This window comes from Aquibacillus saliphilus (assembly GCF_020404745.1).
GTDB classification, from domain to species: Bacteria; Bacillota; Bacilli; order Bacillales; family Amphibacillaceae; genus Aquibacillus; species Aquibacillus saliphilus.
The window spans coordinates 57,341-100,568 of the sequence record NZ_JAIZAP010000018.1; the positions used below are offsets into that span (position 1 = coordinate 57,341).

Here is a 43,228-nt window from a genome sequence, read left to right on the forward strand (position 1 = left end):
CTTAAATACGATTTGGATATGGAACGATTACTTATTACCATCTTTAGTATTAGGAGAGGCGAATGCAACGATTCCATTAAAAATGTTTTATTTCTTTGGTCAATATACGAAGCAGTGGCATTTAGCACTCGCTGGATTAACAATTGCAATTATTCCAGTAGTTATCGGTTATTTCTTTGCACAGAAGCAAATTATTGAAGGAGTAGCTGAAGGTGCTGTGAAGTAATAAACTAAGTTGAAACATTGAGACGACATATTTTAAATTTCAACTATATAACTTAAGCTTATCTTAAGTTATACTGTTTTTATAAACGGAATGCATTCGGTTTCATAATTAAAGAGATTAAACTAAAGCAGGTGTACTAAATGTCGATAACAATCAAAGACGTTGCAAAACAAGCAAATGTAGCTCCTTCTACTGTTTCACGAGTGATATCTGATAGCCCGAAAATTAGTGAAAGAACTAAGCGTAAAGTTAGAAAAATCATGGAAGAAATGGGTTATCACGCAAATATTAATGCTCGTGTTCTTGTTCAACAATCGACCAAAACTATTGGTATTGTAATGAAGAATTCTACTAGTGTATCGTTACATTCTTCTTTCGTCCCTGAGGTGATTGGGGGAATAAGTGCCTTATGTCGCAAACAAGATTACAGTATCAGTTTAATAACAGGTGAGTCAGAAGAAGCTGTTTTTCAAGATGCTGTGCAGAAAGTGCAAGGCAAAAGAGTCGATGGCATGATTGTATTGTATTCAAAAGAAGATGATAAAGTTGTACCATATTTAAATGATAACGGAATTCCATTTGTTGTCATTGGAAAACCTTTAGTTGGATCAAACAAGATTATGTTTGTCGATAATGATAACGTCCATGCATCCAAAGAGGCAACAGAATATCTAATACGACTAGGACATGAAAAGATTGCGTTTATTGGGAATGACTCTGAATTTGAAGTAGCTAAAGCTCGATTAGAAGGTTTTTACCAAGCAATGGGCGTAAATAATTTGGATGTTCCTGATGAGTATATAAAAAGCATAAAGTTTAATCCCGAACATGGAAAAAATATTGTGACCGAATTAATGAGTGAAATAGAGCATCCAACGGCCATCGTGATTACTGATGATTTAAATGCGTTAATTGTCATAGAAGCTTTAAGTGCAAATAATAAAAAGGTACCTGATGATGTAAGTGTCATAAGTTTTAATAATTCTATGATTTCAAGGATAACAAGTCCTTCATTGACATCAGTGGATGTGCAAATCTACCAACTGGGGTATGAAGCAGCTAGATGTCTTATCGAAGAAATAAAAGAACCGACAAAGTTTAAAAAGAGTATCATTATACCGACCGTTATCGAGGAAAGAGAATCATGTAAACTGTTTGAACAAAAAGAGTAGACAATTTTTTTCGTAATAAGTGCAAACGATTTCCTGTATTTGCATTATCTAAGATGAATATGAGGAGGAAAAATAATGAACGTAGTTGTATGGAATGAAAACCGTCATGAAAAAACAAATCCTGTAGTTTCAGATATATATCCTAAAGGAATACATGGTGCAATTGCAGACTTTTTGCGGGAGGATAATATTTTTGTTGAAACCGCAACGCTTGATGAACCTGAACATGGCTTAACTGATAAAGTACTTAGTGAAACAGATGTCCTTGTATGGTGGGGGCATAAAGCACATGAGGAAGTAAAAGAAGAAGTAGTAGAAAAAGTTCATAAAAGAGTACTAGAAGGAATGGGTCTAGTAGTATTACATTCCGGTCATTTCTCTAAAATTTTCAAAAAATTAATGGGAACGACTTGTGATTTGAAATGGCGCGAAGCAGATGAAAAAGAACGTCTATGGGTTGTCGACCCAAGTCATCCTATTACTGAAGGTATTGGAGAATATATTGAATTAGAAAAAGAAGAAATGTATGGCGAACATTTCGATATTCCGACTCCTGATCAATTAATATTTGTAAGTTGGTTTGAAGGTGGGGAAGTTTTCCGTAGTGGCTCTACATACCAACGTGGAAAAGGAAAAGTATTTTATTTTCGCCCAGGACATGAAACATACCCTACTTACTATAACAAAGAAGTGCAAACAGTTATTAAAAATGGTGTCAAATGGGTTAATAATAATAATACACCTACACCAGTTTACGGGAACGCGAAACCTATTGAAGAAATTCCTGAGAAAAAGTAAGGCATGCAATTATTAATTTGAGGGAGAGGATTTGTATGGGAAAACTGCGAGTAGCAGTAATTGGTTGCGGTAGTATTGCAAAAAACCGTCACTTATTGGAATATCACAACAATCAGACAGTAGATATTGTCGCCGTCTGCGATATTGTTGAAGAAAGAGTGCAAGAAGCAGCAAAAAAATATGATGCAAGGGCTTATATCGATTATCAACAACTATTAAAAGAAGAACAAGTAGATGCAGTTAGTGTTTGTCTTCCTAACAACCTCCATGCGCCAGTTAGTATTGCAGCGTTAATTGGAGGCAGTCATGTTCTTTGTGAAAAACCAATGGCGACATCTAGAGAAGAAGCTGAAAACATGATTGACACTGCCAAGGCTAACAATAAAAAACTAATGATAGCCCATAATCAACGTTTTGTTCCTTCTCATGTTAAGGCGAAACAATTAATCGAAAATGGTGAAATAGGAAAAATCTATAGCTTCCGTACAACGTTTGGTCATGGTGGACCAGAAGGTTGGAGTGCTGATGGAGCTGATAGCTGGTTCTTTAAGAAGGATCAAGCATTTATAGGGGCGATGGGTGACTTAGGTGTTCATAAGGCCGATTTACTACGCCATTTATTAGGTGAAGAGTTTACTGAAGTAGTAGGGTTTATTGAAACAAATGCGAAAGAGAAAACTGATGTCGATGATAATGCTGTTTGTGTGTTAAAAACTGGAAGTGGTACGATTGGTACATTAACTGCTAGTTGGGCATATAACGCGAAAGAAGATAATTCTACGATTATTTATGGAGAAAAAGCGACGCTTCGATTAGAAGATGATCCAGACCACTCGTTAATTGCGCAATACACAAATGGTGAAGTAGTGAAATATCAATTAGGAAAAATTCAATCAAATGATGAAGACGGCCAAACGAATACTCAAGTAATTGATAACTTTGTAAGCTGCATTTTAAACGATAAGGAACCATTAATTACTGGAGAAGAGGGCAAGAAATCTCTAGAAGTAATTTTAGCAGCAATTGAATCAAGTGAATCAAAACAAATTACAAAGGTGCTATAATGAGCGAACTTAAAATGGGAATTATTGGAGTCGGAGGAATAGCTCAAAAAAGACATATACCTGTCTTTTTTGAGCTGAAAGAGCGTGTGACTTTAGTTGCTGTAAGTGATGTCAATCAAAGCAGAGCAATAGAGGTTGCAGAAAATAACAACATTCCACATGTGTTCACAGATTACAAAGATATGTTTAAAGAAGTTGACGCTGTAACTATTTGCACGCCAAATAAGTTTCATGCTGAAATTGCAATAGCTGCATTTGAGGCTGGTGTTCATGTTTTATGCGAGAAGCCGATGGCAATCTCGGTTGAAGAATGTGAGGCGATGCTGGCAGCTTCAAAGAGAGCAAATAAAGTGTTAGCGATTGCCTATCACTATCGTCATATGAAACAACCGAAAGCAGCAAAGCAAGCGATATTGGAAGGCGAGGTAGGCGTTCCGTTAGTAACACGGGTGCAAGGACTAAGACGTCGTAAGGTGCCTGGTTGGGGAGTTTTTACTAACAAAGAGTTACAAGGTGGAGGTAGCTTAATAGACTACGGTTGCCATCTTCTAGACTTGTCGCTGTGGTTACTTGGTAATCCTGAGCCTAGTGAGGTCGTAGGGAGAACGTATAATCGCTTGAGCAAAGTTCCTAACCAGGTGAACGAATGGGGATCATTTAATCACAAAACATTCGATGTTGATGACCATGTAACAAGCTATATTACTTTTGCTGACGGAGGCTCTTTATTGTTCGAATGCTCTTGGGCAGCGAATATTAAAGAAGATAAAGAACATGTAAGCATTTCTGGGGTAGACGGAGGAATCAATGTATTTCCATTAGAACTTTACCAAGCTAAAAACGGAATGTTAGCTACTACGGAGGCGCAATCGATTATTGGTGAGGATAACCCTGGAATACCACAAGCGAATAACTTTATTGATGCTTGTCTTGGTGAAGCTGAATTGGTTGTACAACCAGAAGAGGCGTTAAAGATTACTAAAATTATTGAGGCAATTTACCAAAGTAGTCAGTCTGGACGAAAAATCGAATTTAAACAATAGGATGGAGGAGACCCGTTGAAACTAGGTGTTTTTACTGTTTTATTTTCAGAAAAATCATTTGAAGAAATGCTTGATCATGTCAAAGATTCCGGGTTACATGCAGTGGAAATTGGTACTGGTGGATATCCTGGAAATGCGCATTGTGATTTAGATATTCTGTTAGAAAGTGAAGAAAAACGTCAAGAATATTTACAAAAAATAACATCACGGGGCTTAACGATTAGTGCATTTAGCTGTCATGGAAATCCAATTTCTCCTGATAAGAAGTTTGCTGAGGAATCTCATAGTACATTCGTTAAAACAGTGAAACTAGCATCGTTAATGAATGTACCGGTAGTTAATACTTTTTCTGGAACTCCTGGAGATAGTGAGAATGCTAAATACCCGAATTGGCCAGTAACGCCATGGCCAAATGAATATGGTGATGTCTTAAAATGGCAATGGGAAGAAAAGTTGATTCCTTATTGGAAAGAACAAGGGCAATTAGCTGCAGACCATAATGTGAAAATTGGACTTGAACTTCATGCAGGTTTTCTAGTCCATACCCCGTACACAATGTTAAAATTAAGAGAATCCACCAATGACGCAATTGGTGCAAACTTAGATCCGAGCCACTTGTGGTGGCAGGGGATTGATCCAGTGGCTGCAATAAAAATACTTGGTAAAGAAAATGCGATTCATCATTTTCATGCTAAAGATACTTACATCGATCAAGAAAATGTCAACATGTATGGTTTAACTGACATGCAACCTTATTCTGATGTTCAAACAAGAGCCTGGAGTTTCCGTTCTGTAGGATATGGACATAGTATTAAAGAATGGTCAAACATTGTGAGCGCACTAAGAACTTACGGATATGATTATGTTATTAGTATTGAACATGAAGATCCTATCATGTCAATCGACGAAGGATTTAGCAAAGCTGTTAAAAATTTAAAAGACGTTAATATACTAGAAACCCCAACAGATATGTGGTGGGCTTGAATTAGTAGTTTACAGCTTCCCCTCTTTAAGTAGCTTACTTCAAAGTGAGTGTGCAAGGTTACTTGAAGGGGGGATTCCTACATAATTAGAAGATTAAATCTAAGGTTGTACTTGAACTGGATAGGTGTATTATTATGTTTAAGCGTTAAGGAGTAGTGATGAATGGTATGATGGGTGGTTTTTATAAAGTAAGTGAGTGGATTATGAGGTTTTCAGTAGTTAATTTGCTTTGGATACTCTTTAATCTACCTATCGTTTTTATAGTATCCAGTATGTTTTTTGCAGAGGAGTCGGGAGAAAAAATTATTTTATCAATCCCTCTCCTTTTGTTAGCGCCACTTTTATTTTTTCCATCGACATCAGCATTGTTTGCTTCTGTTAGAGATTGGCTGCTAAAAAAAGAGGGAAAGTCACTCGTTAAAACCTTTTGGAATTATTATAGGGAAAATTACAAAAAAAGTTTACTTGGTGGATTATTCTTGACCAGCATGTGGGTTATTTGGGTGGTGGATTACTATTACCTGAAAGAAATTAGTGTCATTTTTATGTTCACATTTATTCTGTTAGGTGTTGTTCTATATGTTTACTCAATTAATTTCTTTTCTGTACTTGTTCACTATGATATAAAACTGCGAAAAGTATTAAAAAATACATTTTTAATTACCATTGGTAGTCCTACTTTGTTTTTTGCAGTTTTCATTAGTAGTGGAATGATTTTATATATTAGTCTAAAGGGGCCTTTGTTTTTAATAGCCTTTTTCTCAGGGTCACTGATTGTTTTTCTATCTTATTCGGCTTTTCACAGACTATATCTAAAGTTAACCAGTAGTTAGATATGAAAATATGATTAATTATAAAGTAAGATAAATTTAATGTAAAAAGGAGGTTGCAAAGTGAAGGTATGGTGGAAAGAAGCAGTAGCTTATCAAATATATCCGCGAAGTTTTATGGATTCAAATGGAGATGGAATTGGTGATATTAATGGGATTATCTCAAAGCTTGATCATTTACAAGGTTTAGGGATAGATGTGATATGGATTTGTCCGATTTATAGTTCACCGAACGATGATAATGGTTATGACATTAGTGATTATCAAGGGATTATGGATGAATTTGGAACGATGGCTGATTTCGATCAGCTCTTGAAGGAAGTTCATCATCGTGGTATGAAACTAATCATGGATTTAGTAATTAATCACACATCTGATGAGCATCCTTGGTTTGTTGAGTCACGTTCTTCTAAAGATAATCCTTACCGAGACTACTATATTTGGCATCCAGGAAAAGATGGAAAAGAACCAAATAATTGGGAGTCGATTTTTGGTGGTTCTGCTTGGGAGTTTGATAAAACAACAAAAGAATACTTCATGCACGTTTTTTCTCGTAAACAGCCAGACTTAAATTGGGAAAATAAAGACGTTAGAAAAGATTTATATAATATGGTTAATTGGTGGTTGGATAAAGGTATTGACGGATTCCGCATCGATGCTATATCTCATATTAAAAAAGTACCAGGCTTTCCTGACATGCCAAATCCTAATAAAAAGAAGTATGTACCATCAATGGATGGTCATATGAATCGAGAAGGCATTCAGGTTTTCCTTGAAGAATTAAAGCAAGAAACGTTCGATAAGTACGATATCATGACAGTTGGTGAAGCCAATGGAGTGAAGGTGGAGCAAGCTGATCAGTGGGTTGGTAAAGAAAACGGTAAATTTAATATGATTTTCCAATTTGAACACCTAAGTCTTTGGGGTAAAAGTGTAACTGGAGGTCTCGACATCCACGCACTAAAGAAAACATTAACCAAATGGCAAAAGGGGCTAGACGGTATCGGTTGGAACGCTTTGTTCTTAGAGAACCATGATCAGCCTCGTTCTGTTTCCACTTGGGGGAACGATCTGGAATTAAGAAATAAGTCTGCAAAATGTCTTGCAACGATGTACTTTTTAATGCAAGGAACACCATTTATATATCAAGGACAAGAAATTGGTATGACAAACGTTAAATTTGAGTCAATTGACGATTATAATGATGTCGCAATAAAAAATTTATATCGTAATGAAATAGCAGATGGTAAGTCGCACAAAGAGGTCATGAAAATGATTTGGAAAAATGGTCGTGATAATTCTAGAACGCCGATGCAGTGGAACCAAAAAGAAAATGCAGGATTCACTACTGGAAAGCCTTGGTTAAAAGTAAATCCTAATTATAGCGAAATAAATGTAGAGCAATCAATACAAGATTCTGAGTCTATCTATCATTACTATAAGCAATTGATTGAACTAAGAAAAGACCAGGATGTACTTGTATATGGAAGCTATGATTTAGTGCTTGAAGATGATGCAAACGTCTATGCTTATACAAGAACCTTAGGTGATGAAGTAGCGTTAGTGATTACCAACCTTTTTGATCATCAAGCTGAATTTATTCTACCGGAAAATTTCCAAAACAAGACCGCTGAATTATGTATTAGTAATTATTCGGTTGATTCAAAAGAGGGGATCTCTAAGTTCACGCTAAAACCATATGAAGCAAGAGTCTATAAATGGAGCTAAAAAGTTGAAATGCTTTAAAGCAAAGGATAAAAAGGAAGTTAGTAGTATGATTATTCATTCTACTAACTTTCTTTTTTAGAACAGTAAAAATATTGTATAATAACTATAGGTAAATAGGTTATCAAAAACGAATAGACATCATTTTAAAATCGAGGAGGACTTATTTATGCAGTCAAATGTATGTTGTGTTGGAGAATTATTAATTGATATGTTTTGTACGAATGTAGATGTTGCATTGAAAGATGGAGAAAGCTTCAAAAAAATGGCAGGTGGTGCACCTGCAAATGTCGCGGCGACAATTTCGAAGTTGGGAGGTACGGCATCATTTGCTGGTAAAGTAGGAGAAGACTCATTTGGCGACTTTTTGGTGGAAACGTTAGACAGATATAATGTTGATACTACAATGGTAAGTAGAGATGAAGTACTTCCAACTACGATTGCATTTGTATCTTTAACGGCTGATGGTGAACGTGATTTTCAATTTAATCGTGGAGCGGACAAAAATTTAGAGCTATCTGACTTATCTTTAGATAAAATATTAAACTCAAAACTATTACATTTTGGTTCGGCTACAGCTCTCCTTGAAGGTGAGTCGCAAAGAACTTATTTTGAATTAATCGAGCGAGCCAATCAAGCAGGAATCTTTGTTTCATTTGATCCGAATTTTAGACAAGATTTATGGAAAGGAAATGAAAGTGAGTTTATTCGCTTATCAAAGCAAGCTATATCAAAGGCTAACTTTGTTAAGGTTAGTCATGAAGAATTGGAACTTATCACCAATAAACAAGTAGTTTCTGAGGGGATTGACCAACTTCATCGTCTAGGAGCAAAAATAGTTACGGTAACGATGGGAAAAGAAGGTTCAATTATTTCAAATGGAGAACACGAAGAGCTTATCCCTAGTTTTAAAGTAGACGCTGTTGATGCAACTGGAGCAGGAGATGCATTTATAGGTGCGGTACTGTATAAGTTTGCTAATGAAATAGAGATTAATCCAAACGATTTTACTTACTTAAAAGAGGTTGTTGAGTTTGCTAATAAAGTAGGAGCCGCAGTTTGTACGAAAATAGGTTCGTTAACTGCATTACCAACATTAAATGAGGTTAATTAAGTCTTTAGTGAGCAATTATGAATAATTTTGTAATTCTAAAAGAACTTTAGATTGGCGGCGGAATATGTTTATTTTAACTATTTTTTTAACAGTTATCCAATTTGGTATTTTGTTTTTCTTATTTTTCAAGGTTAAAAAGTTAGATAATATGCTTGAGCAGCAATTGATGGAGAATAACCAACTAATGGTTTCGATAAAGAAACTGCATGAAAAACTTGATGATCATTCTTAATTAAAGAAAAGAGTGAACAAACCGTTATTAACCACTCTTAGATAGATTGATTCGTTTTTTAAATAGTATAAAAGTACGTTCTAAATAAAATAATTGTTTTAAATGACTAGTCTTTTATGCCCTTTTTGTTATAATGAAATTAAAATTAATAGTTTTTTCGAAAAGGCAAACTTATCGAAAGATAAGGACGCAAAGCCACGGGCCTAAAGTATTAGTACTAAGGTAGCCGAGTCACCGAAGGAAACGGAACCGATAAAAAGGTGAACCTATTTCTTTAGGTTCATCTTTTTTGGTTGATTTAGCTTAAATTGCAGAGTCATCTGCAAAACAAAATGGTAATGGTCGTAGGGAATATAAATCTGAAAGAGGTGGTAGGTATGTATTACGTTATTTTTGCTCAGTTAATCATCATGATAGTATTGTTGACTTTATATCTCTTTAGTAAAAAGTCTAGCGCGAAAAGTCAAAATAGTATAACATCTCACAAAAAAACGGATACAACAAAAAACACTCTACCTAATTTCATGGAGTTGGACAAGAGAGAGTTTTTCCGTGTTGAATTGATTGAAAAAAATTGTCTAGTGGAGTTTATTGATTTTGAAAATACGCAACTTAGAAAACTACAAAACAAGAAATTTGACGCATTTATCGAGAATATCAGTCTAGGTGGAATGAAGATAACTTGTCCTTATAATTTACCTGTGAAACAAAGCATTACTGTCCAAATGACATTTGAGTTAAAACAAGAAGATTTCTGCATACAAGGTGAAATTGTTAGAAAAGAAGAGCATAATCATAAGGATTGGGTTTCTTATGGTGTTGGATTTAAAAATATTTCTCAAGAAGAACAAGAACAATTATTAGCATCTTTAAATAAAGTAATGATTGATAAGAATAAGCAAATCAGTTAATTTTACAGAGTCCATAATGAAATTCTTTCACTACGGTGCTAAGAACCACCTTAGTAATGTGAAAATAGTTGATAGTGTCTTTAAGCAGTATTATTCCGGAAAAGACTGGAAGTACTGCTTTTTCTATTGTGTCGGAAATTATAAAATGGACTGCTGTGGATAAATAATTCCTAAGTTAGCCACATCCAGCCCCGGCGCCTAGCCGAAAATAAGCGGTTTGCTTATTTCGGAAGGTGCCCTGCGGTTTTGTTTTGTATAAAGCTGGTCAGTTTTGAAAAAACTAGAATAAAAAAGAATTTCGGAAATTGCGAGTTGACAAAAATGGAGCTTATTTTAATTATTAACATTTCGGTGATTTTATTGATTGCTTTTTTTGTTCTAAACAAAAAGGTAAGCACACTAGAAAATATATTCCTATTACTCATTTCTGAGTTTGTCTTTTCGAGTTATTGCGCGATCATAGATATCAATTTTGACTTATGGATGATCGACAGTAGGATGAATTTCTTTATTAACTTTAAGATTTTTGAAATTATTATCTTACCATTACTTATTATTTCATATTTTAATCTGATAACTCTATTCACCTTGTGGTGGAAAAAGTTCATATTCTTACTAGTTGCGATAGCTGTATTTTACAGCTTAGAATGGTTACTTGTTAAGTGGAGTGTGATTACCTATAAGGATTGGCACCCTGTACAATCCCTTATGGCATATGCAATAATTTTGGGTTTAGTATATATATCATACGTAGTTTTCAGAAGAGTATTGATGAAAGATGGGGTGATGGATCGATGATTTTACCTGAACATTTTGATCACAATGAATTATTCGTGCTAACAGCATTGATAATTTCCTATCTTTTATTGTTTTTTCTACCAAATCGATTCCCAATAAGTATGAGCCTACTTATTATGTTATTTACCGCTACAGTTGCAAGATTATCAGATCATTTGTTTTCAGGTCCAAATTTAGATCTATACAACATCATGGATATGGGTACTTATGAACTATTTGATCTTTTTACATACCTACTATACGCTCCATTCGGTTATTTTTTAATTTATGGGTATGATAAATGGAAAATTAAAGGTAGTTTGATTCTTTTCTATATTATCGCTTGGGCTCTTTTAGCAACTATATTTGAAGGAGTTAGTTCATTATTTGGTGTTTTTGTTTATAAAGGTTGGAATTTATCCTATTCATTTACTTATTATATGACAATGAATTCTTTCATGCTGTTGTTTTATAATTTTATCAAACGAAAATATGAGCAGAGTGATACGTTAATTTTTAACAATAATCATAGTTGATAGTAAAAGATTTATAATTAGTAAAAATGTTTACAGAAATTCTGAGAACCCTAATAATCGACAGGTCTCGATGGAAACTTTTGTCTTTGGATTTTTTTACGGGAATAGAAATGATAGCTGCATTTGGTTTAGGATATAGGTATTTATTACTTTATTCCGACTAAAATACTGTGTATAATAGGAATTAACGAAGGAGGAGTTTTTATCCAATGAGTATTCCTAAACCGCTTGTTCAGACTAATCAAGTGTTTATTGTCAGTTTTGTTATTCTGGCTCTTTTATTTCACAAGGCCATCCTTTTGATTCCATTTATTACTGGAGTATATACACTGATTATACGTAACAATCCTATTATTTTATTTAGTAAACGGTTTTTATCTAAACCGGCAAACCAATATATTCAAGAAGATAAGGAACAACAAATGTTTAATCAGTGGATCGCTACTGTTTGTTTGGGCTTAGCAATGATTGCCTTCTATTTTAATTTTATTTTAGTAGGATATCTATTTAGTGTGATGGTTGCGGTTGCTGCTGGAATGGCGTTAATGGGTTATTGTATTGGTTGTACAATTCGTTATCGTTATATGATGTGGAAACATAATAGAGCGAAATTACAATCTTAAATTTAAATTAATTATCTTTTTTAATAACAGAATTTCACACAATAAAGAGCAGATCTCTGGTTTCTGCCAGAAGAGCTGCTCTTTATTAGGACAACGATTTATATTTTTTTGGCAACGCATCCATATCGAAACCAACAACATTTTTAGCCCCTGCGTTAAGTAGCATTTTTGTAATAGCAGTTCCTGCTGCTCCAATTCCGCAGACGACAATTTTACAGTTTTCAATATTTTTTTAGTAATTTTCAGTGCATTAAGGATACCTGCTAGTACTACAATCGCAGTGCCATGTTGATCATCATGAAAGACAGGAATATCCAATTCCTCTTTTAATCTCTCCTCAATTTCGAAACATTGAGGTGATGCAATATCTTCTAAATTAATCCCGCCGAAGTGATCGCCAAATAACGATGAGTAGTTTCTATCCGATATAGTTATTGATGTTAAATAAGCTAGGTTGTCGTATAAGAGTCATTGTAAGTACTCCATCACCCCTTCTGTCTATTTGGTCAACTACTATTATTTGGGGAGAGCCTTCATATTTGATGTCTCAAAACTGGTTCGTTACACCACATGAGCTAGGGTTTGTGAAAAAATCCTGAAAACTCAGTTAAAATGTTAGCGGCTACACTATGTCATACATTAATCATTTACCCCAATCTCTATTGACTCTTTTCTATAATAAAGTGTACTTTATTATAGAGGTGATAAAAATTAACAGAGTACTAAAGTATGAGACGATTTATGAAGCGATAAAAGAGCAAATTATTGATGATAAATATCCTTTAGATCAACCATTACCAACACAAATTGAGATGGCAAAAAAGTTTGACACAAGCGAAATAACGTCTAGAAGGGCTCTAGTTGAATTAGCAAACGATGGTATCATTACTAGAATTAGAGGGAAAGGTTCATTTGTAAATCCTTTATTTATAAAACAACTTAAAAGCGAACAAAACAAAATTACAAAAGCCTATTATGTACACACTGATGTTCCTTTTCAATTATTATCACATCGTTTTTATGTTGACTTATTAGAAGGGATTCATCATGCTTGCAAAATGAAAAATATTAAGTTTGAAATGTGGAACTATCACCGTAAAGGTGAGCCACCTAATGAAAAAGGAGTCGGACTAATCATATTGAATGATGGTAAAGCTGTCGGCATTAGCTTAGAGGTCCTAGATAAGTGGAAAAAGGAAGAGCGCCCAATTATCACATCTCATTTTTATTACCCCCATTTAGATATACCGTATGTTGTAGTTAATAATGTAAATAGTGGGTATCTTGCTGCGCAACATTTGATATCCCAAAAGCACAAGAATTTAGGTATTATTCTTACAGGGAATTCGTTGCTTGATATGAATCAAGAATTTATGTTTAGATTAGAAGGATATAAATTAGCTTTATCTCATCATCAAATCCCTTTTTATTCTGAGAATGTAGTGATTGTTAGTGGAGAGCAAGAATCAGAACAAATGGGCTTTGAAGGAATGAAACGTCTGCTCGCTTTAAAAAAAGCTCCTACTGCAGTTGTAGCTACTAGTGATTTAAAAGCGTTTGGTGCTATTGAAGCTATAAACGATGCAGGATTAAGGGTTCCAGAAGATATAAGTGTAATAGGTATAGATGATATCCAATTAAGTAAGTATTTTTCACCTGCTCTTACGACTATCAATCAAAATTCTTATAAATTAGGTGAAAGATCAGTTGAATTATTAGAAGAATACGCTACTACAAATAATAGTAACCGCAAAGAATTATTGAAAGATGAAATTTATCCTAAATTGGTATTAAGAGATAGCACAACTATGTTTTCTGATTATATAGATATTTAATAAAAAAACAGAGACATTAAAAAATAAACAGTTCCGTTCAGGAGCACAAAAAAAGAAGAACGAATTCGCAAAAGAATTCGTTCTTCTTTTTTTGTTGTTAAATCAATGTTTATGAGGCGAAAGACTCCAGAATAGCAATGAAATCAGTATATAGTTACTACATTGCTGACAATGGCTATCGTCAGTCTGATACATGCTGTGCTAATTCGCCTGCTAAATGCCATAAAATTTAATATTTTCAGTTTTGTACTTCACATCGGAACCATTTAATTAATAAATTCTCTGGGTTTTATTAGAAATTAAAGTGTAAGTGCATATTATAATTGAAATTTTTAAATGTAAAACTACTTAAAAACTTGTTGAAAACAGCATGTGAAAATTAGTATAAAAAAACCTAAAAACTCTTTACAAAAGAAAAAGAATACTTTATCATCAAAACATATACTTTAAGATGTGGAGGATGTAAAAATGAATTGGAACGCAAAATGGATTTGGAAAGATTTTTTAGAAAGAAATGATAACGTTTACATGGAATTTCGAAAAACATTTATTTTGGATACCCCTGAAGAAGATGCCATCGTACAGGTTTCTGCTAATCATGAATACATATTATGGGTCAATGGCCATCAAATTGGTCGTGGGCCTTCTCCATCAGATAATGATTGGCAATATTTTGATGAATACAATATCCATGAGGTTCTCTTGGCAGATCAAGAAAATATTATTACAGCTTTAGTATATAATTTTGGTAGTGAAGACATTGTTACACAGCAATATCAGGGACCAGGTGGTTTTGTTTTACAATTAAATACAGGTAATTATGAATTGGTGACAGACCAAACTTGGAAATGTCGTCAATCTAAAAGATGGATGCAAGATGTTAGTAGACAACATAAATGGAATGGATATAAAGAAGTTTATCTAGCTAACCAAGAAGATGATTGGCTTTTATTAGATTATGATGATTATAATTGGGCGCAAGCTCATGAGGTTGCTGCAACAGATTCGAAAGACTCACCTTGGAAAAATTTAATTAAAAGAGAAATACCATTTCTTCATCATGAGTATATATATCCTAAAAACATTGTAGATATTTCTGAAAATTATGGCATGGTAACGACTAAGAGTTCATTTTTAAAATGTGTGATATTTGATGCTTCTAAGCCAGGAGCCTTGCCGTCTCTAACCTATGATTTTGCTAGAGAAATGGTTGGTTATGTAGAGATGGAGGTGGATTCACCTAAGGGTGGTGTGTTGCAGATATATTATGGTGAGTCTTTAGATGTAGTAGTTTACGATACTTTTATACTTAAAGAAGGAAAAAATCATATTAAACCATTTGGAAGACGTGCATTCCGATATATGAAAGTGGTGGTACAAGCTACGCCGGAGCCTATCATAATAAATAATGTCGCTACTGATTTTGTGCATTATCCTTTTGGTAAACGAGGGCAGTTCTTATCAAATGATCCACTACTGAATGAAATATGGGATGTGAGTGTATATACTACGAAAGTAAATAGTCAAGATCATATTGAAGATACTCCATTAAGAGAAAGAGCATTATGGGTTGTTGATGCTGTCATAATGGCAAGAGTTATTTATCAAGTTTTTGGAGATGAAACTTTACTCAAAAAATGTTTTAGACAAATTGCTCGTATTCAGAATGAGGATGGGTCTATACCTGGAACAGGGCCGGAGCGAAATGATATGTTATTGCCTGACTTTTGCGCCCACTGGATTTATGGTGTTTGGGATTATTATCAATTTACTGGAGAGGAATCATTTCTGGCCGAATTATGGCCAACGATTACTAGACTGATGGAATGGTTTGAGGCACATGAAACGGAAAAAGGTCTCTTTACCATCAATAAGGAAAGCGGAATCTGGTGTTTTATTGATTGGGCGGATTACATTGATAGAAGAGATCAAGTGAGTGCTATTTCAATGTTTTATTACAAAGCACTAAAAATAGTTAGCGTCATGGCGAAAATACTTGGTCACCAAAATCATTCGCAAAAATGGAATGCTAAAGCTGATCGGCTGAAAACAAGTATAAGGACATATCTATGGAACCAAAAAAAGAACGCTTACGTGGATTGTTTAGTAGGTGAAGACCAATCCTATTCGATTACTTATCAGACTAATTTCACTGCAATTTGGACAGGGATTATGACTAATGATGAGGCAGAAGGATTTGTTGAAGAATATTTCGTGAAAGATAAGTTACCTCATTTAAAAGGGCCATTTTTTTACCATATTTTACTTGAAAGCTTATTTTCTCTGAATTATCATTCATTGGCAATGTCTGAAATAAAAACTTATTGGGGGAGTATGATAGAGCGAGGAGCCACCACTTGGTGGGAAGCGTTTGATCTTGATAAACCAACATGTACAATTCCTCATGAATTTCAAGGTCATACACCAACATATTTAGTTGATTACGTGCCTGTTAGCCAGTGCCATGGTTGGGGATCTAGTCCAGGGTATTTATTGAATCAACATATTTTAGGGGTAGACATTTCTAAAATAGGTTTAAATAAAGTTATATTGAATCCGTTTGTTAAAGAATTAAATAATGTTAAAGGAATAATACCTACAAAGTATGGGGATATCACAGTTTCATGGTTTAAACGAAGTGAAACTTGTTATGAATATCATTGTACCATTCCGGAAGAGTTAGAATGGGAAGGGGTATTTAATGATGAAATTTCCGTTTTTATTAATGGAGAATTACACGAAAAGTCAATTAAAGGAGGTGAAACTAATAACGTTTTCAACTTTGGAAAGGAAATAGGTCTAAATTTATAAAGGGGTGGAATTAAAAATGAAACAAAAATTGTTATTTTTAGTAGTTTTATTCTTAGCTTTTATTCTAGTTGCTTGTCAAGATAAAGAAACACAAGAGGAGACTGACAAAGAATCAGAAAATATAGAGCAAGAAATTGTTAGTAAAGATGAACGATTAGAAGGTACTATTCGAGTATCGACTGCTAATGAAGGTAGTCAATCTGCTTGGGAAGCAGTGGCAGAAGGTTACATGGAAATTAATGAAGGTGTAGAAGTTATAATTGACAATAAACCATTAGATGGTTATCAAGAATGGATGACAGCACAGTTCGCAACCAGTGATACTCCAGATGTAGATATTGTCACAGCCAATATGCTCCAAAATTTAATTCAAGATAAAAAATTTGTGGATTATATTCCTTACTTTGAACAAGAAAATCCATATACAGAAAAAAAATGGAAAGAAAGTTTTAATCTCGATACTATGCAATTGAATTTAGATGCATATAAGGCTCGTGAAAAAGGCTTATACGAATTAAATTTTGAATCTACTCAAATTATGTGGGTCTATAATGAAGATATTTTTGCAGAGGCTGGGTACAATGAACCTCCACAAACATTTGAGGAAATGATGGTAATGTTTAAAGATATTGAAGAATTAGGGTACACACCATTTTCAATTGGTGGTAATGCGAATTCATTGTGGTCAGGCCAAGCAGGATGGGCGATTCGGATTTATGCTGATCAATACTTTAGAGATTCTGTGAAAGTAGTTGGTTCACAAGAAGAAGATTTCTCTTACTTTGAACCGATTGATGGTAAATGGGAATACAATCTAGAAGATCCATACAATGACAATTCTTCTTCAGTTACAATGAATGAATTAAGAATGTGGAAGGCAATCAATGAAAAGTCAGAGCCATATCACTTAGAAGGTGATAGATGGACTGATTTTTATGAAAATGTAAAACAATTATTTGGGTATGCAGCTGATGGTTATACAGGTATGACAGATCAGGAGGCATATGAAGAATTTATTAATGGAAATGCAGCAGCCACTCTTGGTCATCCTGGACTTTACTGGCAGATTCCTAATGATTTTGGTGGGGATGAGGGTAGTGAAAGTTTAGAAGAATTTGAATTTGGATTTTATAATTTTCCGAGTATTGAAAATGAGAATACTTTAGCTGATGCAAGAACAATTCATCTACCAATAGGTTTTTATGGGGTAGTTGCAAAAGATCCAGAGCAAAATGCGTTAAATATTGATTTTATGCAATATTGGACTAGCAATGAAGGATACAGTGAATATTTGGAAGTGATATCAGAAAGTGACAATATGGCGATTACTGGACCACCAGCATTAAATGACATTAATTTACCAGGTGATATGGAAGAAGTCTTTAGTCAATTTGAATCTGTAGGGAATATGGAAAACTTATTGAATGCGAGTAACGTTTTGGCAAGAGGTTTGCATAATTATCAACCAAATATTCAAGATTGGGTCAACTTAACACAACAATATTTTAATGACAGTTTAACTTCTGAAGAATACTTAAGTCAACTTCAATCAAATATTGATCGTGACATTGTCAATGCTATGGAAGAAGAAGGAATTATTTTGGAGGATTTAGAACATCCAGAGCGAAATACGCCAGAGCGACAATAATTAAATACAAATAGTGATTTATAGGTAAAACGAAGGCAAATGCTATCACCTGTATAGCTATTTGCCGCGTTTTACACTATACATAAAAGATCTCCTTATAAAAAGAAAGGCGTGATGCAATTGAAGCATTCATTTACTTGGGGATACTGCTTAGCTTTATTGTTTTTTTTATTACCTTTCAGTGTATCGGCTAATATTAATAGCACTTATACAGTAGAGAATACAAGCAGTATTACAGCAATGGATGTAAGTCCAGATAATAGCCGATATGCAGTGGGGACATATGATTCAACTGTGTTTGTTTATGACAATAATAATCAGCTTATTTATAGATTTGAATCGAAAAATGTTATAAATGATTTAACTATTTTAAAAGACAATTCAATCATAATTGCCTCTGATGATCGCAATTTATACTCTTACGATAGTAGAGGGAACGAGCAGTTTATAAAATCTTTTCCTATTTCTCCCAAAAGTGTTTCTTCCTCTATTTCGGGGGATATTATAGCGACGTATTTGGCCAGTAGTAATGAAGTTATTTTAATCAATCAAAATGGAGAAGAAATAGATACTATTAATACTGGTTTCTATATTGAAGATCTTAGTGTTAGTAAAAACGGTAAGTGGATAGTAACGGCTGGTGCTGATCAAGTTATAAGAGTGTACAATTCCTCCAGTGAACTTCAACGTGAAATTCCTGTGACTGGAGTTATAAATGACATTAAAGTTGACGATGAAGGTCGTGTGGTAGTAGGTACAGAAAATAGCAAGGTCGTGGGTTTTGACGAAAGAGGAAATACTTTATTTAATTATTCAGCTAAATGGAAAATTACGAATATCGATCTATCAACAGATAGTAATTATATTGCAGCCTCAGATTTAGAAGGAAATTTTTATATAATAGATAAACAAGGTAATCTATTATGGAGTATGCAAGGTGAATCCATTGCAAGATCTGTTGCATTTTCAGGGGAATCATTATTTACTGGAATGGAAAATGGAAAAGTTCAAGTTTTAAATGTAGCAAATATAATTAAAGATGCTGAAAGAGAAGAGCTCGTGGAAACCATTTGGAAAGTGGTAGTGCTGATTTTGGCTATCGGAATGTTATTTGCTATTGGTTGGTTATTAGTTCGATATAAGAAAAAACTGTTACGTGATATTTGGCGAGCACGTTATATTTATCTGGTTTTGTTACCAAGTGTTGTATTAATAGGGGTATTTCTATATTACCCTGCCATTACGGGATTAGTTTATTCCTTTTATGAATGGAACCCAGGAAGTCAATCGCATTTTATAGGCTTAGAAAACTATAAACGCATGTTTCAAGATCAATATGTAATTGAAGGATTGAAGAATTTGTTAATACTGATGGTGACAGGTATTATCAAATTCATGCTCCCGCCTCTGCTTGTCGCTGAATTGCTGTTTTGGCTAAGAAACAATGCTGCAACCTATTGGTTTAGAACTGTGTTTGTGTCTTCGATGGTTCTACCAGCAGTAGCCAATATTTTAATATGGCAAAACATCTACAGTGGAGAAAGTGGATTATTAAATGAATTTTTAGCTATAATTGGACTTGGTAATTATGCACAAGCATGGTTAGCAAATCCAGATACTGCTTTATGGGCAATTATATTTATCGGATTCCCATTCATTAGTATTCTTCATTTACTTGTTTATTATGCAGGATTAATATCTATTTCAAGTGAATTAAAAGACGCTGCAATGATCGATGGTGCAAGCAAATTTAGAATTATTAGGTCGATTCACCTTCCACTCTTAAAGGGTCAATTTAAATTGCTTATCGTAATGACTATTATTATGTTAATTCAGGATTTTAATGCAATGTTAATTATTACCGGTGGTGGCCCAGGGACATCCACCTATGTTCCGGCATTACAAATGTATTACGCCGCAACCAAATTCTCTGAAATGGGTTATGCTTCTGCTATCGGAGTAATGTTATTTTTTATGATATTTGTCATTACAGTGATTAATTTAAAATTCGTAAAATCTCAAGAAGATTAGGAGTGAATTAAAAATGGAAGTAGTAAGTGAACAATTTGTTAAAACAAAAAAAAAGAGATTTAAAAAGGGTTTTTCACAATTAATACTGTATGTGATTATAGGTTTGATTGCGTTTTTAACTCTAGTTCCAATTATTTTTATGATATTTATTTCATTCAAAAGTAATGCCCAAATTTATGGGAGTTTTTGGGCGTTACCAGAACCTTTTGTGTTTAAAAATTATCAATTAGCATTTGTTGGAATATGGCGTTATGTGTTGAATACTGTCATATATACATTTGCAGCCTGTTTTAGTATTATTATTCTAGCTTCAGTAGGTGGTTATGTTTTTGCGAAAAAACAGTTTCCAGGTAAGGAAATTATTTTTATGTTATTTCTTGCCATGATGATGGTTCCTGGTCTACTTACTTTAATACCTTCTTATGTATTGCATGATCAACTAGGTTTAACGAACACACCTTGGGCGATAATTATTCAACATACAGCAGGAGGTCAGATTTTTGGCATCTTTCTTTGTCGAAGTTTTATGAATAGTTTGCCCACAAGTTTGTTTGAATCAGCAAGAATAGATGGAGCTTCCGAGATGACGGTCTTTTTTAAAATTGTTGTTCCTCTGTCAACGCCAATTTTAGCAACGGTTGTAGTTATGCAATCCATCGGAATCTATAATGATTATGTTTGGCCTTTGTTAGTAATTCGAGACAGTGCTTTCCAAGTAATTTCAGTTGGTTTAACAGTATTTGCCAACCAATTTGGATCCAATGGAACAGGGATTGAGTATGCAGGATATACTCTATCTGCTATTCCGCTCTTATTAACATTCGTGTTTGGAATGAAGTACTATATACAAGGTATGACTCAGGGTGCCATTAAGATGTAGATTAATTATTTTTATTATCAAGTCTTCCAAACACATTATGTGAAAAATACATGACTGTATAAATAGTGCTGCTAAATCCAGCAAAGATAAATAACATAGGCACAAAATATATTACTATCCATATTCCCGCTATAATAATTAGGATGAGAATAGAGGTAAAAGGGTTCCCAATTGCGAGTAAAAATGAATTCTTTATTACTGAACTCATCTTTAAATTATAGTTTACTAGCAAAGGAAATACGTAAAAAGTAGTTAAAATGGCTAAAAATAATAGCGGAAGATATAAGAAAGATACAAGGTTTAAAAAAGAACTCTCAAATGTTTGAAAAAAGTAAAAATCAAGGTAAAAGAAGGCAATTAAAAGTATCATAAAATACCCCAGTAAATTACTTTTTAACAGATACATCTTAAAGTACTTGAAAAATTCTTTGAATATTGGAGGTTCTTTCTTATATATTATCCAATTCCTTATAATTGCGTGTGCAGAAGCTAAAGAAGGAAAAAAACCAATTACAATTAATCCTACTAAACTAAATAAAAGTATTAACAGATTCAAAGTTATAAATTTAAAAAGAAAATTGCTGATTTGATAGATTGTTAAGCTGATGTTTTTCATGTAATAACTCCTTTGTAGCTTTATATATGCATTATAAAGTATTGATAAGTATAAATAAAGTTGAAAGTAGAAGTAAGTATACTTAACGGAAGGTGATTAATATGAAAGAGACTATTTTAAAACATACAAATATTTCAGAAGAAAAAGACACTAGAAGTAAATTGGTTTTAATGCCTAAAAAAATAATATGGCAAACAGGTTATGTAAATCACTCGGAAATATTATTTAAAGATAAAATTATGCAACCTACTCTAGAAGAAAATCAATGTATGGTACTGAAAAATAAAAATAATGTACAAGCAGCTTTGCTTTTAGATTTTGGTATTGAAATACAAGGTGGTATTCAAATTACTGCGATTAGTTGTGGGCATTCTCCATCGGTATTAGTTAGAGTGAGATTTGGAGAATCAGCTATGGAGGCTATGGATGATATGGAAGATGGATCAAATGCAACCAATGATCATTCTATTCGAGATATGGTGACCCCTATATCTGCTCTCAACAAGTTAGATGTTGGTCAAACGGGATTTCGATTTGTTCGAATCGATTTATTAGGAGAAAATACTGAGCTTGCAATCAGTACTTTAAAAGCTAAGTTGGTTTATCAAGATTTAGATTATCTTGGAAGTTTTGAATCAAATGATGATCGTTTAAATGAAATTTGGAAGACCGGAGCTTATACAGTTCATTTAAATATGCAAGAGTATATTTGGGATGGAATCAAACGTGATCGGCTAGTGTGGATTGGGGATATGCATCCAGAGATTTCTACTATTAAATCAGTTTTTGGTTATCATCCATCGGTTCCGAAAAGTCTAGACCTAATTCGGGATAATACTCCGCTGCCAAAATTTATGAATAATTATCCGAGTTATTCAATGTGGTGGGTGATTATTCAATATGATTGGTATTTTTATACAGGAAATTTTAACTATCTTCAGCAGCAAAAAAGCTATCTAATTGAATTGCTTGATTTACTTTCTACATACGTAAATGACAATGGAACTAATAACTTACCTCATCCTTTTATTGATTGGCCCACTTCATCAAATGAGGAAGCTGTTAGAGCTGGTGTACATAGTCTTTTATTAATGACCTTCCAAAGAGGGCAGGAATTAGTAGAAATATTAACTGATACCCAACAGGCACAAAGATATGATGAAGTAATTCAAAGGTTGACATCTTTCTTACCAGATTCGAACGGTAGTAAACAGGCTGGAGCATTAACTGTTTTGGCAGATTTAGTAGACCCTTATATTTTAAATCAAAATTTATTATCTAATGATCTAAATGGTTTATCAACCTTTTTAGGATATTATGTATTACTTGCCAAAACGAAGGCTAATGATATTGATGGAACATTAGATATTATAAGAAAATACTGGGGGGCTATGCTAGACCTTGGAGCTACTACATTTTGGGAGCACTTTGATATTGAATGGGCAAAAAATGCTATTAGAATTGATGAATTTCCGGAAAATGGAAAAATCGATGTTCATGGATCATATGGTGACTATTGCTATAAAGGATATCGTCATAGTTTGTGCCATGGTTGGGCTTCTGGTCCAACAGCGTGGTTGTCAGAAGTTGTACTAGGAATTCGGATTCTTGAGCCAGGATGTAGAAAAATCGAGATTAGACCACAAATTGGTGATCTAAAATGGGTGGAAGGGACCTTTCCGACACCTAGTGGAGTTGTCAAAGTTAAACACATTAAAGAACAAGATGGCGGAATCCGGACAGAGGTGGATGCGCCGGAAGAAATACAGGTGATTCGCTCAAAATGATTTTCTATACAAGCTAGAAGTCTTACTAAAAACGGGGTGAGGAACCAATTTAATAACTCTAAACTTTTGCGGCTTAGCGAGTTTCAGAAACATATAAAAGAAGTACCTTCCGAAGTCGAATGGGGCACCCTATTAGACATTTAAAAAATAAAGGGGAGCTATTGGCTTTGCTTGACAACTTTACCCAATTTTTTCGGAAGCACCCGTATGTTATGACAGTTTTAACGCTTAAATACCTATTTGAATCAAATTTTGATTGAAGTGAAATTTTTGCATGTGTTCCTGTTCGTTAAACTGACGTTATTTAGTTGATAGAATTCCTTTAGCCCGCAAACCAATATATTCAAGAAGATAAGGAACAACAAATGTTTAATCAGTGGATTGCTACTGTTTGTTTGGGCTTAGCAATTACTGCCTTCTATTTTAATTTTATTCTAGTAGGATATCTATTTAGTGTGATGGTTGCGATTGCTGCTGGAGTGGCGTTAATGGGCTATTGTATTGGCTGTACAATTCGTTATCGTTATATGATGTGGAAACATAATAGAGCGAAATTACAATCTTAAATTTAAATTAATTATCTTTTTTAATAACAGAATTTCACACAATAAAGAGCAGATCTCTGGTTTCTGCCAGAAGAGCTGCTCTTTATTAGGACAACGATTTATATTTTTTTGGCAACGCCAGTTTCATGTGCTGCTTGAATGACTGCTTCTTTTATTTTTGGAACGACTTGGTCGTTAAAGACACCTGGGATAATATAATCCTCGTTAAGCTCATCGTCTCCGATTGTAGAAGCAATTGCTTTAGCGGCAGCAAGTTTCATTTCCTCATTAATGCTAGAGGCCCTACAATCTAGCACACCTCTAAAGATTCCTGGAAAACATAAGACATTGTTCACTTGGTTTGGATAATCTGATCTCCCAGTTGCCATAACCTTAACAAATGGTGAGGCATCCTCAGGTGAAATCTCGGGATTGGGATTAGCTAGTGCAAAAACTATCGGCTCATTCGCCATTTTCTTAACATCTTCGACCTTTAAAATTCCAGCAGCAGAGACACCGATGAAAATATCTGCACCCTCTATAACGGAAGATAGGGGTCCTTGTTCATTGTTCGGGTTTGTATTTTCAGCATACCAATTCCATACTTTATTTTCATAGGTTACACTTTTTGAAATAGCACCATCCCTGTCGACACCAACAACATTTTTAGCCCCTGCGTTAAGTAGCATTTTTGTAATAGCAGTTCCTGCTGCTCCAATTCCGCAGACGACAATTTTACAGTCTTCAATATTTTTTTTAGTAATTTTAAGTGCATTAAGGATACCTGCTAGTACTACAATCGCAGTGCCATGTTGATCATCATGAAAGACAGGAATATCCAATTCTTCTTTTAATCTCTCCTCAATTTCGAAACATTGAGGTGATGCAATATCTTCCAAATTAATCCCGCCGAACGTAGGACTAAGAGCTTTAATGACTTGAATAATCTCTTCGGTATCGGTTGTGTTTAAACAGAGAGGGTAAGCATTAATATTTGCAAATTGTTTAAATAGCATCGCTTTACCTTCCATTACAGGCATGGCAGCTTCTGGTTTGATTTTTCCTAGTCCTAACACTGCTGTTCCATCTGAAATGACTGCTACGGCATTATTTTTAATGGTTAGATTGTAGGCAAGCAAAGGGTTATTATCGATTGCTTTACTAACTCTAGCAACCTCCGGTGTATATACCTGTGATAACTGTTCCCGGTTATCAATCGACAGCTTTGATTTTATTTCAATCTTCCCACCTAAATGAACTAAAAAAGTTCGATCAGAAACATGTTTAACACTTACACCCTTTAACGAGTTGATTGACCTAACGATTTGCTCTTGTTCTGCTTCATTTCCTACTCTAATTGTAATATCTCTGACAGTTGTTTCTTGTCCTTCTTTAATAACATCAATTGCAACCATATCTCCACTAGAGTTACTGATACATGTGGCAATTTCCCCGAATGTTATTAATTTTTTATTAATTTCTAGTCGCAAGATTGCATGCATGTTTGAACGAGCCAAAAGAACATCCCCTTTTTACTAATTATTAAAGAAAGTTGAATTGCTTATTTGTAAGCGGTTTCCTAAAAAGTCAAAAAAATATTAGTAAGTTTGAGTCAATGGTAATCTTAAGAAGTTAATTAATATCCTAACATATATTAATCGAAGAAAGAACTAATTTTGCCTTCATTTGTTGGAATTTCTAGTATAAGTAAAATAACCGAATTACATAGTTGAAATAACCGGTTATTTTACTCGGGTTCTTCTTTAAAATAGCAAGTGCTGGTAGTTAATTATCCCAATCTTTATTTACTTTATACGTTTTTAATAGCACGCTCCATCACACCTTTACACATTGGACACTCACGCTTATGTTGCTCTTTGTCTTCGTTTGTTGGTATCCGCATCCACCCATTACACGTGTCAGATGTACAATCCCATACTAATACAGGGGTTGTTTTTTTGTTTGAGTTGGAATGATTTACTCTTTTATTCCGTTCATTTATAGGTGTAAATGGATCTGAAATAAAACGGGAAATATCGATCTTCTCCCCACGATAGTAAGCAGGTGAACTTATATATAGTTCTTGTTGTGCTCTCGTAATGGCTACATATGCTAATCTGCGTTCCTCTTCAATTGCAGCTTCGACTTTTTTACCGCCTTTTAAAGTAGAAATTAAATCTTTTCTATCGGTTGCTTCTAGTGCAGAACTATGAGGAAGGATTCCTTCAGAAGCTCCTGTTAAAAAGACTACCGGATATTCAAGTCCTTTTGAGCGATGTATTGTCATTAATGAGATAGCATTTGCATGCGGCGTTCTTCTGATTGTTTCCATTTCTTTGTTTTTTTCGATAACGTCATCAATAAAAGTTACAAACTCCGAGACAGAATCAAATTTACTGGCAGATGCTTCTATTTCGGATAGCGTTTCTAGGATCATTTCCTTGTGTAAGGTGACATTTTTTCGTTCATTTGCTTCTAGATAGTTATCATAAAAGGCACGAATCTTTTTAACTGCTTGTACAGCTTTTAAATCTTTTAAATGATTAATTAGTTTAATTCGATCTTGAATCTGTTTCTTTTGAAATTCCTTTAATCCCCGTAAAGATTCTAAGTGTTTCAAAGGCTGTTGATTGGGATTTATTACTTGTTCTGCTTCAATATGATAGAATGCCTTTTCCTTATTTAAAAATAACGAAGGTAATATGTTGTAAATAGCATCCAAATTACTTGGCTGTAATGATATTCGTAAATAATCAATAACAGGTTTAACGAGCGCTTGTTCATAAAAGGTTTCCCCTTTTGTAAATGAAATAAAAGGAATGCCTTTAATAACTAATTCATCAAAAATAGCTCGCGAGCTACTATTTGTTCGGTGCAAAATAGCAAAATCTCTATAGTTATGAATACTGTTTTGCACATCACTAGTAATTTTATCAATGATAGTGACAGCTTCATCATCAGTTGTGTTTGGTCTGAAGTAATAGGGTGGTTTTTCATGAATTTTCGTTGCACTTAACGTTTTCTTGTTTCTCTTTTCATTAAAATAAATTACTTGATTGGCAAGACCAATAATACTAGCTGTTGAACGATAGTTAATATTGAGCGTAATAACTTTAGTATTAGGAAATAATTTTTCATAGTTTAGTATTATTGAACTATCAGCACCATTGAACGTGTAAATTGTTTGGTCATCATCACCAACAACAAACAAATTATTAGTCGGCTTAGCAATTAATTTAATCAATTCAAATTGGACTTGGTTGGTATCCTGCCATTCGTCACAAAGAATGTAGTTAAAACGCTTCTGCATTGCTTGTAACAGCTGTTGATCATTGTTTAATAGATGATAGGTTTCTAGTAACATATCATCAAAATCGATAAAGTTATTCTCTTTTTTCCAATACTCGTACTTCTGTAATACATCTCTAATCTCTTTTTCTACAGATGTTTTAGAAGGCAAGTCGGCCACACCTTGCATGTTATTTTTAAGGGAAGAAAGAATAGCAAGCAATGTTTCCGGTTCATAGCTGTCATGGAGATTCTTTTCTTTTAAAATTAGCTTAATCACTAGCTGCTTGCGCTTTTCACTACTAAGAACTTGCTGGTTATATCCTTTGCTTTTTAATAACCGAAAAAAGATTGAGTGAAAGGTACCAATGGTGATCTGTCCTGCCGCAGATTTCGTTAGTCCAGGTAAGTTGCTAATTCTCGCCTTCATTTCTTCGGAAGCCTTTTTAGTAAAAGTTACAAGCATAATTGTTTTTGGATTTATTTCTTTTATAGAAATTAAATAGCCAGTTCTAGAAGTAAGTACTCGTGTTTTGCCACTGCCTGCACCGGCTAGAACTAAGGCTGGTCCATCGACGTGTCGAACAGCTTCTATTTGTGGTTTATTTAATTTAATTCCTTTCTCTTCTAGTGACCGGAAGAAAAAGGAATCCTTCTCATTATCATTAACGAGCTCTACACTTGTCTGATTATCAGCAAGTGGTGCATCATTTACTTTTTTAATCTGTTGGGATCGAAAAGGGGTAGTTGAAAATTCAAGTTGATTGGTCATTTTATCACCTGCGACTTTTAGTATCTATATTAATCGTAAACATATAGTTTAATGGTTGAGTAGATGGAAGGCAAGTAGCAGTGTGGAGATAAATTGTCTCGAGGAGAGATTGGAATTCAGAAAAAGGCAATCGAACAGTCATAACAAAAGCAGTAGAGCTGTTTGCTCCACTGCTTAGCTTAAGTTATGACGATAATTTTGCTTTGAACTTTGCTAGCTTGTCGTCTGTCTCTTTCATGTATTGTTTTAGCTTGTCCATATCTAGCTTATCCTTTTTTGCAATCGCAATTAGTGGATAAAGGCTTTTTTCGATTTTAGCGTAATCGTCTGGATATTTTTTTTCGACCGTATCTTCAATAGTATCCCATTTTTCCTCTAATTCTTTTCCGAGCATGTTTATATCCTTCGTATCCTTGATAGAGGGTTTAACTTTTCCCTTCAGTTGATCGATAAGCTTCAAGACAGCGTTTGTCCCTGCTACTAAATCAACCTCAGCTTCTTCTTCGTCCCCTTCCTCCTCATCATTTTCAGTCTGAATAGATGTTAGGTTGTTATTTGTTGTCTCTTGATTTGTATTCTTATCAGAACCTTGAACATCAGACAGACTGAATCCTGTTAAAGTAATACTCACAACCAGTAATGGCAATAACAACAGTACAATCTTTTTCATATAAATCATCTCCTTTTGATTATTCATGTTATGTTTTCACATTATTCCATTTTTATCCGTCATTTGATATTTATAAGTCATTTAAAAGGGTTCTTTATTACCGTGATAGTTATCTATACCCATTTAAGAAAACATTCATAGAATAGTTTAGGGAGGAGGGGATTTTAGTGCATCCTAGTTTTAGAAAATTCGGATGGAAAATAGGGATCCCGCCAAGTAATATCTCAGACCTGGCAAATCTTTTTCAAAACACTGATTTTAAGGATGAATACAGCGCTAAAAAATTTATTAAACGAGCAACACGACAAACTGGAATGCCTATTTCACGAGAGATGGAAAACATGATTGTTAAGAGAATAATGAGTCGTGGACGATAAACAGACCAAAGTTTGATTTTGGTCTGTTTTGGTCTAATATAAAATAATCTCTTGTCTAGTTATCAGAATTAGCCTTAAGCAATAAAACTATAGCTGATGAAGGTATGTTTCATGAACGTATTGGAATAAAGTGTTAAAATAGTGTTATCAAAACAAAAAGAGGTGTACATATGAATAAAATTAGATTAGGTACCAGTGATTTAGAAGTGGGAGAAATTTCACTTGGATGTATGCGAATGGATAAGCTTTCAAAGAAAGATGCAAAGCATGTAATTGAAAATGCTATCGATCTAGGAGTGAACTTTTTTGACCATGCTGATATTTACGGTGGCGGCAAGTCAGAAGAAATTTTTGCTGATGCCATTGACATGAATTCATCTGTTCGTGAAAAGATGTTTATTCAGACTAAGTGTGGTATTAATAATGGATCATTTGATTTTTCAAAAGAACATATTTTAGATTCAGTTGATGGTAGCTTGAAACGACTTAAAACTGATTATGTAGATACCTTATTGCTTCATCGCCCCGACACGTTAATGGAACCAGAGGAAATAGCTGAAGCTTTCACTAAGCTGAAAGAAACTGGGAAAGTACGACATTTTGGTGTGAGTAACCAAAATCCGATGCAGGTTGAATTATTGAAAAAATACCTAAAGCAAGATTTGATTGTTAATCAACTTCAACTGAGCCTTATGTTTACACCAATGATTGATGCAGGCTTAAATGTAAATATGCAGCATGATCCTGCCATTGTGCGTGATAGCAGTATTCTTGAATATAGCCGGTTGAATGATATGACGATTCAAGCCTGGTCGCCGTTTCAATATGGCATGTTTAAAGGTGTATTCGTCGGTAATGAAAAATTTCCAGAAGTTAATGCTAAACTAAAAGAACTAGCGGAGGAAAAAGGTGTAACTGATTCTGCCATCGCAATAGCATGGATATTAAGACACCCTGCAAAAATCCAACCAGTTGTTGGAACGATGAATCCACAACGTCTATCAGACATTGCAAAAGCTTCTAATATTGAATTAACTAGACAAGAGTGGTACGAGCTCTATCGTGCGGCAGGAAATCAACTGCCATAAACTAGATAAGAATTTCTATGAGCGTATCTAATTATTTGGATACGCTCTTGTTTTGATTGAATAGTGAAAATAAAGTTGTTATCCTCAAAAAAATAGGCTTTGGATCTATGATATCGCTTAAGTTTTCTTTACCAAATTCGTTACAAACAATCAAAATAATGTATAATAAAGTGGACGTAAAACCAATTATTTAATGAGTTTTTAATAGATGGAGTTAAGAACTTAAAAGAGAGAGGGAAACAGTATGGGACGTAAATGGAATAATATTAAAGAAAAGAAAGCATCTAAAGATAAAAATACGAGTCGAATCTATGCCAAGTTCGGACGCGAAATATATGTAGTTGCAAAGCAAGGGGATCCAGATCCGGAACTAAATCAGGCGTTAAAATTTGTACTTGAACGTGCTAAAACTTATAACGTGCCAAAAACAATCATTGATCGCGCAATTGAAAAAGCGAAAGGCGGTTCAGAAGAAAACTACGATGATCATCGTTACGAAGGATTCGGGCCGAATGGATCAATGCTAATCGTAGATACATTAACAAATAACGTTAATCGTACTGTTGCAGATGTCCGTTCAGCATTTAATAAAAATGACGGTAACATGGGTGTAAGTGGATCGGTAGCCTATATGTTTGACGCAACAGCGGTTATTGGATTTGAAGGTAAAACAGAAGACGAAGCGCTTGAAATATTAATGGAAGCTGATGTAGATGTTCGAGATATCGTGGAAGAAGAAGGGACAGTTATTGTTTATGCTGAACCAGATCAATTCCATGCTGTCCAAGAAGCATTTCAACGTGAAGGTATAACTGAATTTACTGTTGCAGAATTAACAATGCTTGCACAAAATGACATACCATTACAAGAGGAAGCGCAAGAACAATTTGAAAAACTGGTTGAAGCATTAGAAGACTTAGAAGATGTTCAACAAGTGTATCATAATGTGGACTTAGTATAGATAGAGATAAAAAAGCAGATCTTCTTTTGTGAGAGATGATCTGCTTTTTTATCTTGTTCTAGCGGGAGAACTGCTACTAAAACAATAGAGCGAGCAGGCCCATAATAACTAGTGGTAAAAAGTGGTTGAAGCAACAAGAGATTTTAAATAAAATCATTTTAAATTGATACAGACTGCTAAATCTTGTAGTATGGCTAGATACATGACGGAATAAAAAAGGTGTTAACTATGAAAACATATATTGTAATTGGTGCTGGAATACTTGGTGCTTCAACAGCGTATCATTTGGCAAAGCAAGGAGCAGCTGTAATAATAGTTGATCGAAGTGACATTGGTCAAGCGACAGATGCCGCAGCAGGGATTGTCTGTCCTTGGTTAACCAATCGTCGTAACAAAGCTTGGTACCAATTAGTTACAAGTGGAGCAAAATACTATCCAACATTAATTAAGGATCTAGAGGCAAGTGGAGACATGGAAACTGGTTATGCCAGAGTTGGAGCAATTAATATTTTTGATACAGAAGAGAAGCTAGACAAAAAAATGGAATTTGCATTAAAGCGTCGAGAATCCACTCCAGAGATGGGTGAGATTACGAGACTATCTCAGGCGGAGACAAAAGCAATGTTTCCACCGCTATCAGATGAGTACGGGGCGGTACATGTAAGTGGTGGTGCTCGTGTTAATGGTGGAGCTTTGCGTGATGCTCTTATTCAAAGTGCCAAAAAGAATGGAGCAACTTTTGTAGTTGGTGATGCATCGCTTAGCTTTGAGGGAACCAACGTTACAGGTGTTAAAGTAAATGATGAGACACTTTATGCAGATGAAGTAATTGTTACTGGTGGGGTTTGGTCTAAACAACTATTAGGACCACTTGGTATGAATTTTCTAGTTACTTCTCAAAAAGCTCAAATCGTTCATCTTGAAATGCCCGATACCGATACTAATGATTGGCCAGTTGTTATGCCACCATTCAATCAGTACCTGCTAACGTTTGAAAATGGGAAAATTGTTATTGGTGCTACTCATGAGGAAAATGTAGGATTGGATTCGCGAGTAACGATGGGGGCAGTTCATGAGATTATTGATAAAGCGTTAAGAGTTGCTCCAGGATTGGCTGTCAGTACATATATAGAAACGAAAGTAGGATTCCGGCCATTTACACCCGGACATCTACCGGTTATAGGACGAGTTCCTCATTATGAGGGCTTACTAGTAGCCAACGGACTTGGTGCTTCTGGCTTAACAAGTGGACCCTATTTGGGTGCTGAGCTAGCCAAGCTAGCACTTGGTTATCCAACTGAGCTAGAATTGAGTAATTATGATGTAGCTGGTGCTTTTGGTTAATAATGTAGAGGGAAAAGCTAATTTCCCTTTACATTAGTGTACATAACAAATTACTTATAAGTGCTGTATTAATGATTATTCTGATTTGGATAAGTTTCTCTTAAAAATTTAACCGATTGGTTAACCAATGCCTTCAAAATATCAACTTCAATGTCAGCGACTTTATTGATATAGACGCAGGCTTTGCCTGACGTATGTTTACCAAAAGAATTTAATAATTGTTGACGCTCTGTGTCTCCTGTTGCGAAGTATAAACTGATTTTGGCTTTTCTGGGAGAGAAGCCAACTAGTGGTGCATCACCCTCATGACCAGAGTCATATTTATAATGATACGCACCGAATCCAATGATACTTGGTCCCCACATCTTCGCCTTATAGCCTGTCGTTTCAGTAAAGATATCTAATAACTTGTATGCGTCTTCGCGTTTTTTAGGACTTTCAACTTCTTCAATAAACTCAATTACACTGCTGTCATTTTCTTTTGTTTTTAATTTATACATAACAGAATTTCTCCTCCATATTATATATATATTTTCTTTTATATCACATACGAAAAGAGTCGTGATTTAAAACATATATTTTTGTTATTATAAACCCTCGCATAGTTATATTTCTGCACTTTAATGATGAATCCTGCAAAAATGTCTAAATTAGTACTACCAGAGGTACGTTCATTACTAAGTGATATTTAACTATTTTTAAAGGATATTTTTATAAAAAATGGAATATATAATAGCAAGGGTAGGGGGATGATAAGCTATGAAAAAAACTAAATTGACTTTGTTTGTGGTTGGAAGTATCCTGATCATCTTTTTAATTGTAACCGGTTTCAACTTCTTTGCTGTCGAATCTAAGCAGCCTGATGCTATTACTACTAAAGTCGAAATTAATGAGGAGAAAGCAGTTGAACGATTTGTCGAATCAATTACTTATCAAACAGTATCCTATCAGGATCGAAGTAAGTTTGATTTCAGTGAGTTTGAGAAATTTATCGAATTCTTAGAAACAAGTTATCCACTTGTTCACGAAAGATTGGACCTAGAAGTGGTTAATGATTATGCACTTATGTTTGAACTACCCGCCACTTACCACCCTTACGGGTTGCTTGAAGTGGGGGATTCCTAAGAACACCAACCTATCTGTTAGTTATGGATTAGGCTATCCCCGCAGTTCCTGCGGTTAATCGTAATGCTTCATTACGAAGATTGATACTTGCGTTAATATCCCTTTCGTGATGACTCTTACACATTGGGCATGACCATTCACGTAAGGCAAGATTTTTAACGTCTTTGTGTCTATGACCACAATTGGAACAAAGTTGACTACTTGGAAAGTTTTTAGCTACAGGCACGATTTGTTTTCCGTACCAGTTTGCTTTGTATTCCAACATTGTTCGAAATTGCGACCACGATACTTCACTAATGGCTTTTGCTAGATTGTGATTCTTCAACATGTTTTTGACAGACAAATCTTCGATTCCGATGATGTCGTGGTTTTTGACAATCTCGGTAGAGATTTTATCTAACATGTCTTTTCTTGCGTTGGCAATATTTTCGTGAAGTCGGGCGACTTTTGTTTTTTGTTTTTTCCAATTAGAAGAACCAAATTGTCGCCTTGAAAGAATACGTTGGTCTTTTGTTAACTTTTCTTCTAACGTGCGGAAGAATTTCGGATTTCTATATACCATTCCATCTGAAAGAGTAGCAAATTCCTTCAACCCAACATCAATTCCAACGGATGAACCTGTCTTTTCAAATGATTCAACTTCTGTTTCAGCTAAAATGGAAATGAAGTATTTACCCGAGGGGTTACGTCTGATTGTTGCGTTCATGATTCGACCTTCGACTTCTCGACTTTTTGCAAAACGAACAAATCCTAGTTTTGGTAATTTAATATGTTTATCCAAGACAGCAATATTGCCATTTACACATTTCGTTGTGTAAGATTGAACAGGATTCTTTTTTGATTTAAAACGTGGTTCTTTGTTTTGTTTTTTGTAATATCTAGAGTAAGAATCATTTACGATTTCAACTGATTTTTGAAGGGCAATACTATCGACTTCTTTCAAAAAGGAATAGTTTTTCTTCAATTCACGAACCGCTTTAATGGATTTATTCTTGTTGAAGAACTCCCCTTTCCATTTATTTTCCGTTAATTGACCGTTCTGCACCATTTCATTCACGACATGCCAATAAGAATCTTTCTCTTTTTGCTTACCAACAAAATAGTTATGCACGAAACGTGAACAACCAGTTGTTTTATTGATAAGTATGACTTGTTTGGGTCTTGGATAGATTCTGAATTTATAGGCTCTTTTCACTACCATTGAGTTTCACCTCCCTTTTATCCATTATACCAAACAAAAAGGTAATTTCGAACACTAGTTTGGTTTATTTCCCAAACATTTGAGGTGGCGTCTCGCCTGTTTTAGATAAATGGAACGGTGTCGATGCTTCGAAAAATCCGATTGGTTTAACTGCTCATTATGACGTAGTTCCTGTTCTAGAAGGAACAGAATCCAACTGGGATCAGCCGCCTTATAGTGGCAACGTCGTGGATAGAAATATATGGGGAAGAGGTACGCTTGATGATAAAGTTGGTGTCATTGGTATTATGGAGGCAGTAGAACATTTGCTTGAAGAAGAATATAAACCAGAACGTGATGTCTATTTTATGTTTGGTTTCGATGAAGAAATCGGTGGTGAAGAAGGCGCTAAAGCCATTGGAGAAATACTAAAGCAAAGAGATGTTACTTTTGATTTCGTTCTAGATGAAGGTGGCGCAATTGTTAAGAACATGGTCCCTGGTGTAGATAGTCCTGTTGGTGTTGTCGGTGTCTCAGAAAAAGGTTCCGCGACCGCCGAATTAACGATAGAAGGCAGTGGAGGTCATTCATCTCAACCGAAAGATACCACAAATATTGGAAGGATTTCAAGTGGAATTGCTAAACTGGAAAATAGGCAGTTTAAAGCAGATCTTAGAGGGCCAGGTGAGGAATTATTTGAATTTGTAGCACCTGAAATGGACTTCGGAATGAAGTATATCTTCGCTAATAAAGTTATTTTTGAACCAGTAATTGAGCGTATCTTATTAAAGCAACCGGCTTCAGCGGCATTAATTCGAACAACAATAGCCCCAACTATTTTTCAAGCAGGAGAACAGTATAACGCGTTGCCCGAGAAGGCAACTGCGTTTATAAACTTACGAGTGATGCCAGGAGAATCTTTACATGATGTTCAAGCTTTCATAGAAAAGACGATAGATGATGATGAAATTATGGTAGATATTTCAGGAAATGAAGCGTCTCCAGTATCATCCTCTGATGGATGGCAATTTAAAGCAATTCAACAAGCAGGAAAAAATGTTTATCAACAATCAGTAATAGCTCCATATCTAATGTTTGCTGGGTCCGATGCTAAACATTATAATCTAGTATCCAAAAATACGTACCGTTTTCTACCGGTGCTAATAACGTCAGATGATTTAAATCGGATGCATGGAACAAACGAGCATCTAAGCGTCGATAATTTTATCAACGCTATTAAATTTTATGTAGAAATAATCAAACAAGCTGATAAGCACAAGTAGCCAACTGATTTTATTTGGGTTTTAAATTACTATTTCTATTAAGGTAGCAGATCTAAAGGAGAATAAACTATAGTCAAAAAAACCAGCGTTCCAATTGAGGGCGCTGGTTTTAGAATGGTCATTCACCATTTAATTATGCTGTGTTGCAGTTGTCTTAATAAATTCAAGCGCAGTATCCATTTTCTCAGAGCCCTTACGGATAATAGCTACTTTTTCTCCATCCATACCTAAATCGTCAAATACCACGCTATCTGTTATATCCACTCCATATAAATAGCCGCGGTCATCTTCTTCAACTTGATTGAAGTTCAACTTACTCTCATCTATCTTCTCTTCTATATCGGTAGAGAGCTCGTCCAAGCGAACAAACGATCCAAGGGTTACCATTCCGTCGTAATGGTATTGATCGAAAATTATGATGTCTGGTTTTGATGTTGCCATAACTACTTGGTTCTTCACGACTGTTCCGTAATCTTGCTGTGACCTTGGCTCCTTTGAAGAATGAATATATTCAAGTTTAATATGATTCCAGTCTGGAAATAAATTAGCAAAATTACTTTGAAGAGAGGTTTCGGTTTCGCTATCAAACTCTCCATAAAACATCACATGTAAAGCTGGAGGTCCTTGTTCTTCAATCTGTGCTTTCTCTATCTGCCTATCAATGATAGTAGAAATCACGGAACTAGCTAATAGAATAAGAATGATTCCACCTATCATGTGGAATTTATAGTAATAAAAAATATGGTCTAATTTTTCCTTGAATGGGCTACTTGAAGACTTATTCTCGGAGGGAAATTCTATCCCGTGAAGATGATTTTTTAATGTACTATACGCTTCATTTAATTGGTCAAGATCAATTTTATTTTCTGATGCTTGCACACTACTATTCTCTCTAGCAGTCTTTTCCCTCTTAATTAAGATTAGGAACCTATCTTCTAATTCATTTAGTGATGCATCTTCTGATATACCCATAATAGTATAAGCTTTTTTAATGTCCATACAATCACTTCCTTTTGCTAGCAATCTATCATGTAGTAGAAATACTAAGGATTAATTTAATTTACAAATCAACAAATCTATCATAACACGTTTACATTATTTATGGAGAAAGATACTTTAATTAGTCGATGTTTTCCCCTGTTATAAACAAGACAGAACAAAGCCTTGTCTGCATGAATTATTAAAAAAAATTGGCTGGGATTTAGTCACAAGTCTCCCTGTAAGTGACATATGTTATCTTGTATGATTTTGTATTAAAATGGGAGTCAATTTCATAATTACAATATTAAGCCATACCCTGACAATATATAATTGGAAAAGGTTCATGTCCAACTATATATTGTACCTTGATGGCGGTAAATAGGTATTATGAAGTTGATCAATGGAGGTAAACAAATGTACTATCATCATTTTTATTCACCAAATTCAAATCAACAAATGTACATTCCACACCAGGTTTATCCTTGTTCAAAGCAACAACATAATGAACACCATCGAAATTATTTGGGCTATTCTTATTATGGTTATCGCCAGCAAGTGATTAGAGGGCAAGCTACTTGGACGGAAGGAGGACAAACGACAAAATGTGGTATTCCTTGGTCTGAAAATCAGTACATGACTGCTGCAGTTGGTGAAGACACACCTTATCAATGTGGACAAACGTTAAAAATAAGGAGTCTATCTACCGGGAGAGAGCTTATAGTAACGATTGTTGATACTGTACCAGGGTTTCCGCCGAATAGAATAAATTTACATCAAAAAGCTTTTGTTGCTTTAGGTGCCAATCCAGATGTTGGGCTAATCAATATTGAGATTGACTCATCGCCTGAGTTGGAGGAAGAAAAATGGGGGAAATATCTTTTAGAAGTCACTCAAACGGCTTATCCAAGTTACCATGTCGTTGAATATAGTTCCGTTGCTAAAACAGAAGTATCTCCAGACCAAACGAAAGAAACTTATCAATACACCTTACAATCACCACAGGAAACAATCAAGGTGAGAGGCAATGTGATTTATAATCCGATTACAGATCGAATAATTTCATTTGATATAGAGGAAGTGTAAGTTATTAAAAATAGCCCCCTTTGACCAAAAAATCAAAGGGGGCTTGGCTAAGAGTATGCAATTACTGTTGTTGGTTTTGTTGTTGAATTGCTTGTTGCAATTGCTGATTCGCTTGTTGTAGTTGTTGTTGTACTTGCTGGAATTGTTGCTGTTGTTGTGGCTGACTTGTACCTTGAGCTTGTGATAGCTGTTGCTCAGCTTGTTGTAATTGCTGCTGTGCCTGCTGAATTGCTTGTGGATTAGCTTGTTGTGTCGCTTGCTGGACTGCTTGTTCAGCTTGTTGAATTGCTTGTTGTGCTTGCTGAGCAGCTTGTTGCGGTTGTTGGTTTTGTGGCATAAAAAATCCTCCTAATAAAGCTTGATTTTTAATACCTTGTTATCGTTCCTTATTAACTAAATTTAATGCAGGTTATTATTTAGTTAATTATCGAATCATGTCCTCTATTAATAAGCGTTGTTCTTTAGGATCTTAAACCTTCTGACGAAACACCCATTTTTCTTATCAATTAGCTCCGTCCTTTGTTATCTCCATTTATACGGTGTCTCTTGGTAAACGTAGTAATTAAGCCAATTAGAAAATAGCATATAGGCTTGTGATCGCCAACGGTTTGCTGGTTTTTGGTTTGGATCATTGTCAGGGAAGTAATCCGTTGGGATGTCGCGCTTTAGTCCTTTTGCTGTATCACGATAATACTCCTGTGCAAGTGTTTCAGCTTCGTATTCAAAATGCCCGGTGATCATTACGTGTCTCTCATCTTTTGATATCATGATAAATGGCCCAGCTTGTTGGGAAGAAGACAGTAGAATTAAATCCTCACACGCAAGAATTTCTTTTTCATTCACTTCCGTAAATCTCGAATGTGGTGCAAGAAATTGGTCATCTAATCCACGCACTAATTTAACGGTAGTATTTGTAAGAAGATGATTAAAAACTCCTGTAAGTTTTTCTGGTAACTGATATTTCCCGATTCCATAATGATAATGTAAGGCAGCTTGAGCACCCCAGCATATATGTAAAACAGAAGTGACATGGTCTTTTGACCATTCCATAATTTCGGTCAGCTCCTGCCAATAGCTTACTTCATTAAATGGTAAATGTTCAATTGGTGCTCCGGTTATAATCATACCATCGTAGCGGTTGTTCTTAACTTGAGGGAATGTTTTGTAAAACTGCTTCAGATGAGACTTGCTTACGTTTTTTGATTCATAAGACTCTGTATGTAAAAACTGGACATGAACCTGTAATGGAGAATTGCTCAGTAATCTTAGTAACTGGGTTTCGGTTCTTTCCTTTTCAGGCATTAGATTTAAAATCAATATATTTAAAGGACGGATATCTTGGGTAGCAGCTCGATTATCATCCATTAAAAAGATATTTTCATTCTCTAAAATTTCACGTGCCGGTAATTTGTACGGTATGTTGATTGGCAAGTGCATTACCCCCATTATAAGATTGATACGATTATTATAACGATGGTCAACACAACAGGCAACAGTAATGTTTAAAAGTGTGGAACATTAGTAGACCTTTTAGGAAGATTATTCTGAATAATTAAAATTTAAATTGATTATTATGTTAAAATATAGTCTATAGTCGAGAAAGGCTGGGATTAAAATGTTATATATTTTGCTTGGTCTTGGTTTGATGGTCATGATTCTACTATTGTTGATTGCAGCAATAGTTGCACCTTATTCGGAGCTAATGGGTAGCTTTAGTAGAAGAAGCTTTAGAAATCTAATGATTGCACTTGTCATCGCCACCATTCTCGCTCTTTCATATGGAACTTATTACCTTCTCACTTATCAACCAACATTTTAAACGTTTGAATTTAAAAATTAGCAGAGCAGTTATTAATAGTTAATCATCCCCTTATAATGTATTTTGTCTGGTCAAAGGATTTTAAGATAGCTACCACAAAAATAAGAATTAATAGGTTTAACCATTTAAGTAGAAAGAAGGTCTGGTAAATGGTGAAAAATAATCAAATAAATAAAAGTAAAGATTCAAATAAACCAGAGGAAATTGAATCAGATGGCTCATTTAAGCGCCAAAAAAATAGGTTCTCAACGCCTTTTGGAGATGAACCCGGACAACTACCAGTTGAAGCAGGGCGATATCGACTTTTGTGGTCAGCCGCTTGTCCCTGGGCCCATCGTTCGGTAATTGTTCGAAAACTACTCGGTCTAGAGGAAGCAATCAGTCTGGGGACAGTCAGTCCTATCCGACCAAAAATTGGACATGTGGATTGGCAATTTTCATTAGATAATAAAGGAGAAGATCCTGTCCTTGGAATAAGGTATTTGACTGAGATATATACAAAAACAGATCCTGATTATAATGGTCGACCCACAGTACCGGTCATGGTTGACATCAAGGAACAAAAAGCAGTTAACAATGATTACTTCACACTTACAAATTATTTTGAAACATCGTGGTCCAAACTTCATAGTCAAAGTGCCCCAAACCTCTATCCTGAAGATTTACGTGAGGAGATTGATGCTATAAATGATGTTATTTTCCACGATGTCAATAACGGGGTCTATAAGTGTGGATTTGCTGCATCACAAGCAGCCTATGAACTTGCATTTGATCAATTATTTAACCGATTAGATGAACTAGAGAATCGTCTATCTACTAAGCGGTTTTTATTTGGAGACTTTATCACGGACGCTGATGTTCGATTTTATACGACTTTAGTACGATTTGATATCGCCTATTATAATGCCTTTAACACAAATAGGAATCTTATTCGCGAATTCCCGAACTTATGGGGATATGTACGTGATTTATATCAAACACCAGGTTTTGGTGATACGACAGATTTTGAGGCAATTAAATTGCACTATCATCTATCAATTACGATTAATCCAAATGAAAAAAATGATAAAATATTACCTAAAGGGCCTGATTTATCAGTTTGGGATTTGCCGCATAATCGTCATATGTTAAGTAATAGTGAAGAAAAATTTTTAACCAATGAGAAATAGTGATTTATATAGTAGGAGTCTGATAATAATGAACAACATACGTAATGCAAGAAAAGAAGAACTTCGATACATTCGGGAGCAAAGAGTAAGGGCTTATAGTGAACATGAAAAAGCTATTCCAAAAGAACATTGGCAAGCACTAAAGAAGGCAATAACTTCTAATGCTGATATCCAGCCAGGTGTTGAATTAATCGTTGCTGAGTCAAATGGAGAAATAGTGGGCAGTGTGGCTTTGTTTCAAGCAAATACCGATGCTTATGAAGGATATGTTGATAAGAGTGACTATCCTGAAATAAGGGTTCTCGCTGTTGCACCTGATGCCAGGGGAGAGGGTGTAGCATCAGCCTTAATTGATGAATGCATCACACGGTCAAAAGAGATGGGATACAATTTTATTGGGTTACATACAGGCTCATTTATGGAAAGTGCAATTAAATTATATCAACGAAAAGGTTTTGAACGATTACCAAAGGATGACTTTGAGCCTGCAAATGATGGGATTATCGTAAAAGCATTTCGACTTTCCATAGAAGCCAAATAATGAAAAAGTGCCAAGCAGCTTCTATCGACGATAGTAACCGAAGTTGCTTGGCACTTATAACTAAAGGATTCAGTGCTCATATTATATAATAAGCATTAGCAAATTATGGTTTTCGTTTCGGCATCCACTTCCGGTCTTTATTGGATGTTTCAGGAAATGCTGCCCCAGCCTCAAGACGGACTGATTTCGGGTTTAATACAGTACTCCCTGTTTCACCGATTTCAACATAGATACCATTATTTGGTGCCTTTTGACCTGGATTAAATTGATGATTCTGTCCCATTATACCCCTCCTTCTTTACTACTTATAATGTCCGAAGAGTAAATAATCATGTAGCTAAGACATAAATTGTTTTAAAAAGTAAATCCTTGGTTTGCGAGGGGTTGTGCAACTTTCTGATTGCTAGTAAAACAATGTATGGTAGTGGACTCTCATGCTATAATATATCCAGTTAAAATCAACAACAGGAGGAAAATCATGAAAAAAATACTAGCAAAATCAAACTATCTACATATTATTACAGGCTTAATTTTAGCAGCAATGTTAGTCGGTTGTAATACTCAGAATCAACAAGCGGAAGAAGATGTACAATCAGGTGAAACTGGAGAGAAAACAAATCAAAGTACACAATATCCTACCGTCGAAGAAAATCCAGTAGTTACGCTTACAATGGAAAGTGGAGAAGAAATATTGATTGAATTATATCCAGAAGTTGCACCCAATACAGTCGCTAACTTTATATCATTAATAGAAGATGGTTTCTATGATGGAGTGATCTTTCACCGTGTTATTCCGGGATTTATGATTCAAGGTGGCGATCCTGATGGAACAGGAATGGGTGGTCCAGATTATTCCATTGCAGGCGAGTTTGAATCAAATGGTTTCCCAAATGATTTAATACATGATCGAGGCGTGCTTTCGATGGCACGTTCCCAGGATCCAAACTCTGCTGGTTCACAATTATTTATTATGACAGCAGAGTCGCCACATCTTGATGGTGATTATGCTGGTTTTGGACAAGTTATAGAAGGTATTGAAACCGTGGATACGATTGTCGAATCTGAACGCGATTCTGCTGATAAACCACTGGAGGATCAACGGATGAAAACAGTGGTCGTTGATACAAAGGGAGTTGACTACCCTGACCCAGAGGTTGAATAACTAAAAGATTAACACAAAAATAAGAGACTCCAAATGTGAGTCTCTTATTTTTGTGTTAATTTACTTGTTTTTTTGGCTCTATACTAAATGTGGTGGTGTCCTCAGTTCTATCAAGGCTTTAAAAGAAGTCAAAAAAATACACTCATTCCCCTCTCTTTTGTTATCCTAAAGTTGTCGAGACAAAAGGAAAAGGAGAG

40 protein-coding genes, 3 pseudogenes and 1 riboswitch (1 of these 44 only partly in view) are annotated in these 43,228 nt (G+C 34.9%); of the genes and pseudogenes, 32 read left to right on the top strand and 11 right to left on the bottom strand.

Annotated elements, in window-relative coordinates:
• The 14 genes from LD272_RS16830 to LD272_RS16895 all read left to right on the top strand — a co-directional run.
• Positions 1-226, top strand: the end of a protein-coding gene (locus tag LD272_RS16830) for a carbohydrate ABC transporter permease (RefSeq protein ID WP_226037766.1). The gene continues 593 nt to the left of window position 1, outside the view; only the last 226 of its 819 coding nucleotides appear in the window; its start codon lies beyond the left edge, outside the window; its stop codon occupies positions 224-226.
• Between the two features lie 140 nt (positions 227-366).
• Positions 367-1,398 (top strand): LacI family DNA-binding transcriptional regulator, encoded by a 1,032-nt coding sequence (locus LD272_RS16835; protein WP_226037767.1) that lies wholly within the window; start codon positions 367-369, stop codon positions 1,396-1,398.
• Between the two features lie 75 nt (positions 1,399-1,473).
• Positions 1,474-2,196 (top strand): ThuA domain-containing protein, encoded by a 723-nt coding sequence (locus LD272_RS16840; RefSeq protein ID WP_226037768.1) that lies wholly within the window; start codon positions 1,474-1,476, stop codon positions 2,194-2,196.
• Between the two features lie 35 nt (positions 2,197-2,231).
• On the top strand, positions 2,232-3,260 hold the full coding sequence (locus tag LD272_RS16845; RefSeq protein WP_226037769.1) for a Gfo/Idh/MocA family protein: 1,029 nt from the start codon (positions 2,232-2,234) through the stop codon (positions 3,258-3,260).
• The gene (locus LD272_RS16850) at positions 3,260-4,303 is read left to right on the top strand and encodes a Gfo/Idh/MocA family protein (protein ID WP_226037770.1); all 1,044 of its coding nucleotides are present in this window, start codon (positions 3,260-3,262) and stop codon (positions 4,301-4,303) included. The genes LD272_RS16845 and LD272_RS16850 overlap by 1 nt, the downstream gene beginning before the upstream one ends.
• A 15-nt stretch (positions 4,304-4,318) precedes the next feature.
• Complete coding sequence (locus tag LD272_RS16855) at positions 4,319-5,287, top strand: sugar phosphate isomerase/epimerase family protein (RefSeq protein WP_226037771.1); 969 nt, start codon at positions 4,319-4,321, stop codon at positions 5,285-5,287.
• A gap of 158 nt (positions 5,288-5,445) precedes the next feature.
• A complete protein-coding gene (locus tag LD272_RS16860; RefSeq protein ID WP_226037805.1) occupies positions 5,446-6,120 on the top strand; it encodes a YesL family protein in 675 nt (224 codons plus the stop codon).
• Between the two features lie 114 nt (positions 6,121-6,234).
• Entirely contained in the window at positions 6,235-7,845 is a 1,611-nt protein-coding gene (locus tag LD272_RS16865) for a glycoside hydrolase family 13 protein (RefSeq protein ID WP_439647408.1), read from the top strand.
• Between the two features lie 166 nt (positions 7,846-8,011).
• Positions 8,012-8,956: a carbohydrate kinase family protein gene (locus LD272_RS16870; RefSeq protein ID WP_226037773.1), complete on the top strand. Its 945-nt coding sequence runs from the start codon at positions 8,012-8,014 to the stop codon at positions 8,954-8,956.
• Positions 8,957-9,020: 64 nt separating this feature from the next.
• Positions 9,021-9,188 (top strand): hypothetical protein, encoded by a 168-nt coding sequence (locus tag LD272_RS16875; RefSeq protein ID WP_226037774.1) that lies wholly within the window; start codon positions 9,021-9,023, stop codon positions 9,186-9,188.
• A 154-nt stretch (positions 9,189-9,342) separates the two neighbouring features.
• Positions 9,343-9,427, top strand: a riboswitch (cyclic di-GMP riboswitch).
• A 138-nt stretch (positions 9,428-9,565) separates the two neighbouring features.
• A complete protein-coding gene (locus LD272_RS16880; RefSeq protein WP_226037775.1) occupies positions 9,566-10,099 on the top strand; it encodes a PilZ domain-containing protein in 534 nt (177 codons plus the stop codon).
• Positions 10,100-10,420: 321 nt separating this feature from the next.
• A complete protein-coding gene (locus LD272_RS16885; protein WP_226037776.1) occupies positions 10,421-10,897 on the top strand; it encodes a hypothetical protein in 477 nt (158 codons plus the stop codon).
• The gene (locus LD272_RS16890; protein WP_226037777.1) at positions 10,894-11,412 is read left to right on the top strand and encodes a hypothetical protein; all 519 of its coding nucleotides are present in this window, start codon (positions 10,894-10,896) and stop codon (positions 11,410-11,412) included. The genes LD272_RS16885 and LD272_RS16890 overlap by 4 nt, the downstream gene beginning before the upstream one ends.
• Positions 11,413-11,621: 209 nt before the next feature.
• Positions 11,622-12,035, top strand: a complete 414-nt coding sequence (locus LD272_RS16895) for a DUF4395 domain-containing protein (protein ID WP_226037778.1) — start codon at positions 11,622-11,624, stop codon at positions 12,033-12,035.
• 124 nt (positions 12,036-12,159) lie between these two features.
• Here LD272_RS16895 and LD272_RS16900 read toward each other — a convergent pair.
• Positions 12,160-12,425 (bottom strand): annotated as a pseudogene (locus LD272_RS16900) (malic enzyme-like NAD(P)-binding protein); the annotation flags it as partial.
• A 239-nt stretch (positions 12,426-12,664) separates the two neighbouring features.
• Here LD272_RS16900 and LD272_RS16905 point away from each other — a divergent pair.
• The 5 genes from LD272_RS16905 to LD272_RS16925 all read left to right on the top strand — a co-directional run bounded on the left by LD272_RS16905 (position 12,665) and on the right by LD272_RS16925 (position 21,240).
• Positions 12,665-13,870 (top strand): substrate-binding domain-containing protein, encoded by a 1,206-nt coding sequence (locus LD272_RS16905; RefSeq protein ID WP_226037779.1) that lies wholly within the window; start codon positions 12,665-12,667, stop codon positions 13,868-13,870.
• 468 nt (positions 13,871-14,338) lie between these two features.
• A complete protein-coding gene (locus LD272_RS16910; protein WP_226037780.1) occupies positions 14,339-16,681 on the top strand; it encodes an alpha-L-rhamnosidase-related protein in 2,343 nt (780 codons plus the stop codon).
• A gap of 16 nt (positions 16,682-16,697) precedes the next feature.
• A complete protein-coding gene (locus tag LD272_RS16915) occupies positions 16,698-18,329 on the top strand; it encodes an ABC transporter substrate-binding protein (protein ID WP_226037781.1) in 1,632 nt (543 codons plus the stop codon).
• A gap of 120 nt (positions 18,330-18,449) precedes the next feature.
• Entirely contained in the window at positions 18,450-20,360 is a 1,911-nt protein-coding gene (locus LD272_RS16920) for an ABC transporter permease subunit (RefSeq protein WP_226037782.1), read from the top strand.
• 13 nt (positions 20,361-20,373) lie between these two features.
• Positions 20,374-21,240: a carbohydrate ABC transporter permease gene (locus LD272_RS16925; protein WP_226037783.1), complete on the top strand. Its 867-nt coding sequence runs from the start codon at positions 20,374-20,376 to the stop codon at positions 21,238-21,240.
• Position 21,241: 1 nt separating this feature from the next.
• On the opposite strand, the gene LD272_RS16930 is transcribed toward LD272_RS16925, so the two are convergent.
• Positions 21,242-21,856: a YesL family protein gene (locus tag LD272_RS16930; RefSeq protein WP_226037784.1), complete on the bottom strand. Its 615-nt coding sequence runs from the start codon at positions 21,854-21,856 to the stop codon at positions 21,242-21,244.
• Positions 21,857-21,957: 101 nt separating this feature from the next.
• Here LD272_RS16930 and LD272_RS16935 point away from each other — a divergent pair, with 101 nt between their 5' ends.
• A complete protein-coding gene (locus LD272_RS16935) occupies positions 21,958-23,643 on the top strand; it encodes an alpha-L-rhamnosidase-related protein (RefSeq protein WP_226037785.1) in 1,686 nt (561 codons plus the stop codon).
• A gap of 326 nt (positions 23,644-23,969) precedes the next feature.
• Positions 23,970-24,209: pseudogene (locus LD272_RS16940) on the top strand (DUF4395 family protein); the annotation flags it as partial.
• 98 nt (positions 24,210-24,307) lie between these two features.
• Here LD272_RS16940 and LD272_RS16945 read toward each other — a convergent pair.
• The 3 genes from LD272_RS16945 to LD272_RS16955 form a co-directional block, all read right to left on the bottom strand.
• Complete coding sequence (locus LD272_RS16945; RefSeq protein ID WP_226037806.1) at positions 24,308-25,690, bottom strand: NAD-dependent malic enzyme; 1,383 nt, start codon at positions 25,688-25,690, stop codon at positions 24,308-24,310.
• Positions 25,691-25,998: 308 nt separating this feature from the next.
• Positions 25,999-28,248, bottom strand: coding sequence for a UvrD-helicase domain-containing protein (locus tag LD272_RS16950; RefSeq protein ID WP_226037786.1), 2,250 nt, complete (start codon positions 28,246-28,248; stop codon positions 25,999-26,001).
• A gap of 184 nt (positions 28,249-28,432) precedes the next feature.
• Positions 28,433-28,918: a hypothetical protein gene (locus LD272_RS16955; RefSeq protein WP_226037787.1), complete on the bottom strand. Its 486-nt coding sequence runs from the start codon at positions 28,916-28,918 to the stop codon at positions 28,433-28,435.
• A 167-nt stretch (positions 28,919-29,085) separates the two neighbouring features.
• On the opposite strand from LD272_RS16955, the gene LD272_RS16960 reads away from it, so the two are divergent.
• From LD272_RS16960 to LD272_RS16975, 4 genes are all read left to right on the top strand, one after another.
• A complete protein-coding gene (locus LD272_RS16960; protein WP_226037788.1) occupies positions 29,086-29,295 on the top strand; it encodes a stage VI sporulation protein F in 210 nt (69 codons plus the stop codon).
• Positions 29,296-29,465: 170 nt separating this feature from the next.
• Positions 29,466-30,383 (top strand): aldo/keto reductase, encoded by a 918-nt coding sequence (locus LD272_RS16965; protein WP_226037789.1) that lies wholly within the window; start codon positions 29,466-29,468, stop codon positions 30,381-30,383.
• Positions 30,384-30,627: 244 nt separating this feature from the next.
• Complete coding sequence (locus tag LD272_RS16970; protein WP_226037790.1) at positions 30,628-31,344, top strand: YebC/PmpR family DNA-binding transcriptional regulator; 717 nt, start codon at positions 30,628-30,630, stop codon at positions 31,342-31,344.
• A 219-nt stretch (positions 31,345-31,563) separates the two neighbouring features.
• Positions 31,564-32,688, top strand: a complete 1,125-nt coding sequence (locus LD272_RS16975) for an NAD(P)/FAD-dependent oxidoreductase (protein WP_226037791.1) — start codon at positions 31,564-31,566, stop codon at positions 32,686-32,688.
• 68 nt (positions 32,689-32,756) lie between these two features.
• Here the strand turns inward: LD272_RS16975 and LD272_RS16980 are convergent, their stop codons facing one another.
• On the bottom strand, positions 32,757-33,188 hold the full coding sequence (locus LD272_RS16980) for a DUF1801 domain-containing protein (protein WP_226037792.1): 432 nt from the start codon (positions 33,186-33,188) through the stop codon (positions 32,757-32,759).
• Between the two features lie 259 nt (positions 33,189-33,447).
• Between LD272_RS16980 and LD272_RS16985 the strand changes: the two genes are divergently transcribed.
• Complete coding sequence (locus LD272_RS16985; RefSeq protein ID WP_226037793.1) at positions 33,448-33,813, top strand: zinc-binding metallopeptidase family protein; 366 nt, start codon at positions 33,448-33,450, stop codon at positions 33,811-33,813.
• Between the two features lie 28 nt (positions 33,814-33,841).
• Here LD272_RS16985 and tnpB read toward each other — a convergent pair whose 3' ends face one another.
• On the bottom strand, positions 33,842-35,014 hold the full coding sequence (gene tnpB / locus LD272_RS16990; protein ID WP_226037794.1) for an IS200/IS605 family element RNA-guided endonuclease TnpB: 1,173 nt from the start codon (positions 35,012-35,014) through the stop codon (positions 33,842-33,844).
• A gap of 119 nt (positions 35,015-35,133) precedes the next feature.
• On the opposite strand from tnpB, the pseudogene LD272_RS16995 reads away from it, so the two are divergent.
• Positions 35,134-36,276: pseudogene (locus LD272_RS16995) on the top strand (M20/M25/M40 family metallo-hydrolase); the annotation flags it as partial.
• Between the two features lie 129 nt (positions 36,277-36,405).
• On the opposite strand, the gene LD272_RS17000 reads toward LD272_RS16995, so the two are convergent.
• The gene (locus LD272_RS17000; protein ID WP_226037795.1) at positions 36,406-37,275 is read right to left on the bottom strand and encodes a hypothetical protein; all 870 of its coding nucleotides are present in this window, start codon (positions 37,273-37,275) and stop codon (positions 36,406-36,408) included.
• A gap of 396 nt (positions 37,276-37,671) precedes the next feature.
• On the opposite strand from LD272_RS17000, the gene LD272_RS17005 reads away from it, so the two are divergent.
• Positions 37,672-38,340: a DUF3889 domain-containing protein gene (locus LD272_RS17005; RefSeq protein WP_226037796.1), complete on the top strand. Its 669-nt coding sequence runs from the start codon at positions 37,672-37,674 to the stop codon at positions 38,338-38,340.
• Between the two features lie 61 nt (positions 38,341-38,401).
• Here the strand turns inward: LD272_RS17005 and LD272_RS17010 are convergent, their stop codons facing one another.
• Both LD272_RS17010 and metA read right to left on the bottom strand, forming a co-directional pair.
• Positions 38,402-38,677 carry a hypothetical protein gene (locus tag LD272_RS17010; protein ID WP_226037797.1) on the bottom strand — a complete coding sequence of 92 codons (276 nt, stop codon included), beginning with the start codon at positions 38,675-38,677 and terminating at the stop codon, positions 38,402-38,404.
• Between the two features lie 185 nt (positions 38,678-38,862).
• A complete protein-coding gene (gene metA, locus LD272_RS17015) occupies positions 38,863-39,771 on the bottom strand; it encodes a homoserine O-acetyltransferase MetA (RefSeq protein WP_226037798.1) in 909 nt (302 codons plus the stop codon).
• A 184-nt stretch (positions 39,772-39,955) separates the two neighbouring features.
• Here metA and LD272_RS17020 point away from each other — a divergent pair, with 184 nt between their 5' ends.
• The 3 genes from LD272_RS17020 to LD272_RS17030 all read left to right on the top strand — a co-directional run bounded on the left by LD272_RS17020 (position 39,956) and on the right by LD272_RS17030 (position 41,869).
• Positions 39,956-40,159, top strand: a complete 204-nt coding sequence (locus tag LD272_RS17020) for a hypothetical protein (RefSeq protein ID WP_226037799.1) — start codon at positions 39,956-39,958, stop codon at positions 40,157-40,159.
• A gap of 149 nt (positions 40,160-40,308) precedes the next feature.
• The gene (locus LD272_RS17025) at positions 40,309-41,328 is read left to right on the top strand and encodes a glutathione S-transferase family protein (RefSeq protein WP_226037800.1); all 1,020 of its coding nucleotides are present in this window, start codon (positions 40,309-40,311) and stop codon (positions 41,326-41,328) included.
• Between the two features lie 28 nt (positions 41,329-41,356).
• Entirely contained in the window at positions 41,357-41,869 is a 513-nt protein-coding gene (locus LD272_RS17030; RefSeq protein ID WP_226037801.1) for a GNAT family N-acetyltransferase, read from the top strand.
• Between the two features lie 103 nt (positions 41,870-41,972).
• Here the strand turns inward: LD272_RS17030 and LD272_RS17035 are convergent, their stop codons facing one another.
• The gene (locus tag LD272_RS17035) at positions 41,973-42,152 is read right to left on the bottom strand and encodes a YjzC family protein (RefSeq protein ID WP_226037802.1); all 180 of its coding nucleotides are present in this window, start codon (positions 42,150-42,152) and stop codon (positions 41,973-41,975) included.
• Positions 42,153-42,347: 195 nt separating this feature from the next.
• On the opposite strand from LD272_RS17035, the gene LD272_RS17040 reads away from it, so the two are divergent.
• Positions 42,348-43,031, top strand: a complete 684-nt coding sequence (locus LD272_RS17040; protein ID WP_226037803.1) for a peptidylprolyl isomerase — start codon at positions 42,348-42,350, stop codon at positions 43,029-43,031.
• Positions 43,032-43,228 lie beyond the last annotated feature (197 nt).

Coding starts and splice junctions, on each gene's coding strand:
- LD272_RS16835 (WP_226037767.1), top strand. CDS start 367: ATGTCGATAACAATCAAAGACGTTGCAAAACAAGCAAATGTAGCTCCT.
- LD272_RS16840 (WP_226037768.1), top strand. CDS start 1,474: ATGAACGTAGTTGTATGGAATGAAAACCGTCATGAAAAAACAAATCCT.
- LD272_RS16845 (WP_226037769.1), top strand. CDS start 2,232: ATGGGAAAACTGCGAGTAGCAGTAATTGGTTGCGGTAGTATTGCAAAA.
- LD272_RS16850 (WP_226037770.1), top strand. CDS start 3,260: ATGAGCGAACTTAAAATGGGAATTATTGGAGTCGGAGGAATAGCTCAA.
- LD272_RS16860 (WP_226037805.1), top strand. CDS start 5,446: ATGAATGGTATGATGGGTGGTTTTTATAAAGTAAGTGAGTGGATTATG.
- LD272_RS16865 (WP_439647408.1), top strand. CDS start 6,235: ATGGATTCAAATGGAGATGGAATTGGTGATATTAATGGGATTATCTCA.
- LD272_RS16870 (WP_226037773.1), top strand. CDS start 8,012: ATGCAGTCAAATGTATGTTGTGTTGGAGAATTATTAATTGATATGTTT.
- LD272_RS16875 (WP_226037774.1), top strand. CDS start 9,021: ATGTTTATTTTAACTATTTTTTTAACAGTTATCCAATTTGGTATTTTG.
- LD272_RS16880 (WP_226037775.1), top strand. CDS start 9,566: ATGTATTACGTTATTTTTGCTCAGTTAATCATCATGATAGTATTGTTG.
- LD272_RS16885 (WP_226037776.1), top strand. CDS start 10,421: ATGGAGCTTATTTTAATTATTAACATTTCGGTGATTTTATTGATTGCT.
- LD272_RS16890 (WP_226037777.1), top strand. CDS start 10,894: ATGATTTTACCTGAACATTTTGATCACAATGAATTATTCGTGCTAACA.
- LD272_RS16895 (WP_226037778.1), top strand. CDS start 11,622: ATGAGTATTCCTAAACCGCTTGTTCAGACTAATCAAGTGTTTATTGTC.
- LD272_RS16905 (WP_226037779.1), top strand. CDS start 12,665: ATGTCATACATTAATCATTTACCCCAATCTCTATTGACTCTTTTCTAT.
- LD272_RS16910 (WP_226037780.1), top strand. CDS start 14,339: ATGAATTGGAACGCAAAATGGATTTGGAAAGATTTTTTAGAAAGAAAT.
- LD272_RS16915 (WP_226037781.1), top strand. CDS start 16,698: ATGAAACAAAAATTGTTATTTTTAGTAGTTTTATTCTTAGCTTTTATT.
- LD272_RS16925 (WP_226037783.1), top strand. CDS start 20,374: ATGGAAGTAGTAAGTGAACAATTTGTTAAAACAAAAAAAAAGAGATTT.
- LD272_RS16930 (WP_226037784.1), bottom strand. CDS start 21,856: ATGAAAAACATCAGCTTAACAATCTATCAAATCAGCAATTTTCTTTTT.
- LD272_RS16935 (WP_226037785.1), top strand. CDS start 21,958: ATGAAAGAGACTATTTTAAAACATACAAATATTTCAGAAGAAAAAGAC.
- LD272_RS16945 (WP_226037806.1), bottom strand. CDS start 25,690: ATGCATGCAATCTTGCGACTAGAAATTAATAAAAAATTAATAACATTC.
- LD272_RS16950 (WP_226037786.1), bottom strand. CDS start 28,248: ATGACCAATCAACTTGAATTTTCAACTACCCCTTTTCGATCCCAACAG.
- LD272_RS16955 (WP_226037787.1), bottom strand. CDS start 28,918: ATGAAAAAGATTGTACTGTTGTTATTGCCATTACTGGTTGTGAGTATT.
- LD272_RS16965 (WP_226037789.1), top strand. CDS start 29,466: ATGAATAAAATTAGATTAGGTACCAGTGATTTAGAAGTGGGAGAAATT.
- LD272_RS16970 (WP_226037790.1), top strand. CDS start 30,628: ATGGGACGTAAATGGAATAATATTAAAGAAAAGAAAGCATCTAAAGAT.
- LD272_RS16980 (WP_226037792.1), bottom strand. CDS start 33,188: ATGTATAAATTAAAAACAAAAGAAAATGACAGCAGTGTAATTGAGTTT.
- LD272_RS16985 (WP_226037793.1), top strand. CDS start 33,448: ATGAAAAAAACTAAATTGACTTTGTTTGTGGTTGGAAGTATCCTGATC.
- tnpB (WP_226037794.1), bottom strand. CDS start 35,014: ATGGTAGTGAAAAGAGCCTATAAATTCAGAATCTATCCAAGACCCAAA.
- LD272_RS17000 (WP_226037795.1), bottom strand. CDS start 37,275: ATGGACATTAAAAAAGCTTATACTATTATGGGTATATCAGAAGATGCA.
- LD272_RS17005 (WP_226037796.1), top strand. CDS start 37,672: ATGTACTATCATCATTTTTATTCACCAAATTCAAATCAACAAATGTAC.
- LD272_RS17010 (WP_226037797.1), bottom strand. CDS start 38,677: ATGCCACAAAACCAACAACCGCAACAAGCTGCTCAGCAAGCACAACAA.
- LD272_RS17020 (WP_226037799.1), top strand. CDS start 39,956: ATGTTATATATTTTGCTTGGTCTTGGTTTGATGGTCATGATTCTACTA.
- LD272_RS17025 (WP_226037800.1), top strand. CDS start 40,309: ATGGTGAAAAATAATCAAATAAATAAAAGTAAAGATTCAAATAAACCA.
- LD272_RS17030 (WP_226037801.1), top strand. CDS start 41,357: ATGAACAACATACGTAATGCAAGAAAAGAAGAACTTCGATACATTCGG.
- LD272_RS17035 (WP_226037802.1), bottom strand. CDS start 42,152: ATGGGACAGAATCATCAATTTAATCCAGGTCAAAAGGCACCAAATAAT.
- LD272_RS17040 (WP_226037803.1), top strand. CDS start 42,348: ATGAAAAAAATACTAGCAAAATCAAACTATCTACATATTATTACAGGC.